At 35.7% G+C, this 57,671-nt stretch carries 49 protein-coding genes (2 of these 49 running past the window's edge); 19 read left to right on the forward strand and 30 right to left on the reverse strand.

What is annotated here, in order from left to right; genetic code table 11:
* Positions 1 to 192, reverse strand: the beginning of a protein-coding gene (locus AC6CH4_RS06645; RefSeq protein WP_498101336.1) for a PepSY-associated TM helix domain-containing protein. The gene continues 924 nt to the left of window position 1, outside the view; the window shows 192 of its 1,116 coding nt (coding positions 1–192); the start codon lies at positions 190 to 192; its stop codon lies off the left edge, out of view.
* 305 nt (positions 193 to 497) lie between these two features.
* Here AC6CH4_RS06645 and AC6CH4_RS06650 point away from each other — a divergent pair, with 305 nt between their 5' ends.
* Positions 498 to 2,837 carry a TonB-dependent siderophore receptor gene (locus tag AC6CH4_RS06650; RefSeq protein WP_498101338.1) on the forward strand — a complete coding sequence of 780 codons (2,340 nt, stop codon included), beginning with the start codon at positions 498 to 500 and terminating at the stop codon, positions 2,835 to 2,837.
* A gap of 76 nt (positions 2,838 to 2,913) precedes the next feature.
* Here AC6CH4_RS06650 and AC6CH4_RS06655 read toward each other — a convergent pair whose 3' ends face one another.
* From AC6CH4_RS06655 to AC6CH4_RS06690, 8 genes are all read right to left on the reverse strand, one after another.
* Complete coding sequence (locus AC6CH4_RS06655) at positions 2,914 to 4,305, reverse strand: AMP-binding protein (RefSeq protein WP_498101340.1); 1,392 nt, start codon at positions 4,303 to 4,305, stop codon at positions 2,914 to 2,916.
* A 15-nt stretch (positions 4,306 to 4,320) separates the two neighbouring features.
* Positions 4,321 to 4,563 carry an acyl carrier protein gene (locus AC6CH4_RS06660; RefSeq protein ID WP_498101342.1) on the reverse strand — a complete coding sequence of 81 codons (243 nt, stop codon included), beginning with the start codon at positions 4,561 to 4,563 and terminating at the stop codon, positions 4,321 to 4,323.
* Positions 4,564 to 4,733: 170 nt separating this feature from the next.
* Entirely contained in the window at positions 4,734 to 6,140 is a 1,407-nt protein-coding gene (locus tag AC6CH4_RS06665; RefSeq protein ID WP_498101344.1) for an MATE family efflux transporter, read from the reverse strand.
* Entirely contained in the window at positions 6,140 to 7,972 is a 1,833-nt protein-coding gene (locus AC6CH4_RS06670; protein WP_498101346.1) for an IucA/IucC family protein, read from the reverse strand. The genes AC6CH4_RS06665 and AC6CH4_RS06670 overlap by 1 nt, the downstream gene beginning before the upstream one ends.
* Positions 7,973 to 7,975: 3 nt before the next feature.
* Positions 7,976 to 9,328: a lysine N(6)-hydroxylase/L-ornithine N(5)-oxygenase family protein gene (locus AC6CH4_RS06675; RefSeq protein WP_498101348.1), complete on the reverse strand. Its 1,353-nt coding sequence runs from the start codon at positions 9,326 to 9,328 to the stop codon at positions 7,976 to 7,978.
* 17 nt (positions 9,329 to 9,345) lie between these two features.
* Positions 9,346 to 11,787 (reverse strand): GNAT family N-acetyltransferase, encoded by a 2,442-nt coding sequence (locus AC6CH4_RS06680; RefSeq protein WP_498101350.1) that lies wholly within the window; start codon positions 11,785 to 11,787, stop codon positions 9,346 to 9,348.
* Complete coding sequence (locus AC6CH4_RS06685) at positions 11,765 to 13,288, reverse strand: pyridoxal phosphate-dependent decarboxylase family protein (RefSeq protein ID WP_498101352.1); 1,524 nt, start codon at positions 13,286 to 13,288, stop codon at positions 11,765 to 11,767. Before AC6CH4_RS06685 ends, AC6CH4_RS06680 begins: the two co-directional genes overlap by 23 nt.
* Positions 13,289 to 13,315: 27 nt before the next feature.
* Complete coding sequence (locus tag AC6CH4_RS06690) at positions 13,316 to 13,948, reverse strand: nitroreductase family protein (protein WP_498101354.1); 633 nt, start codon at positions 13,946 to 13,948, stop codon at positions 13,316 to 13,318.
* A 270-nt stretch (positions 13,949 to 14,218) separates the two neighbouring features.
* Here AC6CH4_RS06690 and AC6CH4_RS06695 point away from each other — a divergent pair, with 270 nt between their 5' ends.
* The 3 genes from AC6CH4_RS06695 (at position 14,219) to AC6CH4_RS06705 (ending at position 20,556) form a co-directional block, all read left to right on the forward strand.
* Positions 14,219 to 15,334, forward strand: a complete 1,116-nt coding sequence (locus AC6CH4_RS06695; protein WP_498101356.1) for a Fe(II)-2OG oxygenase family protein — start codon at positions 14,219 to 14,221, stop codon at positions 15,332 to 15,334.
* A gap of 605 nt (positions 15,335 to 15,939) precedes the next feature.
* Positions 15,940 to 19,119, forward strand: a complete 3,180-nt coding sequence (locus AC6CH4_RS06700) for a SusC/RagA family TonB-linked outer membrane protein (RefSeq protein WP_498101358.1) — start codon at positions 15,940 to 15,942, stop codon at positions 19,117 to 19,119.
* A 12-nt stretch (positions 19,120 to 19,131) separates the two neighbouring features.
* On the forward strand, positions 19,132 to 20,556 hold the full coding sequence (locus AC6CH4_RS06705) for a SusD/RagB family nutrient-binding outer membrane lipoprotein (protein ID WP_498101360.1): 1,425 nt from the start codon (positions 19,132 to 19,134) through the stop codon (positions 20,554 to 20,556).
* Between the two features lie 79 nt (positions 20,557 to 20,635).
* On the opposite strand, the gene AC6CH4_RS06710 is transcribed toward AC6CH4_RS06705, so the two are convergent.
* From AC6CH4_RS06710 to AC6CH4_RS06735, 6 genes are all read right to left on the reverse strand, one after another.
* Positions 20,636 to 21,004, reverse strand: a complete 369-nt coding sequence (locus AC6CH4_RS06710; protein ID WP_498101362.1) for a nuclear transport factor 2 family protein — start codon at positions 21,002 to 21,004, stop codon at positions 20,636 to 20,638.
* On the reverse strand, positions 20,997 to 21,488 hold the full coding sequence (locus tag AC6CH4_RS06715; protein WP_498101364.1) for an acyl-CoA thioesterase: 492 nt from the start codon (positions 21,486 to 21,488) through the stop codon (positions 20,997 to 20,999). Before AC6CH4_RS06715 ends, AC6CH4_RS06710 begins: the two co-directional genes overlap by 8 nt.
* 53 nt (positions 21,489 to 21,541) lie before the next feature.
* A complete protein-coding gene (locus tag AC6CH4_RS06720; RefSeq protein ID WP_498101366.1) occupies positions 21,542 to 22,123 on the reverse strand; it encodes a TetR family transcriptional regulator C-terminal domain-containing protein in 582 nt (193 codons plus the stop codon).
* A 143-nt stretch (positions 22,124 to 22,266) separates the two neighbouring features.
* Positions 22,267 to 22,713, reverse strand: coding sequence for a hypothetical protein (locus AC6CH4_RS06725; protein ID WP_498101368.1), 447 nt, complete (start codon positions 22,711 to 22,713; stop codon positions 22,267 to 22,269).
* 140 nt (positions 22,714 to 22,853) lie between these two features.
* Positions 22,854 to 23,672: a helix-turn-helix domain-containing protein gene (locus tag AC6CH4_RS06730; protein WP_498101370.1), complete on the reverse strand. Its 819-nt coding sequence runs from the start codon at positions 23,670 to 23,672 to the stop codon at positions 22,854 to 22,856.
* Between the two features lie 119 nt (positions 23,673 to 23,791).
* Positions 23,792 to 24,793 (reverse strand): SDR family NAD(P)-dependent oxidoreductase, encoded by a 1,002-nt coding sequence (locus AC6CH4_RS06735; RefSeq protein WP_498101372.1) that lies wholly within the window; start codon positions 24,791 to 24,793, stop codon positions 23,792 to 23,794.
* Between the two features lie 233 nt (positions 24,794 to 25,026).
* On the opposite strand from AC6CH4_RS06735, the gene AC6CH4_RS06740 reads away from it, so the two are divergent.
* Positions 25,027 to 25,794 carry a methyltransferase domain-containing protein gene (locus tag AC6CH4_RS06740; RefSeq protein ID WP_498101374.1) on the forward strand — a complete coding sequence of 256 codons (768 nt, stop codon included), beginning with the start codon at positions 25,027 to 25,029 and terminating at the stop codon, positions 25,792 to 25,794.
* Positions 25,795 to 25,851: 57 nt separating this feature from the next.
* Here the strand turns inward: AC6CH4_RS06740 and pgl are convergent, their stop codons facing one another.
* From pgl to gnd, 3 genes are read right to left on the reverse strand one after another with little or no spacing between them, the layout of a single operon-like run.
* Entirely contained in the window at positions 25,852 to 26,568 is a 717-nt protein-coding gene (gene pgl / locus AC6CH4_RS06745; protein WP_498101376.1) for a 6-phosphogluconolactonase, read from the reverse strand.
* A complete protein-coding gene (zwf, locus tag AC6CH4_RS06750; protein ID WP_498101378.1) occupies positions 26,552 to 28,081 on the reverse strand; it encodes a glucose-6-phosphate dehydrogenase in 1,530 nt (509 codons plus the stop codon). Before zwf ends, pgl begins: the two co-directional genes overlap by 17 nt.
* Positions 28,082 to 28,107: 26 nt before the next feature.
* Positions 28,108 to 29,517, reverse strand: a complete 1,410-nt coding sequence (gene gnd / locus AC6CH4_RS06755; protein WP_498101380.1) for an NADP-dependent phosphogluconate dehydrogenase — start codon at positions 29,515 to 29,517, stop codon at positions 28,108 to 28,110.
* Positions 29,518 to 29,938: 421 nt separating this feature from the next.
* Here gnd and AC6CH4_RS06760 point away from each other — a divergent pair, with 421 nt between their 5' ends.
* From AC6CH4_RS06760 to AC6CH4_RS06790, 7 genes are all read left to right on the forward strand, one after another.
* Positions 29,939 to 30,526, forward strand: coding sequence for an RNA polymerase sigma factor (locus tag AC6CH4_RS06760; protein ID WP_498101382.1), 588 nt, complete (start codon positions 29,939 to 29,941; stop codon positions 30,524 to 30,526).
* An 89-nt stretch (positions 30,527 to 30,615) separates the two neighbouring features.
* The gene (locus AC6CH4_RS06765) at positions 30,616 to 31,557 is read left to right on the forward strand and encodes a FecR family protein (protein WP_498101384.1); all 942 of its coding nucleotides are present in this window, start codon (positions 30,616 to 30,618) and stop codon (positions 31,555 to 31,557) included.
* 120 nt (positions 31,558 to 31,677) lie between these two features.
* On the forward strand, positions 31,678 to 35,076 hold the full coding sequence (locus tag AC6CH4_RS06770) for a SusC/RagA family TonB-linked outer membrane protein (RefSeq protein WP_498101386.1): 3,399 nt from the start codon (positions 31,678 to 31,680) through the stop codon (positions 35,074 to 35,076).
* Between the two features lie 7 nt (positions 35,077 to 35,083).
* The gene (locus tag AC6CH4_RS06775) at positions 35,084 to 36,517 is read left to right on the forward strand and encodes a SusD/RagB family nutrient-binding outer membrane lipoprotein (RefSeq protein ID WP_498101388.1); all 1,434 of its coding nucleotides are present in this window, start codon (positions 35,084 to 35,086) and stop codon (positions 36,515 to 36,517) included.
* A gap of 11 nt (positions 36,518 to 36,528) precedes the next feature.
* Complete coding sequence (locus AC6CH4_RS06780) at positions 36,529 to 38,103, forward strand: calcineurin-like phosphoesterase C-terminal domain-containing protein (RefSeq protein ID WP_498101390.1); 1,575 nt, start codon at positions 36,529 to 36,531, stop codon at positions 38,101 to 38,103.
* Positions 38,104 to 38,114: 11 nt separating this feature from the next.
* Complete coding sequence (locus AC6CH4_RS06785; RefSeq protein WP_498101392.1) at positions 38,115 to 39,017, forward strand: glycerophosphodiester phosphodiesterase family protein; 903 nt, start codon at positions 38,115 to 38,117, stop codon at positions 39,015 to 39,017.
* Between the two features lie 268 nt (positions 39,018 to 39,285).
* Positions 39,286 to 40,314, forward strand: coding sequence for a rod shape-determining protein (locus AC6CH4_RS06790; RefSeq protein ID WP_498101394.1), 1,029 nt, complete (start codon positions 39,286 to 39,288; stop codon positions 40,312 to 40,314).
* Between the two features lie 160 nt (positions 40,315 to 40,474).
* Here AC6CH4_RS06790 and AC6CH4_RS06795 read toward each other — a convergent pair whose 3' ends face one another.
* Both AC6CH4_RS06795 and AC6CH4_RS06800 read right to left on the reverse strand, forming a co-directional pair.
* The gene (locus tag AC6CH4_RS06795) at positions 40,475 to 41,332 is read right to left on the reverse strand and encodes an SDR family oxidoreductase (protein ID WP_498101396.1); all 858 of its coding nucleotides are present in this window, start codon (positions 41,330 to 41,332) and stop codon (positions 40,475 to 40,477) included.
* 112 nt (positions 41,333 to 41,444) lie between these two features.
* The gene (locus tag AC6CH4_RS06800; RefSeq protein ID WP_498101398.1) at positions 41,445 to 42,020 is read right to left on the reverse strand and encodes a Crp/Fnr family transcriptional regulator; all 576 of its coding nucleotides are present in this window, start codon (positions 42,018 to 42,020) and stop codon (positions 41,445 to 41,447) included.
* Positions 42,021 to 42,183: 163 nt separating this feature from the next.
* Here AC6CH4_RS06800 and AC6CH4_RS06805 point away from each other — a divergent pair, with 163 nt between their 5' ends.
* Complete coding sequence (locus tag AC6CH4_RS06805) at positions 42,184 to 42,828, forward strand: hypothetical protein (protein WP_498101400.1); 645 nt, start codon at positions 42,184 to 42,186, stop codon at positions 42,826 to 42,828.
* Positions 42,829 to 42,846: 18 nt separating this feature from the next.
* Here AC6CH4_RS06805 and pdxR read toward each other — a convergent pair whose 3' ends face one another.
* The 4 genes from pdxR to AC6CH4_RS06825 all read right to left on the reverse strand — a co-directional run bounded on the left by pdxR (position 42,847) and on the right by AC6CH4_RS06825 (position 45,831).
* Positions 42,847 to 44,310 carry a MocR-like pyridoxine biosynthesis transcription factor PdxR gene (pdxR, locus tag AC6CH4_RS06810; RefSeq protein WP_498101402.1) on the reverse strand — a complete coding sequence of 488 codons (1,464 nt, stop codon included), beginning with the start codon at positions 44,308 to 44,310 and terminating at the stop codon, positions 42,847 to 42,849.
* A gap of 151 nt (positions 44,311 to 44,461) precedes the next feature.
* The gene (locus AC6CH4_RS06815; protein WP_498101404.1) at positions 44,462 to 44,896 is read right to left on the reverse strand and encodes a carboxymuconolactone decarboxylase family protein; all 435 of its coding nucleotides are present in this window, start codon (positions 44,894 to 44,896) and stop codon (positions 44,462 to 44,464) included.
* Between the two features lie 16 nt (positions 44,897 to 44,912).
* Positions 44,913 to 45,377: a MarR family winged helix-turn-helix transcriptional regulator gene (locus tag AC6CH4_RS06820; RefSeq protein ID WP_498101406.1), complete on the reverse strand. Its 465-nt coding sequence runs from the start codon at positions 45,375 to 45,377 to the stop codon at positions 44,913 to 44,915.
* A 43-nt stretch (positions 45,378 to 45,420) separates the two neighbouring features.
* The gene (locus tag AC6CH4_RS06825; protein ID WP_498101408.1) at positions 45,421 to 45,831 is read right to left on the reverse strand and encodes a DoxX family protein; all 411 of its coding nucleotides are present in this window, start codon (positions 45,829 to 45,831) and stop codon (positions 45,421 to 45,423) included.
* A gap of 242 nt (positions 45,832 to 46,073) precedes the next feature.
* On the opposite strand from AC6CH4_RS06825, the gene AC6CH4_RS06830 reads away from it, so the two are divergent.
* The 3 genes from AC6CH4_RS06830 (at position 46,074) to AC6CH4_RS06840 (ending at position 48,309) form a co-directional block, all read left to right on the forward strand.
* Positions 46,074 to 46,610 carry an LOG family protein gene (locus AC6CH4_RS06830; protein ID WP_498101410.1) on the forward strand — a complete coding sequence of 179 codons (537 nt, stop codon included), beginning with the start codon at positions 46,074 to 46,076 and terminating at the stop codon, positions 46,608 to 46,610.
* A gap of 144 nt (positions 46,611 to 46,754) precedes the next feature.
* Positions 46,755 to 47,429, forward strand: a complete 675-nt coding sequence (locus tag AC6CH4_RS06835) for an FMN-dependent NADH-azoreductase (RefSeq protein WP_498101412.1) — start codon at positions 46,755 to 46,757, stop codon at positions 47,427 to 47,429.
* Complete coding sequence (locus tag AC6CH4_RS06840; RefSeq protein ID WP_498101414.1) at positions 47,413 to 48,309, forward strand: EamA family transporter; 897 nt, start codon at positions 47,413 to 47,415, stop codon at positions 48,307 to 48,309. Before AC6CH4_RS06835 ends, AC6CH4_RS06840 begins: the two co-directional genes overlap by 17 nt.
* 100 nt (positions 48,310 to 48,409) lie before the next feature.
* On the opposite strand, the gene AC6CH4_RS06845 is transcribed toward AC6CH4_RS06840, so the two are convergent.
* The 4 genes from AC6CH4_RS06845 to AC6CH4_RS06860 are packed head-to-tail and all read right to left on the reverse strand — an operon-like array spanning position 48,410 to position 51,041.
* A complete protein-coding gene (locus AC6CH4_RS06845) occupies positions 48,410 to 49,057 on the reverse strand; it encodes an HD domain-containing protein (RefSeq protein ID WP_498101416.1) in 648 nt (215 codons plus the stop codon).
* Between the two features lie 31 nt (positions 49,058 to 49,088).
* Positions 49,089 to 49,538: a carboxymuconolactone decarboxylase family protein gene (locus AC6CH4_RS06850; protein WP_498101418.1), complete on the reverse strand. Its 450-nt coding sequence runs from the start codon at positions 49,536 to 49,538 to the stop codon at positions 49,089 to 49,091.
* Between the two features lie 57 nt (positions 49,539 to 49,595).
* Positions 49,596 to 50,171, reverse strand: a complete 576-nt coding sequence (locus tag AC6CH4_RS06855) for a Crp/Fnr family transcriptional regulator (protein WP_498101420.1) — start codon at positions 50,169 to 50,171, stop codon at positions 49,596 to 49,598.
* Positions 50,172 to 50,198: 27 nt separating this feature from the next.
* On the reverse strand, positions 50,199 to 51,041 hold the full coding sequence (locus AC6CH4_RS06860) for a helix-turn-helix domain-containing protein (protein WP_498101422.1): 843 nt from the start codon (positions 51,039 to 51,041) through the stop codon (positions 50,199 to 50,201).
* Between the two features lie 90 nt (positions 51,042 to 51,131).
* On the opposite strand from AC6CH4_RS06860, the gene AC6CH4_RS06865 reads away from it, so the two are divergent.
* Complete coding sequence (locus AC6CH4_RS06865) at positions 51,132 to 52,130, forward strand: SLAC1 family transporter (protein WP_498101424.1); 999 nt, start codon at positions 51,132 to 51,134, stop codon at positions 52,128 to 52,130.
* Positions 52,131 to 52,268: 138 nt separating this feature from the next.
* On the opposite strand, the gene AC6CH4_RS06870 is transcribed toward AC6CH4_RS06865, so the two are convergent.
* Both AC6CH4_RS06870 and AC6CH4_RS06875 read right to left on the reverse strand, forming a co-directional pair.
* On the reverse strand, positions 52,269 to 52,835 hold the full coding sequence (locus AC6CH4_RS06870) for a DUF417 family protein (RefSeq protein ID WP_498101426.1): 567 nt from the start codon (positions 52,833 to 52,835) through the stop codon (positions 52,269 to 52,271).
* Between the two features lie 83 nt (positions 52,836 to 52,918).
* A complete protein-coding gene (locus AC6CH4_RS06875; protein WP_498101428.1) occupies positions 52,919 to 53,767 on the reverse strand; it encodes a helix-turn-helix domain-containing protein in 849 nt (282 codons plus the stop codon).
* Positions 53,768 to 54,342: 575 nt separating this feature from the next.
* On the opposite strand from AC6CH4_RS06875, the gene AC6CH4_RS06880 reads away from it, so the two are divergent.
* Positions 54,343 to 56,502, forward strand: coding sequence for an alpha-N-acetylglucosaminidase (locus tag AC6CH4_RS06880; protein ID WP_498101430.1), 2,160 nt, complete (start codon positions 54,343 to 54,345; stop codon positions 56,500 to 56,502).
* Between the two features lie 258 nt (positions 56,503 to 56,760).
* Positions 56,761 to 57,671: the start of a SusC/RagA family TonB-linked outer membrane protein gene (locus AC6CH4_RS06885; RefSeq protein WP_498101432.1), read on the forward strand. The gene runs 2,098 nt beyond the window's last position; 911 of the gene's 3,009 nt are visible here — the first part of the coding sequence; the start codon lies at positions 56,761 to 56,763; its stop codon lies beyond the right edge, outside the window.

The raw sequence follows: 57,671 nt of genomic DNA on the forward strand, positions 1-57,671 counted from the left end.
ACAATAGTCAATGCTCTTTTTTGTTTTCCCTACTGTTGAAACATTATAATATTCAGGATGTATAGCTTTATCAATTTCTTTTTCAAAAACCAAAATACTTCCCGATAAAGCGGCTATAAAAACAATTATACCAGAGCCAAGTCCTAACCATAAATGTAAAAAGCCAATATTCTTTTTTAATGTTTTCTTCATATATAAGTCTTTAGTAGAAATCTCAAATACTAACCTGAAATGTTTTTTTCAGGATCTGGCGCAAATTTAAACTTATTTAGACTAAATATGGGTTATGTTGACAAAAATAAATTGAGAATTTAACATTGAAATATTCCATTTAGTAGAAAGCATCAAAAGAGAAAATCCTCATAATTGAAGAATAGAGAGCCATTTTTTTTCAGAATAAATTGAAATTTACTTGTTAAACAATTATTAATTTATATTTTTGCACTGTTTTTATTAATTCTAAATAAGAATAAATCACTAACCAAAAATTAAAATCAATGAAATATCTTAGTTTAAGAACATCAAAGTTTTTATTTATGATGGGGCTTTTATTTTCAGCCCTTTCTTCTTTTGCACAACAAAATCATGGAAAAATAAAAGGTCATATCAACACTTCTGATGGGAAACCTGCATCAGATGTAAATATTATACTTAAAAATTCAAAATATGGAACTACTACAGATGAAGATGGAAATTTTGAAATCAGCAGAGTAAGGGAAAACAACTACACCTTACAAATCGCTCTGGCTGGTTATGAAACTTTGGAAAAGCAGGTTATGATTGAAATTAATAAAACGACTGTAGTTAATGAACAATTGAGCGTTTCTAATAAAGAGCTGCAGGAAGTTGTTATTAGTAACAGAAAGAGCCTTCTTTCCAAAAAAACACAATATGTTGCCAGAATGCCGCTTAAAAACATAGAAAATCCACAGGTTTATAATGTTATACACAAAGAACTAATTCAGGAACAAATTGTAATTGATGCAGCGGGCGCTATAAGAAACGCACCGGGAGTTGTACCACTTAATTATCCTTCAGGCGGATTTGCAGTTATTTTTAGAGGTTTCACTGTGGGAATAAATTCCCGAAACGGAATGGAAACATTATCAGGAAGATCAACTGTTGGTATTGCAAACGTAGAGCGAATTGAAGTGCTAAAAGGACCTTCAGGAACTTTGTTTGGATCGTCTGCTTCTTCTTTTGGAGGAGTTGTCAATCTGGTTACTAAAAAACCTTTTGAAACATCAGCTACAGAAATTTCGTATACAGGTGGAAGTTTTGGACTAAACCGACTTACAGTTGATATCAATACACCCTTGACTAAAGATAAAAAAGTTCTTTTTAGACTTAATGCGGCAGTTAATAATGAAAAAAGCTTTTTAGATTACGGTTTTAATAAAACAGTATCTTTTACTCCAAGTATTACTTTTAAAGCAAGTGAAAAATTGACTTTCAATATAGATGCCGAATTATTTAAGGTGAATAATACCAAACCCTTATTCCCAACTGTTACTACCGCGTCTGGAATTACTAATCCGGGAGATATAAAATTAGATTATAAAAAATCATTGGTACATGATGATGCTGATGCAAAATCTTCTTCATCAAAAGCATTCGTTCAGGCAGAGTATGAAATATCAGATCATTGGAAATCAACTACTTTATTCTCTTATGTAAATGAAGATCTGGATTACAGTTATCAGGTTTTACCAACCTGGACTTCGCCTACTACGGCTACTATACGTGCAACGGTTTTTGGGCCTATTTCAAGTAATTATACTAATGTTCAGGAGAATATTAATGGGGAATTTTCGACAGGAATTTTAAAACATAAGATAGTAGTGGGTGCTAATTACAGATATTATACGGATACATTTTCGTCAACACCAACACCTACGGCACCATTCAGAACAATTGATGTTACAACCAATTTTGCTCCGGTGAGAAGAAACGAAATAGATAAAGTATTGTTGGCACCAGTTATTAGAGCAGGAAGAGATGAATATACTTTTAGCGGTTATGCCTCTTATGTATTAGGCGTTGCAGACAGACTGTTCGCAATGGCAAGTTTACGTTTAGATAATTTTGACAGAAAAGAAAGCGGAACAGTACCGGGCTATAGCCAAAACTCCTTGTCACCAAAACTGGGAGTGGTATATCAGGTTGTTAAAGATCAGGTTTCCATATTCGGAAATTATATGAACGGATTTCAGAATTTAGCACCGGTTCAGCAACCAAGTGGCGAGCAGTTAATATTAGATCCGCTTTACGCAAATCAATATGAGGCAGGTGTAAAAACGGAATTGTTTAATAAAAAAATAAGTGCAACAGTTAGTTATTATAAAATTACGAATGATAACGCTGTAATAAGACAAGCTGATTTAGTTTACCAACAAGATGGAAAACAGGTAAGTAAAGGTGTTGAGTTTGAATTTTTAGCTCACCCGCTTCCTGGTTTAGATATTACGGCCGGATATGCTTATAATGATAATCGTATCGTAAAAACAAGTGAGGCCAACAAAGCGATTGAAGGTAATAAAGCGCAAGATGCACCAGAAGATGTAGTCAACTTTTGGGCTTCTTATAAATTTCAAAATGTTTTAAAAGGATTCGGTATTGGAGTTGGAGCTAATTATGTAGATAAAAGTTATATGTCGACTGCGAATACTTTTTATATTCCATCCTACACGATTTTTAATCAAACTGTATTTTATGAGCAATCAAACTGGAGAGTGGGAGTTAAGTTGAATAACCTTACCAATGAAAAATACTGGAGTTCCTGGGGTGCGCCTCAACCACCAGCAAATTTCTTAGTAAATTTGACTTTCAAATTCTAAAATTCGCTTCAAATTAAAAGTAAAAATCACCTCTATATTTAAATAGAGGTGATTTTTTTATTTGGTAGAATAAAGTTTATTTCACTAAAATCTCTATTTCTAAAGCTTCTTTAAGCAACGGATAATTTACTTTTCCGTTTGGCGTAAGCGGCACATCTTCTATAAACATCACTTTTAACGAATTGGCATGAAGATTCAGTTTTGCTTTTAAAACTTTCAGAATTAACTCTTTGTTTAAGTTTTTATCCGTGTACATAACGGCTAAATGTTTATCGTTTATTCCTAAACATATAAAGGTTTGTCCACCCAAAGCATCTTTCAGAAGCAGCTCTGTTTCATCGAGATTGAGTCGTACACCAAATAATTTTACAATTCGTTTTATTCTGCCTACAATATAGTAGTAACCTTCATCATCTTTCCTGGCTTTGTCTCCTGTATGGAGTTTTTCCTCCTGTTCAAAAAACTGAAGATCACCTCTAATATTGGCATAGCCTCCAAATACATTTGGACCAGTATAAATTAGTTCATCTGTTTCATTGTCGATTTCGAAGCTTCCGTTTTTTACCGGTAAACCAATTGAAGTTCCTTTTCTAAGTAAATCTTTTGGAGGTAAATATGCCATTCGGCCACAAGCTTCTGTTTGACCATATTGAGCAAAGAATTGTTTTCCGAATTTTTCACTGAAATCCGAAATAGCTTCAATTAATTTATGATTCAGCATTCCGCCTGTATGCGTAAGATATCGAAGTGAAGGATGATCTTTTTTGAAAAAACCAATACTGTACAACATCTCATAAAAATAAGGAACTCCACCTAAGGTAGAGTATCCATATTTCTTAAAATCGGCCCAGAATTCTTTCTGAAAAGCGTCTTTATCTGTACAAACAATCTGATTGGCTTTGATGCAATTTGTCGTAAAAATAGATAAGCCGTACACAAAATTAATCGGCACATTTAAAGGCACAACATCATCTGCTCGAATCGGCATATATTCCATAATAGACTTCGCATTTTGTACCAGATTTTCATCAGAAAGCCTGACAAATTTTGGTGACCCCGTTGTTCCCGAAGTACTCAGCATAAGTTTGGTTTTTGGATGTATCGGATAAACTAAATTTACATTTCGCTTAAACAATACAATCGTGTCTGAAACATTCACAGCTGTATAACCCTCTATTTCAATACGAGTCGGATCGTAGATGTAATAAGGAGTATATTTTTGCTCTAAATTCTCCTTAAAATCTTCCAGTAGACCCATTCCCAACAGCGCAATTGTGTACCTGCTTTGATAAAAGTTCAATAGCGTTTCGATTGCCGGTAACTGATTATCATTGTAAATAAAAACCACAGAACGCAGGTTTTCAATTTCCAAAGACTGATGCATTTCTGCAATAGATTTTGAAAGTCCTGTACTGGAATCTGTAAAGGTCAGTTTTTCGTTTTTCCTGATTAAATTGTATAGTTCCATAGGTTTAGGTCTATTCTAATTAATTTCAAATCCGTATTTTTTAAGAATATCTTTGATTTTTGTTACGCTTCCCATTTCCAGGATATCTTCCATTTCTATAGAAATTTTATAAGTGCTTTCCAGTTCTTCTATCAGTACCAAATGGCTCATAGAATCCCATTCGGCAATAGCCTGATATTCTAATTGGTCGTTTACTGCTTCAACAGGAATTTCAAAAGCTCTTGAAAATACGCCGTGTAATTGTTCTATTGTATTCATCTTATTATTATTATTATTTAAATTAATTTATTTTTCTGTCTGTTAATTTTTTCACGCAGATTTCAAAAGATTTAGGCAGATGTACGCAGATGATTATATCAAAATAAATATGCTTAAATCTTTTTTTAAATCTGCGTGAAACAAAATTGCCTGAATAATTGTTTTTTTTATTAAACCCTGGTATGCTTCCATTTTCCTTTTCGGAAGACAATAATACAGGCCACTGCCAGTACAATTTCCGAAACAAGGATGGCTGTAAAAACACCATTTGATCCCAGTTCAAAAGAGATTCCTAAGGTATAAGCCAGCGGAATCTGAACAATGTAAAACATTAGGATATACAGCCAGGTAACGACTTTTACTTCACCTGCTGCATTGAGCGCTCTTGAAATAACCATTGTATAACCAAGAAGGATATAGGCTATAGAAATGAGATGGATATACATCGTACTAAAAGAGATAACTTCAGGGATATCGGTAAAGATTTTGACAACAGGAACTGCAAGGAAAATCCAGCAGACGCCAATTAAAACAAGAAACCCCATATTTAGCATTCCTGCTCTCCAAACCGATTTTTCGGCTCTTTCGGGTTGTTTTGCTCCAAGATTTTGTCCGGTTAAAATTCCTGCTGCATTCCCAAGACCCCAGGCAGGCATTGTGGCGATAGACGTTACGCGTTGCGCCAGAATATATCCTGCGAGAGCACTTTCGCCAAAATGAGACATAATTTTGATCATAAAAACCCAACTTGAAGCAGGAATGATAAACTGAACCGTTCCGCCAAAAGCGAGTTTTACCACTCTTTTGAAAATTGCCAGATTGAATGCTAACTGTGCTAATCCTATTTTTAACACCGTTTTTCCTCTTACCAGATACCACGCCTGATAAAGCACACCGATCACCCTGGCAATTAATGTCGCTAATCCAACTCCCAGTAAACCGTAAGCCGGAATGGGCCCGAAACCAAAAATGAAGACCGGACATAATGCAATGTTTATGGCATTCGAAAGCCAGAGTATTCTCATAGCTGTAGAAGCGTCGCCCGCGCCACGAAAGATTCCGTTGATTACGATGCGGAGAATTAAAAATCCGCTTGACGCAAACATGACAATTCCGTAAGAGGTTCCTTCCTGAACCATTGCATCAGAAAGTCCCATGGCACTCATAATATCGGTGGCCCAAATAGAACAAACGATACTTATAAGTGCTGCAATTGGTACTGTTATGTAAATTACCTGCATTGTAGTCTGGCCTGCTGCTTTGAATTTTTTCTCTCCAATTCTTCTCGAAATCATTGCCGATGCCGCAATTCCAAGACCTATTGAAACGGAATAACAAAACGTAATAAAAGTAGTTGTAGCTCCGGCAATAGAGATTGCGTTTGTCCCCAATGTGCTCACAAAGAAAAGATTGGAACATACAAATAATGATTCCATCAAAAGTTCAGCAACCATTGGCACTGACAGCAAAATGATTGTTTTATTTATGCTTCCAGAAGTAAAATTGCTTTCAGTTCCTGCAAGTGAACGCCTTAGAAGACCAAAGAAGGAGCGGGTTTTTAAAATAGCTTCTTTCATTAGTTTTCTTTTTCGGTTAGTACTTCTTCATGAATCAATTGATGTAACGGATTCGGAATAAAACCACTTTTTTTCATGTGCGGAAAACCAGCCGTTTCTTCGTAACCATTATATAAACGGCGACTATTGAAAATAAGACGTTTAAATTCAGGAATAAATAAATTGTATTTATCAAACATATCCTGAAGTTCCGGATGTTCTTGTTGATATTCTAAAATAATATCATGAACACAATTCCAAAAAGAAGTTTCTGAATAGTTGGCAGTTGTAATTAATACATCGCTCAGGTATCTGAAAAAAGCATCGAAAACGGCAATAAGTATCGTTAACGGCGCATTTTCAGGGTTTGGAGAAGCTACAAACATGTTTTCGATAAATTCCTGTGGAAGCTTTTTCTTTCCTTCTTCATTAATTAAAATATCGCCCACAAAGTCCTGCAAGGCAATACGAGTTGGAACGTAATCCTTAAGTATAAGAATCACATTTTGGCCGTGCGGATCGATGCATAATGAATGTTGATAATAAATTTGAAGTACCGGTTTAAGATAGGCTGTCATATAGGCTTTTAACCATTGTTCTGTCGAAAGTCCGGATTTCTCGATTAGTTCTTCCACCAAACTTTTGCCATGATCGTCAACATAAAGCAATGCTGCCATGGTCATCAAATTTTCTCCGTGCTTTAGAAAATTTATCGGACTCTCGCGCCACATTGCACCCAAATACTCATTGTATTGATAGGGAGGATTTACAATTTTACTGTAATTGGGATGTGTATAGGTAACCGAAACCATTTCACCTAAAAGAATTACCCCCATTTTTTGCAAATGAAGATCTTTTTTAAGAATATCTTTAAGATAACCCGTAAGACGTGGCGCCACTGACAATTGTCTCGGACACAATCCTCGGATATGGCTTGTGTTTAAGATAGACATTGACGTTTTTACGTAATGTTTATGAGGTTTGCTCTGATTGAAAAAAGTACGGATACTTTGTTGCGGACTGTAAATATCTTCTGTTAATTCCAATGGAATAAGATGTTTAGACGCAATATCATTAGCAAATTGCATAACCAGTTTATTCTGCCATTGCCATAAATGCACGGGAATAAAAATATAATCATCGGGATTTACCTTTGACTGAATGAGTTTGTTTTTGAAAACGGCTATTTTTTCGGCACCAATTTCATTTTCATAGAAAGTATGATCGCTCATATCTTCTTGCAGACGTAAAGTGGCTCTTTTTTTATGAGCAGCAATCCAAACCAAACGGGTTTTTTGACCGGATTCCGGCGTGTAATTTTCATAATCTTCAGAGTCAAAACCAATTCGCCCCTTGTTTACAATTACCCACGGATGACCGTCGAGACTGTGTTCTATAGTTTGAAAATCAGCATTTGCCAATTTTGCTGCGGATAAGCGGCGTTTTGAATGAATAAAAGCATCAGCATATAAAGTGTGAAGCAATTCCTCAATATAATGGGCGAGAGTGAAAGAATTAATTCCGAAAGTTTCCTGAAGTTCCAGAAAGAAATTTGGTACATCAACCTGATCTGATTTTACTTCATCTTCAATTTTATAAATGCTTTCTTTGACAATATGCCAGTAGTTTAGAAATCTTGGATAAGCTGAAAAATGGTAACAAATATTTTCTTTGTCGGTTTCTAAAATAAAATGGGTCAAACCATCTTCTTCTCGGCTAATTATTTGAGGTTTTGCCACATCTTCGCGCATCAATTCAGAGATGCTTTTGGCGAGCAAGCTTCGATTTACTTTATCCCAAATAGGAGAATTAAGATGCTGTGCGTCTTTGAATATATTTTCTGAGGTTGTCATTTTTTAATTATTTAATTGCTCATTTATTAATTCCAGAACATCATTTTCAACCAATGCTGATGTTGCTTTTTGCACACCAAATTGTTGAAAAGCAATTCGTTTTTCGACCTTATAAACTTCACGATTTGCCAATTGATTTATAATAAATGAATTTCTGTAAGCGCCCATTCCTAAGTCAGGAGTAGAGAGTCCGTGCGTGTGTAATTCGGCATTCTGAACAAAAATATCCGTGCCATTTTTGTCAATCGTATAATTGCGATTTACATTAAACAAACCATTTTCCAGACGATTGATTTTGCTCTCAATTCCCGAAAGAATTGCCGGTTCTTTGTATTTATAGCCTGTTGCCAGAATTACATAATCGGTTTGATCATCGAAAGGCTGATCCAATTCAGTATGTACAAAATCTAGGTTATAAGATCCGTCGGCTTCCTGATTAACAGAAACCAGACGCATATTTGAACGTAATTCTACATTCAGCGCTTTGTCTTCTAAGCTCATTTCGTACAAACTATCGAAAATTTCGTTAATTAATTCCTGATCGATCCCTTTATAGAGTCCGTGTTGTCTGGCCAGAAGTTGCTGACGTTTTTCAGCAGAAAGACTATGAAAATGATCTACATATTCGGGAGAAGTCAATTCCAAAGTTAATTTTGATTTATTATCAAGTGGAAAAAAATGAGAAGAACGGGTAAACCATTTTAATTGTAGCCCGTTTTCAGTTTCAGGTAAAAGATCACGAAAAACTTCTGCTGCACTTTGTCCGGAACCGATAATAGTGACCGATGCATTTTTGCGAATACGTGATTTGAAATACAAATATTTCGAAGCATGAATTACATTATGTAACACTTCCTGGTCAATAAATTCCGGAATATGTGGCGAAGTTCCTGTACCCAAAACAATTTTATGAGCATAATAAGTAGCTGTTATACAAGTCTGAGTGTTCATGACGATTATTTTATAAACATAATCAACATGATCGATCGAAACAACTTTATGTGAGAACCTGCAATTTGACAACTGAGCAGCGACCCATTTGCAATATTCATTATACTCTCTTCTGTAAATAAAGAAGTTTTCACGAATGTAAAATTTATACAATCTACCGCTTTCTTTGATGTAATTTAAGAAGCTGTATTTATTTGTGGGATCAGCCATTGTGACCAAATCTCCTAAAAAAGGCACCTGAAGTGTTGCATTATTCAGCATAAGACCTGGATGCCAGTCAAAGTTTTCTGACTGATCAAAAAACAATGCTGATAATTCTTCAACAGGTTCGATAAGAGCTGCAAGCCCAAGATTGAAAGGACCAATTCCGATGCCTATTATCGAATATATTTTTTCTGTACTCATTGTTATTTTTTTATGGATTAAACCTGAGGTGCTGAAACTGTATTATTTTGAAAATCTTTGGCAGCAGGAAATTTTGCCCAATACCATTCTCTGTAACAGAAGTTTAGATTGGCTTTTTTGTGTGGCATTTCGATTACTTTTTCGATTTTAAAACCTACGTGAGCCTTGTTCATCATGGATGCAATCGAATCTATAGAACCTTCGCCAACCATTTTGCCAACCTTTGGCTCAGCCAAAACAAAATCCATCATAGATTGTGTTGCCGGCGAACCGTATTTTAATTTAGGATCGATTGGAGCGATAAATTGATGTGTTCCATAATCAGATGGCAGAACTTCATAATATTCTCCCACTATATCACGGCTTGCCCAATAAACTTCGATATTAAAAGTCGGAACTCCATTTGCTTCACCAATAAAACTATGGGAATTATCTCCCGGACTCAGCATTCTGTAATAGGCTTCCAATTCACGAATTGGCCAGTTCATTTGCCAGATTTTCAAGGCATGTTCACGATGAAACCATTCGTGAAGCATCTCCAAATCTTTATCAATATCAACCGGGCGCAATATTATCGTCACATTTTCTTTCTCAAAAAAGCGACTGAAAACAGTAGTGTTTTCTTGTGGATTAATCAGTTTTTTAGAGAAAAAGTGTTTGTTTAAAGGATTTGGGAAAGTTTTGTAAACCGCTGGATTTGTTCTCGGCGCACTGGCTTCGTCCATATTGTTTAAGCTAGTTAATAGATTTCCTTTTACGACCAATTTTACATTGTTGGTAAAATGTGAAACCAAACCTGTAGTATCTAAATCTTCTTCTTTTTTTAAGGCTTCGTATATCAGGTTAAGAAGTACGGTTTCATCGGCCAATTTGTTTTTTCCGAGGATATTAACTACTCCAAACAAGTGGTTTACCAACAAATAATAGCCCCAGAAATCAATAATTCTCTTTTCGGCGATAAAAGATCTGCTTTCTTTTCCAAAATCAGAAATCAAACGTTCCAGTTCTTCTACTTTTCCCTGACGGAAAAAATACCCCTGATTGTCTCTGAAATAAAGTTTTGAAGGGAAAAGATTCTCGTCAAATTCAACCAGCATATTTTGTTGATGAAACTCAGATCCGAAGCCGTATTTATTAAAAATGCCAACCAAAGGAGTAATGGTAATATTCAAATACTGCCTGAACCATGAAAGTGCAGTTTCGGCCACAGAAGCATCTTGTCTTTTGGCTGCTTCATTGATCAGATTGACGATTCTCGGTGTTTCGCCCAGAATTCCGTCCTGACAAAGTGATGCCACCATCGTTACATTTTTTCTGGCATTGGCTCCTTGAAAAGGATTTTGTCGCACACTTGTACTAAAACCATCAATAATTTTATCATTATAAATAACGGCAATAAAAGCAGGGTCCGTTATAAGCTGAACTTGAGGATAATCTTTCTGAATTCCTTTTCCCCAATCTGTTTTCATGAGTTGTGCCGCATCATAGCCACGATTCAATTCATGTAAATAATTAACACGAAATGAGTTGGTGATTTTTACGTGCAAAGAGAATTTGTACATCCATTCGCTTTCAGCATTATAAACCGTACGAACAGATGAAGTTGCTGTATACGCAGGTCCAAATTGTCCCAAACTAAAAAGAAGCTGCTTCGATTGCATTTCTTTTACTTCTGGCAAATTCAGTAAATAATTGGCTTCCCACGGATGTGTCGGAACTACTTTATATTGGGGATAAAAATCCAGTAATTCTTTGGCGTTTTTATCTGTATATTTTAAAATTTCTTTTTTCAGATAGTCTGCCATTAAATAGTCTTCTGCACTTTTTTCTATTACATTTTCAGGATGAATAAGGAAAAAATGCAAGGGAAATTTACCAGAAGTTTCAGGCGAATATTGAAGCAATTCTTTTTTGGTAAAACCTTCTCTGCTTTTTGGCAATGGATGAACACTATGTCCCAAAATCAAAGATTGTTCAGATTCTATAAAGGTTTGTTCAGCATTATTGGCGGAGTGCTCACTATTTTTATAATGTTCAAGGTATAAGGCCAAATTCTCAATACTGTTTTCCATACGTTTTTGCGTAGAAACAGCATCGATTTCAGGATATTCTGCTTTAGAATAAACAGCAACAAGTTCCGTAAATTCCATAGGATTAATTGCTTTGAATTCATCAGTTGCAATATCACGTGACACAACGGGAAAACTGAAAGAATTAACGCCGCTTTCTGAAAAATAAGTCAGCGGAGCAAAAACTTCCTGACCAATAGTAGTAAAATCAAACCTAAGAAAAGAGCTGTGATCAATAGTCTGCATAAAATCAGCAAGTGTCTGATCGTATTTCGGAATGCCTTCGTAACGGCTCCAGTTGCTGAATTCACGGCAATAACAATTTAGCAGTGATTTAAAATTCACCTGTTCTGCAAGCTGATGAAAATTAGTTAAGTCTGTGGTATTCATTTCCATTTTGTTTTATGAGGTTAAGAATATTTTTGATGTCATTAAGAGTGGTAAGAGGATTGAAAATGGTGAATTTCAAATAGAATTCTCCATTTACTTTGGTGCTGGCAACAAGAACTTCTCCACTAAAAAAGAGTTTTTCCTTGATGTATTGATTGACTTCGCAAGAGTTGGATTCGATCGGACCATCAAGATAACGGAATACCAGAACGCCCATGTCTGAGTGGCATAGAAGCTCAAAATTTTCATCAGCTTCAAGATAAGCAGCTGTTTTTTGAGTAGTTTCGATTATTGTATCCGTAAATTGTCCCAGCTTTTCTTTCCCCATATAACGAAGTGTAAACCAAAGTTTTAGTGCGTCAAAACGACGTGTACTCTGAATAATCGATTTATTAATCTGAGCCGGAAGTGCGTCGTAATTCTGCTCTTTCGGATTTAAATAATCAGCGTGATGCTTGATAATATTCAGATGAAGTTTGTTTTTTACAATAAAAGCACTGCTGCTTATAGGTTGAAAAAATGATTTGTGATAGTCGATAGTTACAGAATCGGCAAGTTCAATTCCGTTTAGAAGATGTCTGTGTTTTTCGGTCAACAATAATCCACAACCGTAAGCTGCATCGACATGAAGCCATAAGTTGTTGCGATTGGCAATAGCAGCGATAGCTTGCAGTGGATCAACATTTCCAAAATCTGTAGTACCTGCAGTTGCTGTAATAGCGATTGGGATATTTCCTTTCTCGATTTCCTGAGCAATTGCTTTTTCCAGTTTTTCAGTATCCATACGGTATCTCTGGTCGACACCAACATGTACAATGGCTTGTTCACCAAGACCTAAAATCCAGGCATTTTTATGATTGCTGAAATGTGCTTTATCCGAAACAAAAACTCTGAATTTAGAAGCATCAGGAGGAAGCCCGTCCAATTTAATATTCCATTTTTGATATTCCAATGAATAGTAATCTCTGGCCAGGAGCAATCCCATTAAATTACTTTGAGAACCGCCGGCAGTAAAAATACCGTCCCCATTTTTGTATCCAATTTGCTCACTTGTCCAATCGATTAGCTTGCGTTCCATAAAGGTTCCGCCTGCACTTTGATCATAAGTATCCTGGGAAGAATTGATGGCACTTATCAAAACTTCTGCTGCCAAAGCTGGTATTACAACAGGGCAATTTAAGTGGGCAATATATTCAGGTAGATGATAGGCAGTAGCATGTTTTACATAAATTTCATCGACTTCGTTAAGCAGACTTTCGTAGTCGGGTAGTGGTGATTCGAAATCTATTGCTTCAATTTTAGATTTCATCTCATCCGGTCTGATTCCGCTAAATGGTTTACGGTTGTTTTTTAGGAAATTGGAGACACGTTCCTGTGCTAATTTTACTGCCTCAGCATATTCGGTGCCGGAATTTTGGTGGAATAGGTCTTTGTAAAAATTCTGGTCCTGCAAGAGTGCTTTGTCAAACACTTCTTCTTTGATTAGTGTGGTATTATTCATAAAAAAATATTTAGGGTTTAGTTATTATTATTCGAGATAAAGGACTTTTTTAGATAAGGGAGTTCTCTTTTTTGTGGATGATTTTAAGTCTTCAGGATAATAACCCAGATAAAGAAGCCCCAATGATTTTTCATTTTCTGCCAGGCCAAATTGCGCTACATAATCGATGGCGACTGGTTTTGTACTCCAATAACTGCCAATTTTATGAGCGGTGCAGGTAAGGGCAATATTTTGCACAGCCGAAGAAACTGCTGCGATTTCTTCCCATTCCGGCAAATTGATTTTGGTATTTCGCACCATGATGACACCAATTAAGCAGGCTGCGTTTGACGGATAATTTTTGAGGTAGTTGAGCTTCTCGTTTTGAGCTTCATATGACAATTCATTATAAAAATCTTTGTAATAATGCCCCATATAGTCGCCATATTCCTGAAGATATTTTCCTTTAAAAACAATGAACCTCCATGGCTCTGTCATTTTATGATTTGGAGCCCACGTAGCATTAATTAGAATCTCTTCGAGTAGTTTTTGAGGTATTTCTTTTTTGATAAACTCATTAGCGTAGATACTTCTTCTTTTACGAATATTCTTCGAAATTTTATTTTGTTTATCAGAGTAATCTGATTCCTTGATTTTACTGGACTTAGTCTTGATTTTCATTTTTTTTTGGAAATTTTTTAAGAAAATTCTTTTTTATTTAAAGTAAATACAGATATATTTGTAAGTAATTATTATTTAGAATAAATAAGAATAGTGTTTGACAAATGTATAACTAAATCTCAATAAAAAAAATAAATGCGAAAAAAAATATACGAATGTCCGTACATAAAAAATATATACATATCTATTTTATTATGTATTTAATTGAATATTAATTAATTGTAAAATTTATAACCCTTGTCTATTAATAACTATAAATGAATTGAAAAAATGAAATCACAATCCATTATTGCAGACGAAATGCCTGTTAAAACAAGTTTTAATTTTAAAATTCCTACAAACCCAGTAATTGTAGAAGTAACGCCGCAGGAAAGGAATATTTTATCAAATGTTGGGAATCTTTTGGTAAAAGCTTTTGACCATTATGAAAATCCCGAATATATAGCAGCACTCCATCTTCACGCCTTTCAATTACTTCCGGAACGTATCAGCAGAATTTTAAGTCAGTTTGGTACTGATTTTTCGGCAAATCAATATGGGGCCATTGTTTTTCAGGGTCTTTTAGAGGTTGATCAGGAAGATTTAGGACCAACGCCTCCAAACTGGCAAGACGCTGATTACGCAAAGTTGAATAAATATGGGTTTATATGTTCGCTCCTTCATGGCGCAGTACCTTCAAAACCGGTTCAATATTATGCACAAAGAAAAGGCGGAGGGCTTTTGCACGCCGTAATTCCGGACGAAAAAATGGCCGCTACACAAACAGGATCTGGATCTAAAACGGATTTATACGTACATACTGAAGATGCTTTTTTAAGCAATCAGGCTGATTTTTTAAGTTTTCTATATTTAAGAAATGAAGAAAGAGTTCCCTCAACTTTATATTCAATTCGTTCGCATGGAGCAATAAATGCAACTATGGAAAAATTATTTGATCCTATTTATCAGTGCCCTAAAGATGCTAATTATGATGAGGACCAAACCGTTCTTGGTCCAACCGCTTCTGTTTTATATGGAAACAGAGAACTTCCTTTTATTCGTTTTGACGCTGCCGAACAAATATTCAACGAAAATGCCGGACAAACTCCTGAAGCCCTTTATAACCTGACAGAATTTTGGAATGAAGCGAAGGAACTCATCAACAGTGAATACATTCCGAATTCCGGAGATGTTATTTTTGTTAATAATCATTTATGTGCCCATGGACGAAGTGCTTTTGTAGCCGGACAACGAGAAGAGAATGGCAAAATTGTTAAATGCGAACGTCGACAAATGCTTAGAATGATGAGTAAGACTAGTCTAATTCATATACGTTCTGTGACGCAGACACATGATCCGTATTTTGTAATGGAAGAGCATTTAGGAAGCGTTTTTAATCAGCATTAGCGATAAAGATTTAACCGCAAAGTTTTTTAACCGCAAAGTGCGCAAAGTATTTTTTTTGTGATTTTGTTTACAAACAGAGAGTTCGCAAAGCTTTGCGAACTTAATAAATCCCAACTGTAAACACACCAAAAAAAATACTTTGCGCACTTTGCGGTTAAATTTTAATAATAATGGGCTTACCTCTTCTAGTTTATATTCAGCGTATTGGTAAAATTCTTACATCGAGTAGAAAATACATGAAGTATTAACTGCCTTGTTTGTAGTAATTTAAAATTCACTAAAATTTTAGTTAACATTTTTTTTGCAAAAAAAAACAATTAAACTTTTGGGGTTATTATTTTTAATATACTTTTGTTCTATCAAATTAGTAGGGTTTAAGAATTCATCTTTAATTTTGGCTAGAATTCTTATAAAATCATTCAAATAATAATAATAATAATCCAAAATAAAATAAAAATGAAAAGACGAATGTGTAGATAAGAAAAAACCATTTCTGTTGCAGCAGAAATGGTGAAGTTTAAAGAAATTGTTCATCTCTATAAGGAAAGCGAGAGTGGAGTAAATCCGTTTTCGGCTCACCTTATTTATTAAACCAAAACAAAGTAATGAAAAAAAAATTAAATAGATATGTCTGGTTATGTTTTTTGTTGATTTCCATCGGAATTAAAGCTCAGCAAACCAAACCGTTAATCCAGTCCAGACTCGACGGAACAGTAATCGATGCTATTACAAAGGAGCCTGTTATCGGTGCCTCGGTAAATATTAAAGGTACTACACACGGAGTTGTAACAGATTTGGATGGAAAGTTTTATTTCCAAACAGGGCAAAAATTCCCTTATACTTTAATAGTTAGTTATTTAGGTTATAAAAAGACGGAAGTTGTCGTGGATAAAAATGCAGTTGTGATTTCTCTTTCTGAAGAACAGAACGTGTTGTCAGAAGTGGTAGTTACCGCATTAGGTATTACAAAAGAAAAGAAATCTTTAGGATATACTACCCAGTCCTTAAAAGGTAAGGAGTTGGGAGAAACAAAAGAAACGAATTTTTTGAATAGCCTTACGGGTAAATTAGCAGGAGTACGTATCACCAATTCACAGGGGGATATGGGATCTTCACGTATTGTTATTCGTGGTGAAACCTCAATAGCCGGAAATAACCAGCCATTATTTGTGGTGGATGGAATTCCGGTAGACAATTCACAGTTGAACTTTGGTGGCGCAACCCGCGATTTCAAAAATGCGATTGCCGATTTAAATCCTCAGGATATCGAAACATTAACTGTGCTGAAGGGGCCTAACGCGGCTGCTCTATACGGATCACGTGCTGCACATGGAGTTGTTCTTATAACTACAAAATCAGGAAAAGGTCAAAAAGGATTGGGTATAAGCTTCAGTACGGGTATAACTGTTTCTCAGGTTACCACTTTACCTGATTTTCAAAATTCATTTGGACAAGGATCAAACGGAAAGTTCAGCTATGTAGATGGTAAAGGAGGCGGAGTTAATGATGGAGTTGATGAAAGCTGGGGACCTAAACTGGACGGACGACTTATTCCTCAATTTTATTCAAATGGTCAGGCTGTACCATTTGTTGCCCATCCTGATAATGTGAAAGACTTCTTTAACACTGGTCTTACCTATGATAATAGCATTTCTGTGGCCAAATCAGATGAAAAATCAGATTTTCGTTTAGGAGTAAATAATCAAAAACAATTAGGAACGGTGCCTAACAGTGAAGTAAACAAAACAAACTTTACGGTTAATTCTAATTATCAATTAACAGAAAATATAAAAGTGGGTGTAACAGCCAACTATATTGTGACCAATGCTCCGGCCTTGCCGGGTGGCCCATCAGGTAACCGTGCTGCCGGTGTAATGTTACAGTTTCTTTGGTTCGGACGTCAGGTAGATATCAATCAGCTTCAAAATAATAGAGATGTTAACTGGAACAACAGCTATTACAGCAATCCATATTGGAATGCCTATTATAATACTACCAGCCAACAACGTAATCGTTTAATAGGGGATATCCATTTGGATGCAAAGATTTTCGACGGACTTAATTTTAGATTCCGTACGGGAGTTGATTATTATAACGATCGCAGAAAGTATGAGATTAAGTATGGTACAAATGGAACTCCTTTCGGTTCTTATGCTGAAGATGCTTACACAGTAAACGAGCAAAACACAGAAGGTATTTTTACTTATACCAAAAAACTAAATGATGATTTTAGTCTGGATGCTCTTGCCGGTTTCAATGTGCGTAACCATAGCGATGCAAACAATTACCAAAAAGCACCACGTTTGGCTGTGCCTGATCTATATACATTGACCAATTCGCGAGATCCGTTAACTTCGTCAAATTCATTAGCAAGATTAAGAGTATACAGTGCCTATGCTTCAGCACAATTGGGCTATAAAAATTATGCATTTTTAAACGTGACTGCCCGTAATGACTGGTCATCGACATTGCCAAGCAGTAACCGTTCTTATTTCTATCCATCAATTAGTGGTAGTTTAGTATTATCGGATGCCCTGAAGCTGAAAAGCAATACGCTCGATTTCTTAAAAGTACGTGGTGGTTGGTCTGAAGTAGGTAATGATGCAGATCCGTATCAATTGTCTACAGTTTACAATTTTCAAACTGCATTTGACGGAAATCCAATTCAAACTTCTTCGCAAAAGAAACTTAACGAGAACTTAAAACCAGAAACAACCCGTTCTACCGAAGTTGGTTTAGAAGCTTCGTTCTGGAAAAACAGGCTGCATTTTGATGCTGCATATTATAACACAGATAGTTTTGACCAGATTCTGGAGATAAAAACAACTGCTTCGAGTGGTTATACTTCGCAATTAATCAATGCAGGTAAAATAAACAACCATGGTATAGAAATTCAATTGGATGGAAACCCTGTTCAAACTGAAAATTTCAAATGGAATGTAGGGGTAAATTATTCGAAGAATATAAGCAAAGTAGAGATTTTGGATTACGATAAACAGATTCAAAATTACACCATTGGTTCTTCGGGAGGTGTAGATGTATTGGCATCTGTAGGACAAGCTTACGGTGCACTTTACGGTACGGCTTATGAGCGTGATGCAAATGGAAATATAGTGGTAGGAGCGAATGGATTGCCTAAGGCCGATCCACAAAAGAAAGTATTAGGGCATTACACTCCGGATTATTTAGCGGGCGTAACCAACACATTGACTTATAAAAATCTTGAATTTTCGTTCCTTATTGATGCGAGTGTAGGAGGAGAGCTTTTTTCAGGAACAAACAGAACAGGAATTTATACAGGTGTACTAGCTGAAACTCTTCCTGGTCGTGATGCTGCTAATGGCGGATTAAATTACTATTTGGCTGGTACTACGAAAACCTTGTTGCCAGCTGGTGCAACTGCCCCGGGTGGAGCAGTAGTATATGATGATGGAATGATCTTTAACGGAGTATACGCTGATGGAACTCCAAACACTTCAGTTCTGAGTGCACAGGAATATTACAAAGCGCCGTACAATATTAGTGAAGCCTATATTTACAGTTCAACTTTTGTAAAACTAAGAGAAGTAAAACTTACTTACAATTTGGATAAGAAATTAGCCAAGAAGCTTGGATTTCAGGGAGCAAGTATTACAGCTGCAAGTCGTAACCTGTTCTTTATTTACAAAGACGCGCCAAATATCGATCCTGAAACCGCTTTTAATACTGGAAATGCACAAGGTTTGGAAAGTTTATCCTTGCCAACTACCAGAAATTTTAGCCTTAATGTTAATCTTAAATTTTAAAAACACAGAATCATGCTAAAAAAAATAGTATATATAACGCTGTTTGCATTGTCAGTGACCTCTTGCAGCGATACTTTGGATGATATTAATAAAAATCCAAACGCAACCGAAACACCATTGGCACCTTACCTGTTAACAGGATCATTAAAACAAGGCGCCGATTTATATTGGGGGTCAACAAATAACTTTGACTCGTCTTTATTGTTTGTACAACATTGGGCTAAAATCCAATATACAGAACCGGACCGATACGATGTATCTAACACGTCTTTCACTTCTTTGTGGAATACTGGATATTCAACCCTGATTACGGATTTGAATACGATTATTAATTTTCCGCAAGAACAGGCAAATTCAAATTATAAAGGAATTGCAGTGACCCTTCGTTCATGGACATTTTTATTGTTGACAGATGCTTATGGAAGTATTCCTTATAAAGAAGCAGGTCTAAAAGTAACACCGGCATATAATACTCAAAAGGAAGTATATACAGGATTGCTTGAAGATTTGAAACAAGCCCAATCTTTGCTAAATACAGCGAATGGTACTGTAACCGGCGATTTGGTTTATAAAGGCGACATTTTAAAATGGAAAAAACTGGTAAACTCGCTTCGTTTGCGCATCGCATTGAGAATTTCGGACAAAGAACCTGCTTTAGCGAAGCAGGCTGCGATTGAGGCAACAACAGATGCTGCAGGATTAATAAGCAACAACAGCGAAACTTTTAAGTTTATCTACATCAGTTCCCCGCAGCAGAATCCGGCCTCAGCCTGGTTTGAAACCCGTGACGATTATCGTATTTCGAAAACAATGGTTGATAAGTTAAATGAGTTATCAGATCCACGTTTACCTGTTTATGCGCAGTTACCATCAGATGCAAGCGTAGGGAAATACGTTGGTGGTGCTAATGGATTATCAAATAGTGATGCCAATAGTCAGGGTTTTGCCAAAACATCAAAACCGGGAACTTATTTCCTGACCTCGTCATCACCGGCTGTAATTGCTTCTTATTCCGAAACGTTGTTCAATCTTTCTGAAGCAGTTGCCCGCGGTTATATTGCCGGAGACGCAGAACAGCTTTACAAAAATGCAATCACGGCATCGTTCAACCAATTTGGTATTATTGATATCGCCACTATTTCTAATTATCTTAATCAGGCTACTGTAAAATATGATGCTGCAAATTATGCAAAATCAATAGGTACACAAAAATGGATTGCATTCTACGGACAAGGTCTTGATGCTTTTGTGGAGTGGAGAAGACTTGATTATCCGGTGTTGAAAGCTGGTCCGGCTACGGTTTTGGACGGACAGATTCCTTCGCGTTTCTTCTATCCCGGCACAGAGCAGTCATTGAACGGAAATAGTTATCAGGCTGCAGTAGCTGTTCAGGGAAAAGACCTGCTTACTACAAAATTATGGTTTGATGTAAAGTAGGATTGAATTCCAAAAAATATTCAACACTTATAAATAAAAAAACTCCGCAAATGTTCTGATTTTTGCGGAGTTTTTTCTATTACAAGCCTATAAATTGCTTAGGATCATAAAAAAACTTTTCAGACTTTATAAGTTCACCTTGCCAGTTTTGCCAGGCCATTTCTTCAATTTCAGAAACAGTCCCATTTTTCCATTCAAATCGAAAATACCATTGAATAACAACATGATCGCCATTTACAAAATACGGACGAATGCATTTGGATACTAAGGATTTGACTTTTAAAAGTGTATTTTTTTCATTGGCAACAAGATTACCTCTTCCTACCCGCGGTTCTGCCTGATTTTCCTGCATGGAAGCATCGGTAGTATAAAATTTTTCAATGGCTTTATCATGTTCGTTAGATTCGACCATTGCTATGAATTGCTCTATTGTTTCTATTTTAGGCATATGATTTGGCTTTTAATTTTTGAATAATTTCTAAATATCTATTTTCAAAAATCGGTTGATCAACAGGTAAAACAACCGATTCAAATAGTTGCATCAAATCGTCAGAATGATTTGCTGCTTTTTTTGTCTGGACATTGTAAGGAATAAATTTTATCCATAGAATTGCTTTTAATTCTGTTTCATGTTCATTCCACATTTTCATCTCAACTACTAGAAGATTAGGGGTATATTGAATCAGCTGCGACTCAATTAGTACGGTTTCCATTGTAGAGGCCGGTTTTAAATAGCTTATCTGATTAGAGGCAACAACCCAGCTATTTCCGGTTTCTTTCATATATTTAAATATGTCAAGATCATAATTTTCAGCAATTTGATCCTCCCGGGCATTAATAAAATACTCTAAATACTTAGAGTTGTTTAAGTGATTAAAAGGATCACAGTCCTGAAACCTAATTTTTCTTTTTGTTTTTAATACTTTTTCCATTTTCGAATATATTATATCAAATACCGATCGGTATCTGACGGGTTAAAAATTTTTTATTTCCTGATGCTTTGAATTATACTATTATCTATAAAGTCCATTGCGGTATTTATATAGGTTGGGTCATTATGGGTAAATGCCAAAAGTGAACTTCCTTCAATTAAGGATAAAATTATTTTCGCATATTGAACCGGATCCGTATTTGGCTGAATTTCATTATTATTAATGCCTTCAGTGATAATAGTAGTTAAACCAATAGTGAATTTTTGAGATAAATTTTGTGCTGCCTGAAATAATAACGGGTTGATAAATTTTGTATCAACTCCTGCACGCAACATTGGGCATCCGCCTCTGTCCTTAACTAAGTCATAATAGCTGCGCTGATAATCTGTTATTGTATGAAGCTTATTTATACTCCCTTGTTGAGCGGTAACTAGTTGGAATAAAGGTGTTATTGCAAGTTTTATATTTAATTGAAATGATTTTAATGCTAAATCTTCTTTGTTTGAAAAATTACAGTAAATCGCACCTTTTGTAAGGCCAGTGGCCTTTGTTATATCAGTTAAGCTAGTGCCAACATACCCTTGTTTATTAAAAATGGGAGCTACTTTGTTTAATATGATTTCTGAAGTATTCATAATTTCGGCATAACTTGATAAGATTCACAACAAATATAATATAAATACCGATCGGTATATGGTAAATATGAAAAAAAAATATTTTCAGAAGAAATGAGATTTTAGAAGAAGCAGCATCTCATACAAGAATGTTTTTAAAAACATTAATGAAACAGCCAGTCTACAGAAAAAGCAAGGATGATGAAAATATTGTGTATAAATACAAGTTGGAGATAATATCCCTTAAAATTGGCAGTATAAATTGATGGTATGATTTCTGCCAGAAACATCCAGCTTATAATTCGTATTACGGCGGTAATGAAACCTATAATCATACTTGTTGTCCAGGAAATTTCTCCAAATTCAGAATACCACAGAAGATAATAAATTGTTGCAAAACATAGTCCAAAGATATGATGTAATAGCTGTCCGGTCGTTAACTTTGCTTTTAACGGGAAATCTATATTAAGAGCAGAAAGAAGACTAGTGAGCAGGACCGGTTCCTGATAAAATTCGTTGTCTGATACTGATAATGCTCTGTTGAACAGTCGCAGTATACAACAGCTTACCAGCCAGGAAATAAGAATTTGAAAAAGCAGGGACAAGATCATGAAGAGGTGTAGGTTTTACACTTCAAATATAGTAATGAAAGCGTTATAAAATAAAATTAAAATAAAAAACGCTTTTATGACTTTGTTACCTCATTTTGGATGTTATTATTTTTTATTTTAAATGATTTAATAACAGGTAGTTATTTATAATTTTTTGATGATATGTGAGTAGGAGATAAACCATATTTCTTTTTAAAGGCAAAGGAAAAATGGGAGAGATCTTCAAAACCAACTTCAAGATAAACTTCCATTGGTTTTTTCTTTTTTTCTGACAATTGATAATAGGCCAATGCTAACCTCTTTTCGGTTAACCACTTCTGAGGTGTACTATTAAAATGTTTTTTAAAATCCCTATTAAAGGTAGATAAACTGCGGCCTGTCAAATAACCTAATTTTTCCATCGGCATATTAAACATAAAATTTCGCTCCATGAAATTAATTAAATCAACTTTGCCCGGCTCGTCAAAATTGGCCAAAATGTTATCCACGCTTTTATCTATTTCTCTTAAAATACTTATTGCCTCACTAATTTTTAGCGACGCGATGTTCTCAGGAAATTTGCCTTCCAGTTCAAAATATGGAATTACCGAGGCCAGGCAACTTTCTAATAACGGATGATTGTTAAAACTGTATATTTTCTGTGTGGTAACCTGCTTTTTGTTTACATCAATTTTTTCATAGAACTTTTTTAGGCGTTCTGTAGACAGATGCATTACTACAGTTTTGTGTGGCTGTCCATTTTTAGGATAATTTATTATGGTAGCCAGCAGATTTCTTGGAATTAAAAATATATCACCCGTTTTAAAATAAAAAGTAGCATCTGCCTGTATTATTTTGGTTTCACCTGAAATAAACCAAATCAGCATATGGTCCTCAAAGATTAAGTCCGATTTAAACAACTTATCATCATAGCTGGAAAGCTTAATTTCAGGTGTTAAGTATTTTGAAATGTGTTCCATATTTGTATTATTACTACTAGTCCAAAGATAGTTATCTCTGTTGGCATTGCAATACGCCCCAGATCTCATAGTTGGTAATACGGGTTTGACTGTCAATGCCTTTCAGGGTTAGTTATTGATTAAGAAAACTGAAATGATATATCTGTCATTTTCTCGCTTAAATCCCACAACCTTTTGGAATTTGTTTCATCAAGAGCATAAAGTTCTACGCCGTAAGATCCAACGCTATCCGCACCATTTGATAATGGGGCGATATCATTATTTTCGCAATAGACACCACCAATATTATCAAGTAATGGACTTGTCGCACACCACACAGTTGTAGCAGCACCTTGTGGAATTGATTTTAATTTTGCTGCTACTTCAGGAAGCAGATTGCCATTTTCATCCAGAAAGCCCATTTTTTTGAATAACTCTAATGAAGCTTCCCTTCCCAATTCAGTTCCAGCAATTGAACCAGGGTGTAAAGAGTATGCTCTTACATTGAATGCTTTGGCGCGATTGTCAAGTTCGAGGGAAAATAAATTACAAGCGGTTTTTGATTGTCCGTAAGCTTGCAAGGTTTCGTATTCTCTGTGAAGAAAGTTAGGATCTTCAAAATTGAAAGGAGCCATCTGATGTCCGAGAGAAGACACATTGATTACCCTTGCACCATTTGCGTTTTTAAGTGTCGGAAATAATCTTGCCGTTAAATGAAATTGTCCTAAATAATTAGTAGCCAATTGTGATTCGATTCCTCGACTGTCTCTGCGCAATGGAACCCACATAATACCTGCATTGTTGATAAGCAAATGCAATGGTCTGTTGGATAGGAGGAATTTCTCTGCAAATGCATCAATCGAATCGGGATTCATAATATTCATGATTTCTATTTCTACATTTTTAATCCCTTCAAGATTTTTCTTAGCTTTCTCAACATCTCTGGCAGGAACAATTACAGTAGCACCTGCATTGGCCAACGTTTTAGTGGTTTCAAGCCCTATACCTGTATTTCCACCTGTTACGATTACGATTTTCCCCTTAAGGTCAATTCCTTTAATTACATCACTTGTAGTAGATGTTGCATCAAACCCTGAACCTATTGGTTGCTGTAAGTCTCCCTGATAATTGTTGCGTCTCATATTTTTAATTATTAAAAGTTATGGGACAAAATTAGAGACATAACAGTTCTTGCATTTTGTTTATAAAGTCAAATTACTTTGTTTAGAATGTCACTTACGTTGGTGCAGCTACTATATTTTTAGCTGAAACTTTTGAATTAATTTAAAATGATGTTGTAAATTAGCTAAGTATCCTCATTTTATTTCAATTTAGACATTTTCGGAGGTGATCAGAACTCTAAAATTATCAGCATATGCCCTGGAACCCGGAAATATATAATAAGTTTAAAGATCTACGTTATAAACCATTTTATGATCTAATGGATTTTATAAAGTTACCAGAATCTTCGAGTGCTATTGATTTAGGTTGTGGTACAGGGGAACAAACTTCAATATTAGCAAGGAAATTTAGTAAAACCGATTTTCTTGGGATTGATTCCTCATCTGAAATGCTGGCAAAATCAAAATCTTTTGAAGCAAATAATCTTCGTTTTGAGCAAATGTCAGTAGAAGATCTGGCAGGATCAGATAAAAAGTGGGATTTAGTTTTTAGTAATGCAGCGCTGCAGTGGTCAGATCACCATGAGATATTATTCCCGAAACTGATTGATGCTATTAATCCGGGGGGACAATTTGCGGTACAAATGCCGGTTCAGAAAGAAAATCTGCTTAATAAAATTTTATATCAATTAGCAGAAGAAGGTCCTTTTAAAACTTATTTTAAGGGATGGAAAAGAGATTCTCCTGTACTAAGTATGGACCAGTATGCACAAATTATGTTTGATGGTGGACTGGAAGAAATTCAGATCATGCAGAAAGTTTATCCTATAATCGCGCATGATCATGATACGCTATATAATTTTATTTCAGGCTCAGCCTTGATTCCGTATATGGAACTTCTTCAGGAAGATCAGAAAGCATTTTTTATCAGCACATTTAAAATCAGGATGGCAGAGCATTTTCCAAAGCTTCCTGCCATTTATGCCTTTAAAAGAATTTTGCTTTACGGGAAGAAAAGATAAAGAAGATATGAAACCTGTTTATACTGAAAAGCATAAACAGGTTATGTAAATAATTTCTTAATTAGTACCAGCTGCACTTTTATCTACAAGAAATAATAATTCTCCTGAAACGGGCTTAATCAACTGCATCGGGTAAGTTGCAGGATTATACGCTCCGGTTGTTACTTCTTTCAATGCATGTGCTTTTTTATCTCCAAAAGCCACTACAATAATCTTTTCGGCTTTGTTTATAAGTGGTGCAGTAAGTGTAATACGATGCATCTTTTGAGGTTCCAGATAGTAGGCAGAAACCCATTTGTTTTGCTCGTCTAATACTGCCTGACCTGGAAAAAGAGAGGCAGTGTGTCCATCATCTCCCATTCCTAATAAGATAAGATCAAATTTTCCTTCCTCACCTAAAACATTTCTAATAGACTGTTCGTAAGTAACGGCAAAATCTTCTGGTGTAACACCGTCTTTGTACATTTCAAAAATGTTTTCAGACGGAATAGGAACGTGGCTTAGTAAGGTTGAATAAGACATTTTTGCATTACTAAGATCATCATTAAGAGGTACCCAGCGTTCGTCACCCCAGAAAATAAAAACTTTACTCCAGTCTATTTTAGCTTTGTAATCGTCAGAAGCTAATAATTTGTAAATCCCGGCAGGAGAGGAGCCACCTGTAAGAACGGCTGTAAATTTGCCTTTTTCAGCAATTGCTTTTTGGGCTGATGCTACAAAAAGAGCAGCTGCTTTAGTGTTAATTTCTTCTGTAGTATTATATATCTGTATCATCTAAAAGTTCTTCTTTTGTTTGTGTGTTTGGAATCCATTTGTGTCCCTGACGCGCTAATAGTTCATCAGCTTCTTCAGGTCCCCAGCTTCCTGCTTTGTAATTAGGGAATTTGACTGGTACCGTATCTTTCCATACCTGCTGAATGGTGTCAATAGCATCCCAGGCTTGTTCTACCTGATCCCAACGCATGAATAAAGTAGGGTCTCCTGCTAGGGCATCAGCAATCAGCGTTTCATACGCTTCGGGTGACATTGTTGAGCAGGAAAAATAATCAAAGATCATTTCTGCCGGTCTCAAAGAAAGTGACAGACCTGGTTTTTTGGTCATGAACTGCAGCTTGATATCCATTGCAGGCTGGATGTTGATAATAAGTCTGTTTGGTGTCATACCTTCTTTTCCATAAGAAAATGAAGAATGCGGAACAGGCTTAAATTGTATAATAATAGAAGATTGCTTTTCTTCCATTCTTTTTCCTGTACGCAGATAAAACGGAATTCCCTGCCATCTCCAGTTATCCAGATAAATTTTCATAGCCACGTATGTTTCTGTAATAGAATCGGGAGCAATTCCTTTATCCTGACGATATCCAACAACCGGTTTACCTTTTATAGTACCGGCATCGTATTGCCCTCTGACGATGTAGTGATCAACCTCATCAGGTTTGATACGGCGAATCGATTTTAAGACATCTGCTTTACGGTTTCGGATGTCATCTGCTTCCAATGAAGCCGGAGCCTCCATGGCGGTCATACATAAAATCTGAAGCAGATGGTTCTGAATCATATCTTTTAAGGCGCCAACTCCTTCATAAAAGCCGCCGCGTTCTTCAACGCCAACTTCTTCTGCTACTGTAATTTGGACAAAATCAATAAAGTTACGGCTCCATAAAGGTTCAAACATCGAATTTCCAAAACGGAAAGCCAGAATGTTTTGCACGGTTTCTTTACCTAAATAATGATCGATTCTGTAAATCTGTTCTTCTTTGAAAGTCTGCGAAAGCATTTCATTAAGAGCGATGGCAGAAGTTTTATCGTAACCAAAAGGTTTTTCAATAATGATACGATCTTGCTTAGGATTTGCAGCTAACCCGATTTTCTTAATATTACTGGAAATTGTAGTGATGAAAGAAGGTGTGATAGAAAGGTAAAAAAGACGATTGGCACGTTCTCCAAAGGCTTGGTCTATACCATTTATCTTATCATTTAAACCTTGATACGATTCTTCCTTGTCAATATCAAGACTATGATAGCTTATATGAGAAAGAAATTTTAGGGTTTCAGGGTCAGAAAGACCCTTTTTTCTTGAAAAGTTATTTAGATTTTCTAAGACATAGCTGCGAAATTCTTCATCGCTTTTTTCAGCTCTTCCCAGTGCGATAATCTCAAATTTCTTCGACATACGGCCGTCGAGATACAAATTTTGAAATGCGGGAAAGAGTTTTCTTTTTGCCAGGTCTCCGGTTCCTCCAAAAATGACAATGATTGTTGGATTTATATTTTTGAACTTACTCATTTGTGTGTTGTGTTGCTTAAGGTTCCTTATTCAGACCATTGTGTGTGGAAAACACCGGTAGTATCGATTCTTTCGTAAGTGTGAGCGCCAAAATAATCGCGCTGTGCCTGAATTAGGTTTGTTGGTAGATTTTCAGATCTGTAGGCATCAAAATAAACTAATGAATTCATTAGTCCGGCTACAGGTAATCCTTTTTGAACAGCAAATTGAATAACTGATCTCATTCCTGCCTGATTCTCCGTTAATTTTGAAGCGATTCCAGAATCTAAAAGTAAATTTGGTAAATCTGTTTTTGTAACATATGCTTTTCTGAAATCTTCTAAAATGTTGGCACGAATAATACAGCCTCCACGCCATATTTTAGCAACAGTTTCCAGATTTAGTCCGTAATTATATTCTTTAGAAGCAGTGTGGAGCTGTGCTAATCCTTGTGCATAAGTCACAACGATAGAAAAGTATAAAGCTGATTTTAAAGTCGCAATTGCTTCGCTTGTATTTACATCAGTTGCTGAAGCCTTCCAAACCAGGTTTTTGGCTGCTTCAATTCTTTCTGGTTTCGTTTTAGACATATCGCGCATAAAAACGGCTGCATCAATAGTTGGAATCGGCACTTGTAAATCCATTGCGTTCTGAGAAGTCCATTTTCCTGTTCCTTTTGATTTTGCCCAATCTGAAATTTTGTTGATCAGTCGGCTTCCGTCTTCATCTTTTTGTTTCAGAATATTTCCGGTGATTTCGATCAGATATGATTTAAGATCGTTTGTTTGGTTCCATTCTTCAAAAGTTTTCTGAATGGTATCTTCATCCAGATTATAACCTCTTTTCATAAGGTCATAAATTTCAGAAATCAGTTGCATAATTCCGTATTCGATTCCGTTGTGAACCATTTTTACATAGTTACCGGCAGATCCGTTTCCTAAATATTCTACACAAGGCTCTCCATCAACTTTTGCAGCAATAGCCTCAAAAATAGGACGAAGTCTCTCGTATGCTTTCTGATCTCCGCCGGGCATCATAGCAGGACCAAATCTGGCACCTTTTTCACCTCCTGAAATTCCCATTCCAAAGAAATGAATTCCCTTAGCAGATAATTCCAAAAATCTTCTGTCTGTATCGGTGAAATAAGTATTTCCGCCATCAATGATAATATCTCCCTTGTCTAGATGAGGAAGTAAACTTGCTATTGCGCTGTCAACAGGTTTTCCTGCAGGAACCAGCAGCATAATAGCTCTTGGTTGTTGAATAAGTTCTACAAAATGTTTAACATCTGTTGTTGCTTCAATGGTATCATTAGGACCGGCTTCCTGTTGAAGAGAATTAACTTTTTCGGTATCTAAATCTAAACCTGCTGCTGCAAAGTTGTGGCTCGCAATATTCAAAAGTAAGTTACGACCCATTACACCTAGTCCTACAATTCCAAAATCAAATTTGCTCATAGTTTTCAATTAACTAAAATTATTATAAAATGTTTTTGCAAAGAAAATGTAAGAGAAAAGGCGATAATGCTTTTTCATTCAGTTCTTTGCAGAAAAACGAAGTTTGCTTTAATCTTATATTTTAAGATTGAATGTGCTAAGTTAGAGAAAAATGATGAAATAGGAGAGGATTAATAGTCCACTTTAAGGGCTATTTTGTTACTTTTTTATGTGTAAAAAACACATTTAGAGTCTCGCAATATTTTTTCTTTGAATTAAAGAAATGTGTGAAAAGGAAGCAGATTGAGTTAAAAGCAAAAGCGATCTTAACTTTTGTTGTAGCTTATTTCTGTGGTAATACGCTATTAATTTAACATAAAGATAAATCAACTTTTTAGGTATTTTTTGTGTGTTGGTTTTCATTTGTTGTTTTAAAGCTATTATGAAAAACTATCTTTTGCAAATGTCTGACGAAGAACTCCAGAAATTGATTTTTCAGGAAAATCATGACGCGTTTGCAATTATCTTCGACAGATACTGGAAGAAATTGTATACGTATGCTTTTAAGATTTATAAGGAAGAAGAAATATGTGAGGATATCGTTCAGGAAATCTTTATCAGTCTTTGGAAAAATACAGCTAATACCGTTATTCTCAATTTAGAGGCCTATCTTTTCAGGGCTGTAAAATACAAAATTGCCAATCATATCAGAAGCTTAAAATTTGACAGAGAGCATCTTGAAGTGCTGGAGACTATTCCGGAACCGAACAATACCGTTGATAATATCGAATATATTGAATTCGAAAAAGGTATTATGAATCAAATCAGTCAATTGACACCTAAGTGCCGTGAGGTTTTTTTACTAAGCCGTATCGAACATTTTTCGAATGCTGAAATTGCAGAAAAATTAAGCCTTTCTATCCATACGGTCGAAAAGCATATCAGCAATGCTTTAAAACAGTTGCGACTTAATGGTCATCATTATAATACACTACTTTTTTACTGGGCAGCCTTTCTTTATGTTAACTAAAAAAGTACTGTTTTAAGAAAACGTTAAGACTGCTTTTTCGACTACTTGTCTGAATCAAAATTGGTGACTTATCTATAAAAGCACTCATTTTGAAAAAAGAAACCCTTTTGCTACTGGCAAAAAAATACACAGAAGGTACTTGCACACCCGAAGAAAAAATGGCAGTTGAAGCCTTTTTCGACAAAATGCAGGATGGTTCAACTATTAGTCTGCATCAATTCCCTGATGTAAAAGGCAATATTATCTTAGGAAAAATATTCCATGAATTACAAACAAAAAAACAACCTGGAAATTTCAGATTTAAAAAAGCCCTCAGAATTGCAGCGATTTTAATTGTTGCTATTGCAGTTTCTTTTTCCGTTGTAAAATTTGCGTTGACACCAAAGGAAATAATTCAGATTGCTCATAAAGGAGAAAAAAAAGAAGTTTTGCTGCAAGATGGCAGCGTGGTGGTTCTGAACTCCAACAGCAGTATTACATATCCGGAAGAATTCGGGGAAACCCGTAATATCGAACTTAGTGGAGAAGCCTATTTTAAAGTTTGCCGCGATGTAAAAAGACCTTTTATAGTACAAACTCATGATGTAAAAGTTAGGGTACTGGGAACTTCATTTGATATTAACTCCTATAAACACAGATCTACCAAAGTAAGTGTCCTTACCGGAAGAGTTGAAGTCAGCTCTGCCTCAGGAAACAAAGTAGTTATTGTGAAAAACCAACAAGCTGATCTGAAGCGTAATGCTAATTTCCATATTTCAACAGACGACAGTTCAGAAGGAATCGCCTGGACCAGCAACACTATTATTCTTAAAAACACAACACTTTCTGAAACTGCAAAAATTATTGAAAACTGGTACAATGTGGACATCACATTTGAAGATCAGGAAATCAAAAAATTTACCATTTCCGGAAAGTTTAAAGATGAAAAATTAGAGAATGTACTGGAAAGTATTGCCTTTTTGAAACAGCTAAAAATAATTTACCTAACCCAAAACCATATTGTTATAAGAAGAAAGACGCCTAAAGATTAAATAATAAACCCGCTTCCGGTGCAACGGAAACGGGCATTAAAAAAAAGACTACAAATAAAAATTTATAGCCCAATAGTAATGAACACGAAACTACAATTTTTTTTCAATACCAATATGAAGATGAACAATCTTTATATACTGATAACATTCTTTTTGACCCTGCAGGGATTTGCCATGACAAATTCGACAAAAGAAAGCCAAATCAGCCTAAACCTGAAGGATGCCACTATTACAGAATTTTTTAAAGTGATTGAACAAAAAACAGCATTCACTTTTGTTTTTGATGAAAAAATATCGGGAACTTCTCAGCGTATTACGATTTTTGCTGAAAAAGAAAGCCTTGATAATATCCTTTTAAAAATCTCAGAAAGAACCGGACTTTCTTTCAAAAAGATTAATAATACTATTATAGTGACCAAAAACGGGCACGCGCAGATGACTGTACGCGGAAAAGTGCTTGATGAAAGCGGTTTTCCAATGCCAGGGGTTACAGTCCTTGAAAAAGGAACTCACACCAGTACTTTGACAGACATGGAAGGGAATTTCAATTTTGCAGTGTCAAACTCTTCTGCAGTTCTTACCGTTTCTTATCTGGGGTATCTTTCACAGGATGTTGCAGTAAGCAATTCACTTTTGACAATTACCATGAAAGTAAGTACAAGTGAGTTAAATGAAGTTGTGGTAACGGCTTTAGGAATTAAAAGAGAAGAAAAACGACTTGGGTTTTCACAACAGACCATAAAGTCAGAAAGCTTATCTCAGGCCAGGTCTAATAACTGGTCGTCTGCTTTAAAGGGAAAAGTTGCCGGATTGAGCATTACTTCAGCAGGTTCAGGACCCATAAATTCACAGCAGATTACGCTACGTGGAAACAGATCGCTGAGCCCTAAAGGAAATTATGCGCTTATTGTAGTAGACGGAGTGCCAGTAAATGCAGAGATGACAACCTCTGGTTCAACAAGCGCCTATATGGGAGAAGATTCTCCAATTGATTATGGTAACGGAATTTCTGACCTTAACCTTGATGATATTGAGAGCGTTACAGTATTAAAAGGTGCCGGTGCGACTGCACTTTACGGTAGCCGTGCTGCAAATGGAGCATTGATTCTTACCACAAAATCAGGCAAGAAAAATAAAGGACTTGGTATTTCGTACAGTACTAGTGCCGCTTTTGATAAAATCCAGAGATGGCCAGACTATCAATACAAATATGGGCAAGGAACAGGGAATTCGCCTGATGCTCAGGGTAATCAATATTATTCTTATGGCAATTCAGCAGATGGAACAAGTACTAGTGGAACCAGCAGTGCCTGGGGACCTACTTTTATAGGACAGAATTTTTATCAATATGATCCGATGCTTCAGGGGCAGTCAGCAAACAGGGTTCCATGGACTTCTTATAAAGATAACCGCAAAGATTTCTGGAACACCGGAATAACCTTAAATAATAACATTTCTATACAAGGTGGTGACGATAAAGGATCTATGCGTCTTTCATTAGGTCGCCAGAAAAACGAATGGATTATGCCAAATACTGGTTTTGACAGGGTAACTGCTGCCATCAATGCCAATTATCAGGTATCGGAGAAAATCAAATTAGGAACTACAGTAAACTACAATACCAGAAACAGTGATAATCTTCCTTCCACAGGATATAACAATGGTTCTATTGCTTATTTTATGATTTTCCAACAGCCAAACATTGATCTTGATTGGTATCGTCCTATTTGGGAGAAAGGAAAAGAACAGATTCAGCAGTTACATCCTTTTAGTTCTTTTATTGATAATCCATATCTGATTGCTTATGAAGCTACAAATACCCTAAACAGCGATCAGATTGTGGGGAATATTTTTGCCAATATCAAATTGTCCTCCAATCTGGATTTAATGGTTCGTTCGGCTCTTAATACTTACAATCAGACCAGAGAACAAAAAAGACCGTATAGTATCAACCGATATGCAAAAGGTTTCTATGAAAGACAGGATGTGTATAAACAGGAAATCAACACGGACTTTTTGTTGTCTTATAAAAAGAATTTCGGAAGTAAATTCGCTTTGGCAGCCTCAGCAGGAGGAAATGCCATGAGTTATAAATACAGAAGAACAGAGGCAGAGGTAACAGGTTTGGTGGTTCCGGGAGTTTACAAACTTTCGAACGGATCAAGTGCACCGATTTTAACATTGGGAGATGCTTATAAAAAAATGAATAGTCTTTATGGCTTGGTTTCTTTGTCTTATGGCGAAATGGTTTTTGTAGATGTAACAGGAAGAAATGACTGGACTAGTACACTACCGGTAAAAAATAATTCATTCTTTTATCCTTCTGTAAATACAAGTTTAATCATTTCAGAAATGGCTGCTATGCCAAAAGCGATTGATTATTTAAAATACAGGTTTTCGTATGCACAGGTTGGTAATGATACGGAACCGTATAAAACCCAAAAGTATTATGGACAAAGTGCTTTTCCGAGTTCAGCGCAGACTTTAACGGTTTTATATAATGATCACTTTAAACCTGAGATTACCACCAGTTTTGAAACTGGTTTTGAAATCAGAATGCTTCATAACCGCCTGACAGCTGATGTAACTGTTTATGAAAGTAGCACAAAAAATCAAATTATTGATATTCCGATGGACTTTTCAACAGGTTATAGTGGCGCTGTATTAAATGGAGGTGAAGTTAGGAATCGTGGTATTGAACTTACCCTTGGAGGAAAATTCATAGACCATAAAAATTTCAAATGGAACACAACCTTAAACTGGTCACGCAATTGGAATAAAGTAATGGAACTTGCTGAAGGAATCGATGGACAACAGATTATCGGTACAGGTGGAACAGCTTCTATTATTGCAAAAGTAGGAGGTACGACAAGTGCAATTTATGGTTTTGGTTTTGTGAGATCGCCTGATGGACAGATTGTATACGACAATGCAGGTCTTCCGGCTTATCCTGAACAAATACAATACATCGGAGATGCGAGTCCGGATTGGAAAGCGGGTTTGACCAATACTTTTACTATCGGCAACTTTACAATGAATGTAACTATTGACGGGCAGTATGGCGGTATGCTTTATTCCATGACACACCACAAACTTGCTGAACAGGGTAAATTGAATTCTAATGAAATGGGCAGAGCTGACGGTTTTATCATTGGAGATGGAGTGATTCAGAATGCCGACGGTAGTTATGCGCCAAATACAAAGAAAGTGGCCACAGCAGATTGGTATGTTCGTTATTACAGAAGAGCCAATATTGAATCCAATTCATTTGATGCTTCTTATGCGAAACTACGTGAAGTAAGCCTTCAATATGCTATGCCAAAAAGATGGATTAAAAATACAGGTCTGCAGTCGGTTCAGTTTTCAGTTTTCGCAAGAGATTTAGCTGTTATTTCAGATTTCCCAATCTATGACCCTGAAACTGCAGCACTAAATGGTGACACTATTCTTCCTGGTGTAGAAACAGGACAGATGCCTTCACCAACGACTTATGGTTTTAATTTAAGTTTGACTTTATAATAAGACAATGAAAAAAATAAAAATTGCAGCAATATTAGTATTGCTTACCGGAATGAGTATTTCCTGTACACAAGGTTTTGAAGAGCTTAATGAAAATCCTAATCTTATAACCGAGGTAAGTCCCGGTACACTGTTGAACCCGATAATTTATGGGATTGCTTCTCAGAATGCTCTTCAGAGTGTTGATGTTACCTTCAATTTGATGCAGGTTTCCCTAACATATCCAAGTATTACCGGAGGATTGCATCGTTATGATGTCAGCAATAATATTGGAAATTCAGCATGGAACAATTATTATAAATGGCTTAATAATATCAGGGAAATGCGTATGGCCTCTGTAAAAGCCAAAGATGGTAATTATGAAGCAATAGCGCTTACGCTTAATGCTTTGGTTTATGCCAATTTAACGGATCTTTTTGGACCAGTTCCGATGACTGAAGCTGCGCGTGGAGAAGATGGTATCCTGTATCCAGGATATGACAAACAGGAATTTATTTATGAAACGTTGCTGGCAGATTTGGAAAGAGCCAATACACTTTATGATGTCAGTAAACCTATGATTTATGCAGAGGATATTTTGTTTCAGAACAAAGTAGCCAGCTGGAAGAAGTTTACCAATTCGCTAAAAATGAGATTGCTTTTAAGGATTTCAAACCGCACCGAAACCAAAGCTTTTGAAAAACTGACCTATATGATAGAGCATCCTGAAATATATCCTGTTTTTACCACTACAGCCGAAGGGGCGATTTTAAAAGTAACTGGAGTTTCTCCAAATATGTCTCCTTGGGGAAGACCACAGGATTTTAATCTTAATATAAAAATGGCTTCCTTTTTTATTGATAATTTAAATGCGATGGAAGATCCAAGAAGAGCTATAATTGCTACAGGCGCTACAGCGCTTGTGACCAATGCACCTCTTGGTTATAAAGGAATTACAAGCGCCTATGCAGGTTCTGATTCGCAATTTAAGTACAATGCCTCAACGCTCCTGAATACACAGGCCACAAACCCAATGCAGATATTTATTATGACGTACGCCGAGATAGAATTTATCAAGGCAGAAATGGCGCAACGAGGTTATGTTGCTGACCCTGCCGGACACTATGTAAAAGGCGTTAAGTCGGCTATTGAGCAGCTTAAAGCCGTAGCTCCTGCTAATTACTTTGATAATGTTCAGGCGCAGTATAATGGTACATTGGAGAGAATCATGCTTCAAAAATATTATGCGTTGTATTTTACCGATTACCAACAATGGTTTGAATACCGCAGAACAGGGTTTCCGGTTTTGCCAACAACAACCGCTATGCTTAATGGAGGCATTATGCCTTCAAGATTCACTTATCCGGACAATCAGCAGATTAAAAACTACGAAAACTATATGGAAGCCATTCAGATGATTGAAGGAGATAATATCAATTCTAAAGTTTGGTGGGACAAATAAAAAAAGCAAAGATGAAAAAGACAATTATATTAAGCGTATTACTGTTTTGTAGTGTTTTAACAGCACAAACAACTGTTAAAGGAATCGTATTTGAAGATTTAAATCAAAACGGAAAAAAAGATAAAAAGGAAAAAGGTATTGCAGATGTTGCAGTAACCAATGGACGAGAAGTTGTGGTAACGGATAAAAAAGGAAATTATGTTCTTCCTCTGCAAAACGACGCTATCATCGCTGTAATTAAGCCATCAGGTTATAAAATAGTAGTTAACAAAGATAATCTTCCACAGTTTTTTTACAATTACAAACCAGAAGGTTCTCCTAAAAGTAAGTTCGAGGGTGTAACGCCAACAGGAAAACTTCCGGAGTCGGTGGATTTTGGATTGCTTCCACAAAAAGAAACGGCTGATTTTACAGCACTTATTTTTGGAGATCCTCAGCCTTATAATCTAGAAGAAGTTGATTTTTTTACCAGAGGAATTGTTTCAGAAGTAGAAGGAATTAAGAATATTCCTTTTGGATTGAGCATGGGCGATTTGGTTGGGAATGATCTTAGCTTATTCAATCCATATATCCAGGCAGTAAAGAAAATTGGGATTCCGTGGTACAACCTTTTGGGAAACCACGATCTTAATTTTGATGCCAAAGCTGATAATCTGGCTGATGAAACCTACGAAGCTCATTTTGGCCCGGCTAATTATGCTTTCAATTATGGCAAAGTCCATTTTATTATCCTTGATGATGTGTTGTATCCTGATCCTAGGGATAACGAAGGATATTGGGGAGGATTTACTCCGGAACAAATGCAATTCATTGAAAATGATTTAAAAGCAGTACCTAAAGATAATCTGATTGTAATGGCTTTTCATATTCCGATTAGTGAACCAGATCCTAAAGACGATTCTTTCAGGGACAGTGATCGTCAAAAATTATTTGAACTGCTGAAGGATTTCCCAAATACATTATCACTTTCAGCGCATACCCATATGCAACGCCAGGATTTTTTCGATCAGAAAGATGGATGGCTGCAGGAAAAGCCACATCATCATTATAATATCGGAACAACATCAGGTGACTGGTATTCAGGAAAATTGGATGAAAAAGGAATTCCTATCTCCGTTATGAGAGACGGGACTCCAAAAGGATATGCTTTCATTCATTTTGCAGGAAATCAATATACGGTAGATTACAAAACAGCTGGTAAACCGCAGGATTATCAAATGAAGGTTTTTACGCCAAAGGTTGTTGCAAAAGGAAAGCGTACTAAATCCGGTGTGTTTGTGAATTTTTTCATGGGAAGCAAAAAAGATAAAGTAATGTACCGTGTAGATCAGGGAGAATGGAAAGAGATGGATTATGTACAGGCAGAAGACCCATCTTATGTAGAACTGGTTTATGAATGGGAACTTTCAGAAGTGTTAATGCCAGGAAGACGCTCGTCAGATCCTGAAAAAAGCACGCATGTATGGAGAGGAAGTATTCCTTCTGATCTTGCTTTGGGACAACATACTATTGAAATAAAAGCTACTGATATGTTTGGTAAGACCCATACGTCCAGTAGCAGTTACAGAATTGACAAAGTAAAATAATCAACACAAAAATGATAAGAACAATAAAGGCTCTGTTTCTTTTTACTGTATTGCTGACGGTCTGTAACTGTGCAACCAAAAGTCAGACCTCACAAAAACACGCTGTCGAAGTACAGGGACACCGTGGTGATCGGGGAAACTTTCCGGAGAATACCATTCCGGCATTTTTGAGCGCAGTAAAAAAAGGAGCTGATGTCATCGAGCTTGATGTTGTGATTTCCAAAGATCAAAAAGTGGTGGTTTCTCATGAGACTTTTATGTCTGCCCAGTACATGTCAGATTCTGCTGGAAACCCTATAGCAAAAGAAAAAGAACACAGTTATAATCTTTATGAAATGACTTATGACAGCATTAAAAGATTTGACAGCGGTTCAAGAGGAAATGCTGGTTTTCCAGGTCAGCAAAAAATGAAAACGTATAAACCATTACTATCAGAGGTTATTGATAGTGTTGAGCATTATATCAAAGCAAATAGATTAAAACCAGTCCGCTACAATATTGAAATCAAATCAGAAAAAGCAGATTACGGTAAAAGACAGCCAGAGCCAGAAATATTTTCTGCAATGGTGATGAAAATAATTATTGAAAAAGGAATTGAAAAAAAGATGAATATACAGTCTTTTGATCCGCTGCTTTTAAATGTTTTTCATAAAAAATATCCTAAACCCGCCATTGCATTTCTTGTTGGTGAAGGTGCTTTGACAGAAAACCTCGCAAAGCTTGACTTCATGCCGGAGATTTATAGTCCGAATTATAAATTACTGGACAAAAATCAGATGGATGCACTTCGAGCCCTGAAGATGAAAGTTATACCCTGGACAGTCAATGAAGATGCCGCTATTGAAAGAATGCTTGCACAGCAGGTTGACGGAATCATAACAGACTATCCTGAAAAAGTATTAAAAAAGTTATAAAGATTTTAAAACGATCTTGTGTTTAGGATCGTTTTGAATTGTGTTCAGTTTATTTATTTTTTTTAGAAAAGCCTTCACCATTGTGAAGGCTTTTTGATTTTGTTTATTATTAAAAAATAATGCGAATTTATTTTAATCAGAAATTTATTTTAAGTATCCGGGATTTATCTAAAATCTAAGTTAAATATTTATTAGTTATAATGGAAAGTCGTCTTTACAGAGAATAAAACAGTAACAAAAGCGTTGGTTATATAAACAAAACTATATTATGGGGTTATTTGATTTTATGACAGTGGAAATAGCTATGGATTTAGGAACAGCTAATACTTTAATAATCTACGACGGAAAAATTGTTGTGGACAGTCCTTCCATTGTGGCAAGGGATATTAGGAATGGGAAAATTATTGCCGTAGGGAAAGAAGCGAGTTTAATGCAGGGAAAAACACACGAGAATATTAAAACTATCCGCCCTCTTAAAGACGGGGTAATTGCAGATTTTGATGCATCAGAGAAAATGATTAGCTGGTTTATAAAAAATATACCAGAATTAAAGAAGAGTTTTTTTACACCAGCACTCCGAATGGTGGTATGTATTCCGAGTGGAATTACCGAGGTAGAAATGAGAGCCGTAAAAGAATCTTGTGAAAGAGTAAATGGAAAAGAAGTATTTTTAGTTCATGAGCCTATGGCTGCTGCAATTGGAATTGGTTTAGATGTAATGCAGCCGCAAGGACATATCATTGTTGACATTGGAGGTGGAACCACAGAAATTGCGGTTATTGCTCTGGGAGGAATAATTTGTGATAAATCCATCAAAATTGCCGGGGATGTTTTTACTAATGACATCCTGTATTTTATGAGAACACATCATAATTTGTATATTGGTGAGGCTACTGCCGAACAGATAAAAATAGATGTGGGCGCTGCCATGGAAGAGCTGGAGTTTCCGCCCAATGATTTATTGGTTCGTGGAAGGGATTTACTTACCGGAAAACCTAAAGAGGTACGAATTACCTCCAGAGAGATTGCAAAGGCTTTAGATAAATCAATATTAAGAATTGAAGATGCAATCATGGTAACACTTTCCTTAACACCTCCTGAACTGGCTGCGGATATTTACAATACAGGTCTGTATCTGGCAGGTGGAGGAGCAATGCTGCGTGGTCTTGATAAAAGAATATCAACAAAAACAGATCTGCCGGTCTATATTGCAGAAGATCCGTTGCGGGCTGTGGTAAGAGGAACTGGTATTGTTTTGAAAAATATAGCTAAATATAGAACAGTATTGATAACATAGTTTTCTCCATTAGGTCGGATCTGAAGTTAAATGCAGGACAACAAAACCGGTTATAATCAAATCCAAAACTTGTCAGATAATTACTGAAAAGTATAAAAAAAGTCCATTTCGTATGAAATGGACTTTTTTTCTTTTGTCTTTACAGAGATTTTTAAGGGTCTTAACCGGTATATTTAACCAGCCACTTCGCTTTGTGCTCTGCTCTTGAATTTATAAATGCAATATCAGTTCCTTCTGCAATTGCATCAAGAGGAAAACGTAAAGGCCTTGCACCATCGGGCATATTAATTAGTTCCAAGATGCCATCGGCTATGGTTTGCGGGTCCATATTAAATTCCTGCATTTTTCCAAACAATCCTGCGCCAATAGCATTAAACATTTCGCTCGCTACCGGATCATAAGCTTTTGTAACTTCTGGATAATCAGCATTATTACCCGTTTTCGATCCGTTATTCATTTCAGTAGGATAAACACCTGGCTGAATAGTAACGTTTTCAATATTAAATTGTTTTAATTCATCCTGAAGAGATTCAGTAATGGCTTCTACACTAAATTTAGAAGCTAAATAGGGTCCCATAAAGGGCAGGGAATGACCACTGGCACCTGATGTAAGATTAATTACCAAACCGCTTTTTGCAGCTCTCATAGAAGGTAACACGGCCTGATAAGTACGAATGATACCATAAAAATTGACCTCAAAAAATTTTTTGATCTGGTCAATTGAAAAAGCTTCGACTAATCCGAAACCTGATAATCCTGCATTATTTACCAAAACATCTATTTTTCCATATTTGTTGAGTACTTTTTGAAATGCGGTTTGTACAGAAAGATCATCTGTAACGTCTATTTCTACAACTTCAATATTTGGAAATGAAGAAAGTTCTTCCGCTGCCGATTTGTTTTTGTCATTTGTGGCACGCATGCCGGCGATTACATTATGTCCCGCTTTAGATAAGGTGATGGCTGTCAGTTTACCGAATCCGGTGCTGGTACCAGTAATAAAAATTGTCTTTGTCATGATTACTAAATTTATAATTTAACAGTACAAAGATCTGGTACAACAACATTTGCTTTCATTGACATTTGCCTGATAAAAAAACAAACAAAAGTCAATAAAAAATAAATAAGAATTACTTTTTCGGGTTACGACGAATACGTGTAATGGTTTCCGGAGTTATTCCAAGATAAGCCCCAATCATATGTTGCGGAATACGGTTTATTAATAAAGGATTGGACTCTAAAAAGCTTTGGTATTTTTCTTCTGCAGAAAAACTTATACTGGCATGGATGCGGTTTTGAGAGACCATAAAACTCTTTTGCAAAATAGTATTTACTAAATTGTTGAAGCTGGGAATCTCATGACAAAGCATCTCAAAATCTTCTTTTTTTATTAATATGATTTCAGAATTTTCGATTGCATCAATATTGAATTTTGAAGGCGTATTATTTGTTAAACTTTCACGGTCTCCAAACCAGTAATTTTCAGGAGAGAAATTTATAATATGTTCTTTTCCATCCTTGTCAACAGAAAAGGTTTTTATTAATCCTTTGCACACAAATGCATTGTATTTCCACACTTCTCCTGCCTCGAGTAGAAATTGCTTCTTTCGTATTTTCTTAACTATTGATACAGAATCAATCAAAAGCAATTCTGTTTCAGAGAGTACAATTTTGTCAACAAGATATTCCTGTAAGATACTAAGCATTTTGACGTAGCGTATTTTCTTGTAAATGTACAAAATGAATTTCAACCCATCTGCAGTATATGATCTTCAAATAAAACTGGGTTACCCGCTTTCTTGCAGCTGGGGTCGGCAGTAGCCGGAACGGTCCATTACTTTTGCTTTCTGATCACCGATATACCATAAAATGAAAAATTTAAATGCATTAGTATTAATTTTAGAAGATATAAAAACAGGGATTTCCAGCTTCTGTCAAAGAAGTACAAATTTTAGAAATAGTAATAAAAAATGGTTTGCATTTCTATTTTTAATCGGCTTTCCAACGTTGGCTCAGGCACAGCTTGAGTTATATTCTAAAGTAAACAGCGATGGATCTATTGAACCTATAATAGATTATTTTGGAAGTAAAAAAATAAACGATCAGTTTGCATTGACCTTTTTTGGACTTACTCGGGAGAAATGGGGACAGGCTTTAATCGGGTTGTCTTATTCACCAATAGAAAGAGTTGTTATTTCGGCAAGTGCCGGTATTGAGCAAGGGCATCATTCGCCACGGTATTCTTCGAGTATATGGCTAAAGAATGGTAATATTACTTTTCTGGCATTGGGTGAGAAGGGAAGTGGTGCCGATAATTATTTATATAAAGTCAATATGTTCTACGAATTTTCAGAGAAGATTAGTTTAGGAATTATGGACTGGAGATACCATGGACTTGGACCCAATTTTAGATATACAATTACAAAATTAAAAGTAACAGTATGGATTATGCCTGCCTATGATCATGAGGAAAAGACAAGCAGATGTATGGTAGGAATTAGCGTACCGATGTAAATCAGCTATTCTTTGCTTTTAAATAATTTGTCGAAGAATAGAAAGCGATTGTTCGATTTCCCGCTCGTTAAGTGCTGCAAATCCAAGCCTCAGTCCATTAGGATTAAAAAGTTCGTTATTATAAAACGTACCATCTGAAATCTTTAATCCTTTCTTCTCCGCACGGCTGGCTAATTCTATCAGGTTTATTTTTTTATCAAATAAAGACCACACAGCCATGCCGCCCTCAGGAGTTTTAAAAGTAATCACATCCTTAAAATTAGTCTCCAGTATTTCACAAAAAAGATCTCTTCTCTGTCTGTATATTTTGATAGATTTACGAAAATGTCTTTCCATTTCTCCAGTATCATAAAGAGATGCAAATGCCTCTTCAATCAAAGAATCACCCTGTTTGTCTATTAGTTGCCTTAGCGAGGCACAAGCATTTACAAATTGTGGGCCTGAGATTAAAAAACCGATACGAAGTGCAGGAGCAAAAGTTTTGGTGATCGAACCAATGTAAATAACATTTTGGTTGTGATCAATACTAGCCAGCGGTATATAAGGTTTATTATTGTAATGAAAATCAAAGTCATAATCGTCTTCAATTATAGCAAAACAATATTCTTCAGCAAGTTTAAGAAGCTTTAACCGTCGTTCCATGCTCATGGTAACAGTAGTCGGAAAGTGATGATGAGGGATAATGTATACCGCTTTTATTTTGTGATGCTGCAACGTCTCGGCTAAATAATCAATGTCCATCCCAAATTCATCGACTGGGATTCTCAAAAGAGCAGCGCCGCTATATTTAAAAATTTCATCTGCAGAGCGGTAATTTGAAACTCCAACGGCGATTGTGTCTGCTGAAGTCAGTAATAACTGTGTTGCCAGATAAATACCCATTTGGCTCCCTTTTGTAATTATTATATTTTCAGGACTCACAGCAAGGCCTCTTGTTTCAGAAAGGTATCTGCATAACGCCATCCGAAGGCGCTCTGATCCTTTAGGATGGCCATATTTTAGAAAATTCTTTCCATAGAATCTTTTGGAGATACTTCTGTATTCCCGCATCAGAAGATCCACTGGTGTCAGCCGAACATCAGGAAAACCGTCATCAATTGTCAGAACTGATTTTTGAAAATCCTCCACAGCAAATTTTTCCGTAAACGGATTATTCCATTTAAAAGAATCTGGTTTCTCTTCCAAATGTGAAATAGAAGTGTACTTTCTCTTATCTGAAAGCTCAGGAAGCTTGGAGAGTACAAATATTCCTTTGCGTTCAACAGATTCTGCCCAACCCTGGCTCATAAGTTCTTCGTATGCGACTTTCACAGTGTTGCGGCTAATTCCCGTTAATTCTGAAAGGATTCTTGTACTGGGCAAAATATCCGAAGGCTTTAAGGTTCCGTTACTAATCAATTGAATAAAACTATTGCACAATTGAACATACAGAGAAACATTCGAATCTCTGTTGAGTTGTATAAGTGATTTATATGGAAGCATTTGTACAATTTTATGTTAGGCGAATTCTTCAGCTGTCTTAGTAAATTTATAATTTTCTTACCTAATTATGGGAAAATGGTAAATGTATTTCAAAGAGAAAAGCTGCTCGCTTAAAAAACGGAGCAGCTTAGTGAATTTGTATTAAATTTATTTAGGCAGGAACGAGCTGTGTTGTAATTCCAATTCTGTTCCAGGCGTTTATAGTTATTATGGCTAAAATAACTTGTGCAAGATAGGTTTCTCCCAATGCTTCTGATGCAGTCTGGTAGGTCTCATCTTTCACATGTCCGCTAATTAGTGTTACTTCTTCAGTCAGGGCTAAAATTGCACGTTCTTCATTTGTAAAGAAAGGAGTGTCGCGCCATGCATTGAGTGCGTAAATGCGTTGCTCTGTTTCACCGGCTTTGCGTGCTTCTTTGGTATGCATGTCAATGCAGAATGCACAACCGTTTATCTGTGAAGCCCTGATTTTTATTAAGTCCTTGTGTGTTCTTGTTAGCGGAGTGCTTTCTATAAATTTTTCAAGTCCAAGGATTGCCTGATATCCGGCAGGTTCCACCTGGTCGATCTTAATACGTGTTTTCATTTTTTAAATTTTATATTTATTTGTAATTGTTATTTCGGTATTTTTCCAGAAGAATATTAAGGCTTTCCTTTTCGTCTGAAGTGAGATTATCAGCAAGTTTTGTTTCATAAGCCAGTACTTTTGGGGCAACTTCTTCAAGAAGCGCTATTCCTTTTCTTGTAATGGTTATATCTATTTTTCTGCGATTCTCACTGCATTCTTCCCGGGTTACAAGTTCCTTATGAAGTAATTTATCTATAAGTCGGGTGGTATTACTTGTTTTTGATGCCATTCTTTCCTGTATCATATACATGTTTGCACACTTACCATTTAAGTTTCCTAGTAGAACTAAAACATCATATTGTTCTTTAGAAAGAGTATGAAACTTTAATATTTCATTTAAATCTTCCTTAAAAGCAGTTTGGATGAATATGATATTCAGCAATATTCTTTTATTTATTGGTAATGGACCACCGGATTGTTTTATATCTTCTATTTTCATAGTAATAGAATTATATAGAGAATGTCAAATAGTTACATAACTACTATTTCTCTCTATTAAAAAGATTGTCTAAACTCCATTTATAATTTGGAATAAACGAAAGTAAAAGACTAGCAGCACTGGCAGTAAACACACCATAATTAATAGGTTTTTGAATTCCTACTGAAAATGTCATAAAGATGATGAAGGTGAAAGTAAGAAGCGATGCTCCTATGGCTGACCACTTAGTCTTAAACCCTAAAATCAAAAAGATGCCGATCGATAATTCGGCCACTGTTGCTACTAATCCCATAATATTAACCATGGGTCTGTCAAAAATGGGCATAAGGGTAGAAGTGTAATCAATAAAGCTTTGCCAGTTACCCCATTCAATATTGCCGGTACCAGCAGGACCCAGAATACCTAATCTGTCCGAAACCGGAGTTAAGAACGTAATACCCAGTGCGTATCTCAAAAGCAGCTGGGGAATTTTAAATGTATCTTCCATAATTTTTTTATTTATGTTTTTATAGAGACAAAGGTATCGCTAGCCTGTGTTTTTATTTTACCCCAGATTTACTAAACTATAGGACCCAGATGATATCGTATTTACATCACACCAACAAATTTTTAAGGCTGGGGCAGGTGTTGTCTGTAATCTGGGGCTTCAACGGTAGCACCATAAGCTTTTATTTTACAGTATATAAATTAAAAATTATGAAAAGAATAGCCGTTTTCTGTGGTTCCAGTTTTGGTACTGAACCCATTTTTAGGGAAGCCGCCTATAATTTAGGCACATTATTAAGCCAAAGGGGTTTTAGTTTGGTTTACGGCGGATCAGCTACAGGTTTAATGGGAGTTTTAGCTGATGGAGTCTTAGAAAATCAGGGTGAGGTTATTGGAGTTTTACCGGGATTTCTTCAGAAAAAAGAAGTTGCACATACCAGATTAACCAAACTTATTTTGGTCGATGATATGCACCAGCGAAAAGCACAAATGAATGAACTGGCAGATGGTTTTATTGTACTGCCCGGAGGACTCGGTACTTTAGAAGAACTCTTTGAAATGCTTACCTGGTCACAACTTGGACTTCACCAAAAACAAATTGTATTGCTGAATATCGGTGGTTATTATGATCCATTGTTGTCACTGCTTCAAAATCTTGAAAATTTCGGATTTCTCAAATCAGGAAATAAATCCGCATTTTTGGTTTGTGATTCGGTGTTGGCCTGTATAAATGTATTTGAGGAATAATTAGAGGCCTTAAACCATATTGTGATTTATTAATTCTGATGTTGATTATCTTTTTTGAACGAAGCTGGATCCTTTTGTTTGTTGGAAGTGGTATCCTATTAAAACAGGAATGCCGGCTAATTTTGCTTCAAAATAATATTCGTCATGAAAAAAATACTGGTAATCAATGCAAGTGCAAGAAGTTCCGAATCTAAAAGCAGTGAACTTACAGAAGTTTTTATAAAGCAATGGAAAACGATTAATGGTGAAGCAGTTTTTAGTTTTCGTGACCTGACAATTTCTGAGGTTCCTTACATTACAGAAAGTTGGATCAAAGCAGCATCAAAGAAAAAAGAGGAAAGGAGCGAGGCCGACAACAATGCACTTAAAATTAGTGATGTTTATATCAAAGAATTGAAAGATGCCGATATTATTGTTCTTGGTTCACCGATGTATAACTGGTCAGTACCAGGCATTTTAAAAGCATATATAGATCAGATCGTGCGGGTTAATGAAACGTGGAAATTCAATCATGACCATCCAACAAACCCTTATAAAGGTTTACTACAGCATAAAACATTATTTCTTCTATTAGCCCGAGGAGGAATAGGATATGGAAAAGGGGAGCCCAACGAGCATATGAATTTCCAAAATACTTATCTCGAGCTAGTCTTCCAATTAATTGGCATTCATAATATACATACTGTTGCAATTGATGGTGTTTCTGTTGATCCGGAAAAGATATGTCAAAGAGTTGAGACCGCGCATCAAACCATTAAAAATTTAATTGCAAATAAAGTTTATAAAAATATAAAGCCAAATTATGAAAGCCAACAGTAAGATATTTAAGGGAAGCCTGTTAATTATTTTAGCTGCCTGCTGTTATGGAATGCTGGGAACCTTTGTAAAGCTGGCGTATAAGGACGATTATAATACTGCTGAAGTAACTATTTCTCAATTTTTTCTGGGATTTATAGTACTGTTTATTCTTACTATTATTTCCCGTAAGTCAGTGGCTGCTGTAAAAAGACCTGAAAAAGATTTAAAGAGTTGCATTAAACTTATTGTCGCCGGCACTTCATTGGGATTTACAAGTATCTTTTATTATATGGCCGTAAAGTATGTACCCGTCAGTATTTGCATAGTCCTTCTTGTTCAGGCCGTATGGATGAGCCTTGTTGTAGAGATGTTACAAAAACAAAAACAACCGGAATTTTCTAAGATAGCTACTGTTGTAATAATAATTTTTGGAACCCTGATAGCAACTGATGTTTGGCATCAGTACAATCAAATTAATTGGACAGGCGTTTCTTGGGGCCTTCTGGCAGCATTGTCTTACACAGCCACAATTTATTCATCAAACAATATTGAATTGGGCTTTCCGCCGATTAAAAGAAGTTTTTTAATGGTAAGCGGAGGCTTTATTACAGTTTTATTGGTATTCAGTTCTTCTGTTCTACAAGGATTTTCTTTTAGTATTCTCTTAAATTGGGGTATAGTAGTCGCACTTTTCGGTACTATTCTTCCTCCTATATTATTTGCTAAAGGAATGCCTCTAACCGGAATGGGATTGGGAGCAATTTTTACATCCCTGGAAATTCCGGTCGCGATCTTATTTGCCCATTTATTACTAAATGAATATGTTTCCGTTAGTCAATGGCTGGGAGTACTTCTTATAATAATTGCGGTGATTTTGAAAAACATTAGATCTTTTAGCTAGAAGTCAAGATTAAACTTCGAATCATCTTTTGTAATGATTCGAAGTATCAGGTTAATCTGTAAAATAAATGTTTAGATTCATTTGTAATAAAATATTAGTTTTATTCTGACCATGGCGAATGCAAAATAGCATCACAAAAGTTTAATTGTTTGTAATCTGGGATCATACAGGAACATATATCGGCATTCATACTTCCGAAGGTTGTGTGTGGTTTATGTTTAAAGCCATCGAAAAAAGTCGGTATTATATTTTTCTTTAATTCGCTGCGCGGAAACTGTTTTACAATTTCATTGCGATCTGCATTGGATAATTGATTGTATCCTTTTCCAACTACATCCAGGGCTACTCCAAAATTTAGTAACGCTACTTCTGGTTCTTTATATTCTGCTATACCCGGTGATGTATGGAGTGCGATGGCGTCCCAGACTAATTGCAAAGATTGTGGCGATACACCATGGCCAATAAGAAAATTTCGGGCAGCATCAGCTCCGTCGATCTCAAATCTCTTATCACTGCTACGATAATGAGCTGTTAATCCTAAATCGTGAAACATTGCGCTGACATACAATAGTTCTGCATCGTACCGAATATCATTTTGCTGACCATTTAGAGATGCAAAAAGAAAAGATCGTAAAGAGTGATTGTATAAAAGAGCACTACCATGTTCACGTAATAATTCTGTTGCCTGTTTAGTGATTGCACTGTCGGGCATTTTTACCCCTGCTATAATTTTACCTGAAATTGACATAATTATAAGTTTTATAAATTTTAAAAGAGTATCAAAGAGCTTCTGTTTTAGTTGAAATCCCTACCCGGTTTAAAAAGTTCATGTGGCATATGCAAATAATGATATCGGCTATTTCCTTTTTTGTGAAATAGGATTTGAGTTTCTCATATGCATCATCAGAAACGCCATGATTAAATATCAATGTTATTTCTTCAGCAACTTCAAGAACACTTCGTTCTATAACAGTAAACAAAGGGCTTTCCTGCCATGCAGATAATGCAAATATGCGACGGGAAGATTCTCCGTTCCTTAATGCATCCTGCGTATGGTAATCGATACAATAGGCGCACTTATTAATTTGAGAAACCCTGATCTTAATAATTTCAATAAGGCTTTTTGACAGGGTTGATTGATATAAACGTTTGTCAATTTGTGCAATTAATTGCCAATATAACGGTTCTTCTTCCCATACGTCAAGACGATGTTTAATAACTTTATCCATGATTTTATTTGTTTTCACAAAGTTAAAATACACGAATCTGAATATTCTTAAACTGGTTTAAGAAAGATATTTTTTTCTTATTTCGCTCAAATACTCTGGTGTGAAGCCTAAAAAAGAAGCAAGCAGGTATTGAGGAACACGTTGTGTAAACTCTGGAAAATCAAGTAGGAAATGCTGATATAATTCTTCTTTAGAATACTCATACAAGTACCTTATTCTCATTTGAGACGCTGCATAGGCCCGTTGAAATACCAAGTGAAAGTACATATTCATTTCCGGTATTTGTCTGAGCAATTCTTTTTGGTTCTCAGCACTAATACATAACACTTCTGTATGCTCTGTGGTCCGAATTGAAAATTGTGCAATTCCCCCGCCAGAGAAAGCATTAAAATCAGAAGCCCACCAATTCTCCAGAGCAAAATCGATGGTTTGTTCCGTTCCATTTTCCCTTAAAAAATACAAATGAACACAACCCTTAATAATAAAGAATTTTTCTAAGCATTGCTGTCCTTCAAGTAATAACAACTCTTTCTTTTTATAGATTCTACGCTCAAAAAGAGATTCGAACAAACCCGTTTCCTTTATTTTAAAGGAACAGACTTTCTCGATATGGGTCAGTAAAGGCTTTATCATAATTTATTTAGGTCAGACAGATGAGGTTTAAAGCTTTTGTGGGGTTTTTCTAAACAACGATGGAGTAATACCTTTGTGCTTTTTAAAGATTTTATTCAGATGACTTTCATCATTAAAACCTAGTTCACTGGCGATTTCACCCACTCGCAAATCACTATACATCAATCTATTTTCTACAAGCTTTATTCTGTATTTTGAAATATAATCCTGCAGTGTTTCGTTGGCTTGCTTTTTAAAATACCTTCCCAGATACGTTTCAGAAATGCGAAACTTTTCACTCATTACAGCCACGCTTAGTTTTTCAGGCTCGTAGATGTTGGATTGAATGTACTGTAAGATTGTATGTGATTTTGCATCGGACTGTTTAGTGATATTTTCAGGTAAATATTCTGAAATATTTCGGGCAATAATTACTATTAATGTATTAATCAATAACTGAATAAGTTCTGTGTTATAAAGTGTAGGATTGTGATGTTCATGTCGAATTGCATCAATAATCGGATGCACCAGATTTTTATCAGTTACTCTTTTTAGAATACAGCCCGGCTGGTGATTGGCGTGTTGCAATATATATTCCAGCTTATAGAGATTATTCGATGTAAACGGTCCATTCTTGATGTAAATGTCGGTAAAACGCAAAATGAAAATTGAGGTATGGGTTTCAATTTTTAAATTGTGAATATCATCAGGCGTTATCAAAAATAAATGACCAGGCTGATACGATAACCGATTTTCATTTATAGTCTGAATTCCGGTTCCGGACACTATATATAATAATTCAAAAAAATTATTACCCACTTCTGTTGCAAGCGAATCATCAATTTCCTTAAAAACAACTTCGTATGGAAGATATAGATTATTTTTTGCCATCGCACCTTATTACTAAATTAGTGTATAATATTACAATTATAAATTTATAAAATCAGTATAATTTTGCTCAAAGTTAATTTAAATATTTTAATGATGGACAAAATTATTCAAAATGATTACGATCAAAGTTTTCAGAAACAGAAGGTTACATTACCAATAGCACCGGCATCATTTTTTGCAATGACCTTAGGATTAGCCGAAACAGGAAACGCATGGAGAAATGCAGCTGCGATATGGAATTTGCCAGTCTATTTTGGTGAAGTTCTGGAAGGATTGGCAGTACTTTCTTTTTTGTGGTGGTTAATGCTTTATTGTAATAAATGGATTCAGCACAGAAAAGCGGCACTACTTGAATTCAATGACCCTGTGCAATCTTCTTTCTTAGCGCTGATTCCGGAGTCGGTTATTTTAATGGCATTGGCATTTCACCCATATAGTCAAAATAGTGCTATCTCATTATTCTGGATTGGTTCAATATTCAATCTTATTTATGGTGCATATCGACTTTCAAAATTATGGACACAAGAACGTCAAAGCGAACAAACAACGCCATCCTTATTTCTAACTTTTACAGCTAGTATATTGGTAAATGCTCTTGCCGCCGGATTATTAGGTTATACTAACTATGGCTTTATACTTTTAGGTATAGGCACTGTTTCCTGGTTGATTATGGATTCTGTAATTACACAGCAATTAACTGTGGGCGGACTTGGAGTTAAAACAAGAAATTTTATGGGAATTTACATGGCGCCAGCCGTTGTTTTATTTGTAGCTTACCAGGTTTTGGCCGGTACAACGTCAAGCATACCTGTTACTTATGCGCTTATGGGATATGCTTTGTTTATTTTCGTCTCCATAACTTTTGCCCTAAAGTGGCTTAAAGAACAGTCATTTGCTCCGGGTTATTGGGCGTATACTTTTGGAATTGCCACTTTATCCCAGGGTTTATCTCTATTTGCTTTAAAGGCAAATGATTCAGTTGTTACCGGGCTTGCTTTACTTGTTTTCTGCTTTACAAATATTTTAATTTTATGTGTTACAATTGGTTCGGTTAAGCTTATTTTAAAGGGAAGTTACATGCCAAAATAAATTTCACGATTTTCATTTACATTTCCTTAATAATAACAATTTTAAAGCACATACGTTTATAAAAAAAAGCGATCAGTCACCATAAATGACTGATCACTTTTTTAATCTATAATTTTGATATAAATTATTTCTTCAGATTTATATATTTTTTCTTTGGAGATAAAGTGATGCCGACTGGCTCATTGTAATCAGAGAAGCTCCAAGTATAACAATATCCTTAAGCACTAAGCGTCCACGTCCGGATAAATAAGGAAATCCGTGTTGATGATCTGTCAAATGAGGCACCCAACTTTCGGGAGTTGTAACCAAAAAGGAAAGTGTACCGATGGTAAGTATAAATACGAGTATGCTTCCTATCATACTGGCAAACGGGGCCCAGTTATGAATAGCTACTAAAAAAGCAATACCGATTAATAAAATTCCTAAACCATTTGCAAAACCATACGTATTGTTTTGAATATTCCATTGGTGATTTTCAGTGATTAATTCACCTTCTTTATTGCTGTATTTTTTATACTCGGACGGATTATCATAAAAAAAGGACATAAACGGGCTGTTTGCTACAAAAGGTACTATACCATCAGCTTCATAAGTAAAAAATTTAAGTCCGCCTATCCATAAAAAAACGATTACGATACCGGCACGTACTGCATTTTTTCCAAGCGTATCAAGATTTGCTATTGTGTTTAAAAGAGCGTTTTTCATTGTTTTGATTTTTAAGTTTTGTCATCATTAACAATGCAAAGTTATCTCCTCGATGGGAAGTAAGAAATGGATAAAAAAGGACATTACTTAGACAAATCTGCCACAATAGAGATACCGGTTGTTTTTCTGAAGGTTTGAGGAGAAACTTTGGTCATTTTTTTAAATACTCGACTAAAATAATATTCATCCTGAAATTTTAAGGCATAAGCAATTTCTTTGATACTCAATCGGGTGAGATGAAGTTGTTTTTTTGCTTCCAAAATTAATCTTTCCTGAATCATTTGAGTAGGTGTTTTATTAAAACGCTTGCTGCATTGTTTCGTAAAATTATTTGCTGTCATAGACAGTAATGATGCGTAATCACTTGCTTTATGCAGAGTTAAAAAATTTTCTTCGAGCAGTATTTTAAACTGTTCCATTTTTTCATCTTTTTGAAAATTTTGTTTTTCACTGGTTATTTTGAGACTGCTGGATTTGGCAAGCACAAGCTGAAGATAGGATCGTAAGACAATTTCTGAAGGAGTTTGTTGTTTAATCTCATCAATAATCTGATCGACTAACTGACAATATAATTGATGCTGTTCGGCAGTTAATTTTATAGAAGGTTCAACGTAAATATTGTTAAACAGTAAACCATTGCACGCAACCTCTTTTCTATGGTATTCAATGCAATAAAAATCACCATGGAATTGTAATGTGGTGTACGTTAACGCTTTAATTTCCTTAATGGATATGGATTGTTGAGGAGTTGAAAATAGTATGGCAGGAGCCTTAAATGGAAAAGAGGCAAAATCAGCATGATAGATTCCTTCTCCTTTGTTTATTAACAAAACAGTATACTCACTAAATTGTACTGGTATCGCTAATGAATTATTTTCAGATTTGTCTATTCTTAAGAGCAAGGACCCATTTTCTGAAAATACTTTGTTCATGTTACAGTGATATTAGAATTAGGTTTGATTGTAAATTTAGTTATGAATTTTGCCTGATCAATATTTTAGTTGAAATTATTACGTGAAATTAAAAATAAATCAGTGATTAGAGAATTATTAATAGCAACTATTCAAAATATTTTTTTCATGTATTAAAGAATACCAATGAGGAAAACCTCAAAATCATTCAACTATTACTTTGTGAAATATTTTAAAAACCACACAAAATTGTCAGCTGTTTGATATGTCTATATTTTTGACTGATTAGTCCATCTCCTGCATGTCCATTGTTGATAATTTTAGCCTTCAATTAAAAAGGTATTTTATTTCATAGATGAAATCTTCATCATAAATAATTCTAAAAAAACTATCGGGTCCCAACATTTTAGTGAATGATAATTTAAAAGACTAAAGCTGTAGGAATGATAGATTAATTTTAGACAATAAGAGAAATTTTGTTTGTTTGGTTTTTAAAGGGGAGATTCATTTCTAATAGTCTCCCTATTTTTTTGTTTGTATAAACCGAACGGTAAAGTGTATAATTAATAAGTATAAAATAAATGAAAAGAGGAAGCATGGAAAATAAAAGATCTAATTCCCTAAAAGCTAATATTGTTTTTCTTTTACTGTTATTTTTTGTTGTGCCTTACGGGTATAGTAAAAATGAAGAAAACACCAAAAGTTCCATAGCTGTACTAGAGAGGTTGATTGGCGATAGGGCAAAAGAGTTTGATTTACTTATCGTCGAAAACAAAAATCAAAACAATTCTGATTCGTTTGAAGTAGAAACAATCGGAAACAGAGTAAGAATCACTGCAACATCGAATACTTCAATTTGTTATGCCGCTTATACTTTTCTTAGAGATATTGGAGCCGTTTCGGTTAGTTGGGAAGGCAACAGAATCGACTTACCTAAGACATGGCCAAAATATTCAAAAAAGCAGTCTACACCTTTCAAATATAGAAAATATCTAAATGCCTGTACGTTCGGATATACAACACCTTGGTGGGATTGGAAACGTTGGGAACAGGAAATAGACTGGATGGCACTTCACGGCATAAATCTGCCTACAGCAATGGAAGGACAAGAAGCAGTTTGGCAGCTATTATGGAAAGAATACGGCTTGACTAACAGTGAGTTAGAAGCACATTTTGCAGGACCTGCATTTTTGCCGTGGCAAAGAATGGGAAATATAAACAGTCTCGAAGGACCATTACCTCAGGACTGGATTAATAAAAAAGAAGCTGTTCAGAAAAATATCATACAAAGAATGAAAGCATTGGATATGCATCCTGTCGTGCCGGCTTTTAGTGGTTATGTGCCTAAAGCATTTGCAGAGAAACATCCAGAATCTAAAATAAGTGAATTAAAATCCTGGTCCGGAGGCGGTTTTGAAAGTACGTATTTATTAGACTCCAAAGATCCACTATTTAAAGAGATAGGAAAACGATTTATAGAAATCTACATTAATTTATATGGCAAGTCGGACTTTTATTTAGCGGATTCTTTTAATGAAATAACACCACCCGTGTCTGAAGAACATAAATATGAAGAACTTTCAGATTATGGAAAAACAATATTCGAAACCATTAATGAAGCAGCGCCGGGGGCAACATGGGTAATGCAGGGCTGGCTTTTTGGAGACAATAAAGAGTTTTGGACCAAAGAAGCTACAAGTGCATTTCTTAGTAAAGTGCCTAATGACAGAATGATTGTTCAGGATTACGCCAATGACCGATATAAAGTTTGGGAAAATCAGGAAGCTTTTTACGGAAAACAATGGACTTACGGTTATGTACATAATTATGGAGGCTCTAATCCTGTTTATGGAGATTTGAATTTTTATAAAAACGAACTTACCAGTTTATTAAAGAACCCGAATAGAGGTAATCTTATAGGTTACGGTGTAATGCCGGAAGGCTTAAACAATAATTCGATCGTTTACGAATATCTTTATGATCTTCCGTGGACACAAGGAGAGGAATCTGTAAATGACTGGTTAAAAAAATATCTTAATGCTCGATACGGAGGAAATACTGCTGATCCTGTTTTTCAGGCCTGGCAATTATTAATTAAGTCGGTTTACAGTACCAGATATTGGGAAACCCGCTGGTGGAATGACAAGGCCGGAGCGTATTTGTTTTTTAAGAGACCAACTTTAAAAATCACAGAATTTAAAGGAAATCCCGGAGATAAAGTGGTATTAAAAGAAGCTTTGGATATTTTGAAAAAGCAAAGTAAAAATTTCGATAAAAAGAATCTTTACCATTATGATGTATTAGAGGTTTCGAGACATTATTATTCACTTTGCATCGACGATCTATTAATAGAATGTGTGAAAGCATATGAAATAAATGACATAAAAAAAGGCGATGCATTATTTAAAGAAATAGAAAAAACGGCTTTGGATATCGATAAAATGCTTTCCGGAGAACCTTTGAATGATTTGAATTACTGGATAAAATCTGCTTCGGACTATGGAAGTACTCCCGAAGAATCAAAATTATATGTAAAAAATGCAAAAACACTGATCACGCTTTGGGGCGGAGAAGGCCATCTGAATGATTATGCGTCCAGATCCTGGCGAGGAATGTATAAAGATTTTTACTGGCCAAGATGGAAAATGTTTCTTCAGGCATTAAAAACAGCGAAAGTGAGTAAAACACCATTTGAAGAAGCAAAAGAAAGTGAATTAATAAAACAATGGGAAATAAATTGGTGCGATAGTAACTAAATCGCTTACGGGCATTCATGCATAGCTCAATTAAGGAAATCAGGGGAGGGTAAATTTATAGTTTGAATTTACCCTCCTTTTATTTTGTCAGGATATATTGATTTTTAATTCTTAAATAAAATAAAATGAAATTCTGCAGGCCTTATTCTCATTGAGTTTATTAAAAAAATCCATGTTTGTGAATAACCTGTCCATTTCTTAACAATTCATTAATACTATTTTCGCTAGACTATTTTAACCAATTTAACTAAAAACAATATGGAAAAACTTAAGCTTTTATTACTAGCCTTTTTTCTAGGTCTCTCAATTAATTCCTGGGCGCAAAAAACTGAAATTACAGGTATCATTGTAGATGATAAGAGTATGCCGTTACCTGCAGCCAATGTGCTCGAAAGTGGGACTTCGAATAATATCGTAACAGATTTTGATGGGAAATTCAAAATAAATGTTTCAAACAAAAACGCTACTCTGATTATTTCCTTTATGGGATTTGATGACCAGCGTCTTAAACTGGATGGCGTTAAAACCAACTATACCATTAAGCTAGCTTCTAGCTCTACTAATCTGGAGCAGGTTGTAGTAGTAGGTTACGGAAAAGGAACTCGTAAAAACCTGACTACTGCTGTTACTTCTGTAAAGGCTGAACAATTAAATAATGGAGTTATTGCTGATGTCGGACAGTTGCTGCAAGGTAAAGTTGCAGGTTTAAATGTTTCTACCAGTGGTGATCCTACTAAAGGTTCTTCGGTAGTTTTACGTGGGGCATCTACATTAAATAGCTCCCAGGGACCGTTTTATGTTGTAGATGGTATTCCGGGAGTTGATATATCTATTATTGCGCCGGAAGATATTGTTACTATTGATGTTTTGAAAGATGCCGCGGCAACCGCTATTTATGGTAACCGTGCTGCAAATGGAGTTATTATGGTAACGACAAAAAGAGGAAGTAAAGACAAAACCCAGATTAACTACAGTAATTATTTTGGATTTGAGAATGTTTCAAACCAACTTGATATGATGAATGCAAGTCAACTGAGAGAATTTACAACCAAGAACAATTTAAATTTTACTCCTGAAAATGATAAAGGAGCAGATACAGACTGGCAAAAAGAAATTCTTAGAGGCGGAGCAGCTTCAAGCAGTCATAATCTTTCAATGAGCGGTGGTGG

It is taken from the genome of Flavobacterium sp. GQ95, from assembly GCF_059758655.1.

Bases quoted from the DNA above. Each gene is read 5' to 3' on its own strand.
- AC6CH4_RS06785 (WP_498101392.1), top strand. From the start codon at position 38,115: ATGATAAGAACAATAAAGGCTCTGTTTCTTTTTACTGTATTGCTGACG.
- AC6CH4_RS06800 (WP_498101398.1), bottom strand. From the start codon at position 42,020: ATGCTTAGTATCTTACAGGAATATCTTGTTGACAAAATTGTACTCTCT.
- AC6CH4_RS06700 (WP_498101358.1), top strand. From the start codon at position 15,940: ATGAAAAAAAAATTAAATAGATATGTCTGGTTATGTTTTTTGTTGATT.
- AC6CH4_RS06710 (WP_498101362.1), bottom strand. From the start codon at position 21,004: ATGCCTAAAATAGAAACAATAGAGCAATTCATAGCAATGGTCGAATCT.
- AC6CH4_RS06880 (WP_498101430.1), top strand. From the start codon at position 54,343: ATGGAAAATAAAAGATCTAATTCCCTAAAAGCTAATATTGTTTTTCTT.
- AC6CH4_RS06675 (WP_498101348.1), bottom strand. From the start codon at position 9,328: ATGAGTACAGAAAAAATATATTCGATAATAGGCATCGGAATTGGTCCT.
- pdxR (WP_498101402.1), bottom strand. From the start codon at position 44,310: ATGCTTCCATATAAATCACTTATACAACTCAACAGAGATTCGAATGTT.
- AC6CH4_RS06680 (WP_498101350.1), bottom strand. From the start codon at position 11,787: ATGAATACCACAGACTTAACTAATTTTCATCAGCTTGCAGAACAGGTG.
- AC6CH4_RS06715 (WP_498101364.1), bottom strand. From the start codon at position 21,488: ATGGAAAAAGTATTAAAAACAAAAAGAAAAATTAGGTTTCAGGACTGT.
- AC6CH4_RS06670 (WP_498101346.1), bottom strand. From the start codon at position 7,972: ATGACAACCTCAGAAAATATATTCAAAGACGCACAGCATCTTAATTCT.
- AC6CH4_RS06875 (WP_498101428.1), bottom strand. From the start codon at position 53,767: ATGAACAAAGTATTTTCAGAAAATGGGTCCTTGCTCTTAAGAATAGAC.
- AC6CH4_RS06735 (WP_498101372.1), bottom strand. From the start codon at position 24,793: ATGAGACGCAACAATTATCAGGGAGACTTACAGCAACCAATAGGTTCA.
- AC6CH4_RS06775 (WP_498101388.1), top strand. From the start codon at position 35,084: ATGAAAAAAATAAAAATTGCAGCAATATTAGTATTGCTTACCGGAATG.
- AC6CH4_RS06820 (WP_498101406.1), bottom strand. From the start codon at position 45,377: ATGAAAATAGAAGATATAAAACAATCCGGTGGTCCATTACCAATAAAT.
- AC6CH4_RS06870 (WP_498101426.1), bottom strand. From the start codon at position 52,835: ATGAAAAACGCTCTTTTAAACACAATAGCAAATCTTGATACGCTTGGA.
- AC6CH4_RS06720 (WP_498101366.1), bottom strand. From the start codon at position 22,123: ATGAATACTTCAGAAATCATATTAAACAAAGTAGCTCCCATTTTTAAT.
- AC6CH4_RS06725 (WP_498101368.1), bottom strand. From the start codon at position 22,713: ATGATCTTGTCCCTGCTTTTTCAAATTCTTATTTCCTGGCTGGTAAGC.
- AC6CH4_RS06805 (WP_498101400.1), top strand. From the start codon at position 42,184: ATGAAAAATTTAAATGCATTAGTATTAATTTTAGAAGATATAAAAACA.
- AC6CH4_RS06770 (WP_498101386.1), top strand. From the start codon at position 31,678: ATGAACAATCTTTATATACTGATAACATTCTTTTTGACCCTGCAGGGA.
- AC6CH4_RS06780 (WP_498101390.1), top strand. From the start codon at position 36,529: ATGAAAAAGACAATTATATTAAGCGTATTACTGTTTTGTAGTGTTTTA.
- AC6CH4_RS06840 (WP_498101414.1), top strand. From the start codon at position 47,413: ATGAAAGCCAACAGTAAGATATTTAAGGGAAGCCTGTTAATTATTTTA.
- AC6CH4_RS06855 (WP_498101420.1), bottom strand. From the start codon at position 50,171: ATGATAAAGCCTTTACTGACCCATATCGAGAAAGTCTGTTCCTTTAAA.
- AC6CH4_RS06790 (WP_498101394.1), top strand. From the start codon at position 39,286: ATGGGGTTATTTGATTTTATGACAGTGGAAATAGCTATGGATTTAGGA.
- AC6CH4_RS06850 (WP_498101418.1), bottom strand. From the start codon at position 49,538: ATGGATAAAGTTATTAAACATCGTCTTGACGTATGGGAAGAAGAACCG.
- AC6CH4_RS06815 (WP_498101404.1), bottom strand. From the start codon at position 44,896: ATGAAAACACGTATTAAGATCGACCAGGTGGAACCTGCCGGATATCAG.
- AC6CH4_RS06830 (WP_498101410.1), top strand. From the start codon at position 46,074: ATGAAAAGAATAGCCGTTTTCTGTGGTTCCAGTTTTGGTACTGAACCC.
- AC6CH4_RS06660 (WP_498101342.1), bottom strand. From the start codon at position 4,563: ATGAATACAATAGAACAATTACACGGCGTATTTTCAAGAGCTTTTGAA.
- AC6CH4_RS06835 (WP_498101412.1), top strand. From the start codon at position 46,755: ATGAAAAAAATACTGGTAATCAATGCAAGTGCAAGAAGTTCCGAATCT.
- pgl (WP_498101376.1), bottom strand. From the start codon at position 26,568: ATGATACAGATATATAATACTACAGAAGAAATTAACACTAAAGCAGCT.
- AC6CH4_RS06705 (WP_498101360.1), top strand. From the start codon at position 19,132: ATGCTAAAAAAAATAGTATATATAACGCTGTTTGCATTGTCAGTGACC.
- AC6CH4_RS06665 (WP_498101344.1), bottom strand. From the start codon at position 6,140: ATGAAAGAAGCTATTTTAAAAACCCGCTCCTTCTTTGGTCTTCTAAGG.
- AC6CH4_RS06690 (WP_498101354.1), bottom strand. From the start codon at position 13,948: ATGAAAATCAAGACTAAGTCCAGTAAAATCAAGGAATCAGATTACTCT.
- AC6CH4_RS06845 (WP_498101416.1), bottom strand. From the start codon at position 49,057: ATGTCAATTTCAGGTAAAATTATAGCAGGGGTAAAAATGCCCGACAGT.
- AC6CH4_RS06655 (WP_498101340.1), bottom strand. From the start codon at position 4,305: ATGGAACTATACAATTTAATCAGGAAAAACGAAAAACTGACCTTTACA.
- AC6CH4_RS06685 (WP_498101352.1), bottom strand. From the start codon at position 13,288: ATGAATAATACCACACTAATCAAAGAAGAAGTGTTTGACAAAGCACTC.
- zwf (WP_498101378.1), bottom strand. From the start codon at position 28,081: ATGAGTAAGTTCAAAAATATAAATCCAACAATCATTGTCATTTTTGGA.
- AC6CH4_RS06740 (WP_498101374.1), top strand. From the start codon at position 25,027: ATGCCCTGGAACCCGGAAATATATAATAAGTTTAAAGATCTACGTTAT.
- AC6CH4_RS06650 (WP_498101338.1), top strand. From the start codon at position 498: ATGAAATATCTTAGTTTAAGAACATCAAAGTTTTTATTTATGATGGGG.
- AC6CH4_RS06730 (WP_498101370.1), bottom strand. From the start codon at position 23,672: ATGGAACACATTTCAAAATACTTAACACCTGAAATTAAGCTTTCCAGC.
- AC6CH4_RS06760 (WP_498101382.1), top strand. From the start codon at position 29,939: ATGAAAAACTATCTTTTGCAAATGTCTGACGAAGAACTCCAGAAATTG.
- AC6CH4_RS06865 (WP_498101424.1), top strand. From the start codon at position 51,132: ATGATGGACAAAATTATTCAAAATGATTACGATCAAAGTTTTCAGAAA.
- AC6CH4_RS06795 (WP_498101396.1), bottom strand. From the start codon at position 41,332: ATGACAAAGACAATTTTTATTACTGGTACCAGCACCGGATTCGGTAAA.
- gnd (WP_498101380.1), bottom strand. From the start codon at position 29,517: ATGAGCAAATTTGATTTTGGAATTGTAGGACTAGGTGTAATGGGTCGT.
- AC6CH4_RS06860 (WP_498101422.1), bottom strand. From the start codon at position 51,041: ATGGCAAAAAATAATCTATATCTTCCATACGAAGTTGTTTTTAAGGAA.
- AC6CH4_RS06695 (WP_498101356.1), top strand. From the start codon at position 14,219: ATGAAATCACAATCCATTATTGCAGACGAAATGCCTGTTAAAACAAGT.